Below are 40408 nucleotides of genomic sequence, written 5' to 3'. Positions count from 1 at the left end.
TTTTTTATCGTTGTACCAGGCATCAGACCTGAGTCGCAAAGCCCAATTATAGACAAAGCGTACACAACCGAAAGTCTGAGCCAGTTGCTGCTCTTGCTCCGGTGTGGGGTAAAACCTGAATTTGTACGCTCGCTTAATCATTTTCACGCAATACCATATTGTTGCTGTGTGAAATTAATAATTTATTGCCAATCCTTCGGATTGGTCGCTACCACTCCCCGCACTAAAAGTACGGGGTATCCCGCGAGGAAAAGATGAAAATCCGCTTTTGTAAAAACAATAGCGGACGATTAAACGAACAAAATCAACTTGCTAGGAGCCTGACCGAGAATAGCGCCCGTAGGAGGATTGTGATAAATGGGTCTAAAAATTTCTGCTCCTGAGGAGAATAGCGGAGCTATTTGATGAAGAAGCAGGAATTTTTAGACCCATTTATCGCAACCGCAGCAGCGCGGTCTATTCTCGGACAGGCTCCTATACCACTTTTGCGACACCCTTAACAGCACGGGGCTTTACGCGCTTTCGATAACACCAAATGGCCCACTTTACTGCCGTAATGCGCATACCAAGCTGAACCTCAGAGCGGTAGAGATGATCAGCAAGACCCTACTATTGCGAAACATTGTGAACAGGCTACGCGTACACTTTGCTGACTCACTTATGGTAGTATTTACCGATGCCGAATGTGACTTTTTATCTACTCATTGCCCAGAGGCACAATAGCGAACAGTTTGCTTGTCGTCTTGTTGACAAAACCTGGCAACAAGGACTTGCTGTTCACCTTCATTTACGTGATGAGCATCACTGCCGAACAGTGGATCAACTCCTCTGGCAGTGGCGTGAAGACAGTTTTATCCCCCACGAAACTATTGATATAAGCAGCGAACCCTGTACATCCGTCACACTTGGCTGCCGCCCCCCACAGCTCAACCATGCGCAACTGGTGATTAATCTCACTGATGATACGCCAGACTACTTCCAGGGGTTTTCCAGAATCTGTGAAATTGTCAGCCAAACCCCGGAAGACATTGCTATCTCACGAGAGAAATTCAAACGCTATCGGCAATCAGGAATAGAGCCGACTGTTCACAAGCTCACCTGATACCGATAGCTTTTCTTTTCCAGCTACCCCAATGGTTACGGCAAACTGGACGTCAGAACAGTAGAAACGACCGGCAACGTCAGCCAGTGCGAGTCGTTTTAATACAGCCCTGGCGTTCATATTCTCCCCGTAAAGCCCCGTTAGTTAGACCACTTCAAAATACGTGGCCCCGGTACGGTAAGATAATTAATCAAAAGACCAGGGAGCTTTATTATTGCTTTTTCGCATATCGATGAAGTGAGCATCAAATAGCCCCTCCGCTTTATCAGGAAAATCACTGGCAGGCGCCTCTTTATCACTTTTTTGTATAAGCTTCAGTTTCGTGAAACGATCTTCCGAGGCTTTTACCAGCGTTTCGGAATTTCTCATGATCGTTGGGCGAATAAATAACATAAGGTTACGTTTATCTGAACCATAAGAGTCATACTTAAACAAGTTGCCCAGCAACGGAATATCACCCAGCAAAGGTACCTTGTTCCTCGTAACTGTCCGGGTATCCTCGATAAGCCCACCAATGACGACGGTTTGACCGTTATTAACAATGACAGCTGTTTTTAACGTCCGTGTATTCAGGATCAGGTCATCTTTCAATTTTGTAGAACTGCTATCAACTGAAGACACTTCCTGTTCAAGTTCCAGACGGAGGCTGTCACCTTCGCTTAAATGGGGGGTGATTTTTAATTTAATACCGACGTCCTTTCGCTCCGTGGTGGTAAAAGGGTTTTTGGGGTCACTTTGACTGGATGTTTGATAGGAACCTGTCTTTATGGGCACGTTTTTACCCACCAGAAATTCAGCTTCCTGATTATCCAGTGTTAGCAGACTGGGTGTTGACAGAATATTATTGTTGGACTTCGCGCTCAGCGCATGAACTAATACGCCAAAATTAGGCGCCCGCAAGGCAATAGTTCCCAGCGTTATAGAGCCATTGTCATAAAGGCTACCTGTCAACTTGCTGAGTTTGCCAGCACCGGTCTCTGCTCGTTTAGGGATAGTATCGGTGCCATCAATGCCCCACTGCACCCCAAGGGCATCATTAATATTCCCTCCCACTTCCACGATCGCGGCTTCGAGCAACACCTGGGACCTTGGCCTGTCGAGTTGTCGAACAATGTGCTCCATGGCCTGTAATGTATCCGGGTCAGCAATCATAACCAACGCATTTTGTGTTTCATCAGCTTTCACGAACACATTTTGTGCCAACTTGTTTTTGTTTTCACTGGCAATAGGTGCCATATTTCTTGACATGCCTCTGGAAGGGTACGGCATTTGTGGGGAGGAAGAAACACTCCCTCTTTTTGCCTGAGTATCTTGAATGGTGCTCGACGCTTCCATCAGAATATCAGCTATATTCTTGGAATCACCGTAGCTTAAAAACATCACTTTTGTGGTTGATTTACGTAAGCCTTCTTTATCCAGGGTAGTGACCAGGTTTCTTACGCGCAAACGCTTGCTGGCAGTGCCTTTTACAATCAGGCGGTTGCTGCGCTCATCGGCTATGGCCTGCAGACCAGTACTCGGTAGCTGACCTTTTCCGACAATCAATGTATCCTGAATGATTTTTGCGACATCGCCCACCCAGGCATGATTAAGCTGTATAACTTCGTAATCATTATTACTGGCATCATCAAGCTCTTTCAGCAGTTTGGTAATACGGTCAACATTGTCCGCCAAGTCGCTCACAATCACACAGTTGCTGGAAGCAGAAGCCGCGGCATGCCCGTACTGGGCAATTAATGGCCTGATAATGGGAATGACCTCAATGGCCGAGACACTATGAAGTTGAATCACCCGTGTGGTCATAATGGCATTGTTGGGTTTTTCAACTTCCTGACCCGCTGTTTTCGCTGTCGTGCTTGGCACAACATTCATAATGTCGCCTTTTGGAATAACGGTGTAGCCATTCGCTGTCAGCACCTCCAGAAAAACATCATACACCTGGTCACGGGTCAATGGGTGAGTAGAAATGACAGTAACTGAGTTACCCCCTTTTATTCTTGGATCAATAACGAAGGTTTCCTGGGTTATTTTGGCTATTTGAGCAATAAATTCACGGATATCTGAATTTTGCTGATTCAATGTCCAGCGTTGCTCCGTTTTTTTTGTAGACTTTTGAGTGTCTGCTACATGTTTGCCATGTGTGCCATGTGCGTCATGTTTGCCATGTGCGTCATGTGCGCTATGTGCGCCATGTGCGCCATGTGCGCCATGTGCGCTATGTGCGTCATGTGCGTCATGTGCGCTATGTGCGCCATGTGCGCCACGTGCGTCATGTGCGCTATGTGCGTCATGTTTGCCATGTGCGCCATGTGCGTCATGTGCGTCATGTGCGCCATGTGCGTCATGTGCGTCATGTGCGCCTGGTGAGGGTGGTTTCTCATGAACAGCGGCTTCTCTGGCCTGAAGGTTCGAACAAATGAATAAAACAAGGAAATATGCCAATAAACCTTTAAAAAATTGACATTTATAAGCTTTGATTATCATTAGCAAACCATTGTAAGTTGAAAATTGTAATTGTTTCGGAAGCATCACTGTTCGGCTTTCTGTAGTTGCTCTCTCAGTCTTAGCATGCGCCACTCCAAAGACTCGCTGTTTGAGGGCATAGTATAGTCATCATTAACCGAAGCGTGAGAAGGCGTTACAGGCTTAAGGCCCGAAGCGGCAGGACCAGGCTTAGGAAAAGCCAGTTTTTCAAGATGCCCGTCTCTATTGATGACCACATGAGTAGAGTGAACTTCTGATAAGGTAGCACCACCAGGCAACTTGTCACCCACCTGGTATACTTTTTCCATGTTATTGCTTTGAATGATCGCGCTGCCTTTGCCAGAAGCACCTCCTTTAACGCTCCCTAGGGCACCAAGCAACGCTAAATTCAACTGCGTTTTAGGAATATCTGAGGGTGATTTTTGTGTATCCTTTCTCTGACTGCTACCAAATAATAAATCAAAGTCGCTTAACTTTACCAATGACTTATTACTATTGGAAGCGCCTGCATTGTATATTTCTTTTTGTTTAATTAATTTATTTTTATAAACCGATTCGGCATATATGCCATAGGATTGCTGGAAGATAAGGGCAGTAAAAACCACGAGAAAAATAACGGTGATTATTTGTCGGTAATGTCTTAAGCCCCATTGGATAAAGGCATTAGCTACTGCAAGGTTCATATACGACTCTTGGTCTTCGGGTTCTGTGGGTTGTCGAGGGCTTATTATTTATTACAAATAAAGCATAAGAAGTTTATTTTTTAAAGACGATTGGTTGATTTTCACAGAAAAAAATCTACGGTTTGTATAATATATTTTATAGTCTGATAATTATGGATTATTTCTTTAAGCTATAGACAATACTGTGAACCGTCTTTATTGCGGGAAAGCCCAGCTGGCAATAGGGATAACCCTGTCTTTACTCTCTGGCAACTCATGGCTAAGTATAAGTTACCAGAAAGTAAAAACCATCAGGAGCAATAGAAGGGCTGTTTAAAACCCTGCAAAGTAGTAATGAAGATAACTTTTTATAACTTAAATCAATAATAAAGTTATGAGACATAATTTTTATCGTATAAACAGGAGATTACCTTGACCGGTCTCGCCAGTAGTCAAATGCAAGAAACTGAAACAACTACTTTGGCTGAAGCAGGTGAGGAAGGTTTAGCTCAAAAGCTGCCTTTCTCTTTTGCCAAGCGTCACGGTGTCATTGTCAGCCCGGGAACATCAGGGCTGGAGGTATCATTCCATCACTTGCCCTCAGCAGAAATACTGGCTGAAATAGAACGATTTGTCGGCGGGCCTTTAACGTACCAGCAAGTCAGTGGTGAGTCATTCAATGATCTGGTTTCCCAGTGTTATCACGGAGACAATTCAGATGTACTGCAAGATGCTGTTGGCCTCAGTGATGGTCTTGATCTTGATAGTATCGCCGATGCCGTGCCGGTCACGGAAGACCTGCTGGAACAAAGTGATGACGCGCCCGTTATCCGGTTGATTAATGCGCTGCTGACGGAGGGTGTAAAAGAAGGCGCGTCAGATATTCATATTGAAACCTTTGAGAACCATCTGGTCGTTCGTATTCGCGTTGATGGCATTCTCAGGGAGGTTCTCAAGTTACAACGTATGTTGGCTACTTTGCTGGTTTCGCGAATAAAAGTCATGGCAAGACTCGATATTGCTGAAAAGCGCATTCCGCAAGACGGAAGAATATCCCTTAAAGTCGCGGGCAAAGAGGTGGATGTCCGGGTATCAACCCTCCCCTCCAGTAATGGTGAGCGAGTGGTGTTGCGTCTGTTGGATAAAGCGTCTGGTCGGCTGGAGTTACAACACCTTGGGATGACGCCAGCCGATAAAACCGAAATTGAGCAATTACTGCGTAAACCCTATGGCATTATTCTGGTCACAGGCCCCACGGGCTCAGGTAAAACAACATCGCTTTATGCCTGCCTTAGCGCGCTGAATGACAAATGCCGGAATATTTTAACCGTAGAAGACCCTATTGAGTACAACCTTGAGGGAATTGGTCAGACACAGGTTAATACCAAGGTTGATATGACCTTTGCCAGGGGGCTGAGGGCTATTCTTCGGCAAGACCCGGATGTAGTCATGGTGGGCGAAATAAGGGACAGGGAAACGGCTGAAATTGCGGTTCAGGCCAGTTTAACAGGGCATTTGGTGCTTTCTACCTTGCACACAAATACTGCCGTGGGAGCATTAGTGCGGTTGGAGGATATGGGGGTCGAGCCTTTTCTGCTGGCCTCCAGTTTGCTGGGGGTTGTTGCTCAGCGTTTGGTGCGTTTGCTTTGTGAGCATTGCAAAGAAACCTACACGCCCGACGAAGCGGAGTGCCTGCAGCTTGGTGTAAGCTACTCACAATCACCGGCAATTTACCATGCGAAAGGCTGTAAGCTCTGTAACTTCAGCGGATACCGTGGGCGTCTGGGAATTTATGAAGTGGTGCATGTGGACGAGAAAATCCGGCGAATGATTCACTCCGGTGAGGGAGAGCAGGCGATTACTCATTATGTAAGGGAGTATTCACGGGGTATTCGTGATGATGGTATGGAAAAAGTCCTTTCAGGTTTGACAACGCTGGAAGAAGTGCTGCGTGTGACACAAAATGACTAATGACAGCGAGGTAAGTCATGGCGGCATTTGAATATGTTGCCCTGGATCCTCAGGGCAAACAACATAAAGGTACGCTCGAAGCAGATAGCAGTCGCCTGATCAGGCAGCAATTGCGTGATAAGTTGTGGACCCCGCTATCCGTATCGCCGGTCAAAGAACAAAAGGCGGCATCTGTTAGCAGCTCGCTGTTCAAGCGAGGTATTTCAGCGGTTGAACTGGCAACCATTACCCGCCAGCTGGCGACATTAATTCAGGCGGCAATGCCTGTTGAAGAGGCCTTGCAGGGGGTTGCCGCGCAGCAGGAAAAGCGACGAATCAAAAATATGTTAATCGCCATCCGGTCAAGGGTTATGGAAGGTTATACATTAGCCCAGAGCCTGGAGGCTTTTCCTCAGGCATTTCCTTCAATGTTCCGGGCCACGGTGGCTGCGGGAGAGCATGCCGGATACCTTGATAACGTACTGAATCGTTTAGCTGATTACACCGAGTCCCGAATGCAGTCCGCCCAAAAAGTAAAACAGGCACTACTGTACCCAATAATTTTAATGGTAGCGGCGCTGGGTATAGTTTGCTTTTTACTGGGTTTTGTTGTGCCAGATGTTGTAAAAGTGTTTGCCGATACAGGGCAGGAATTACCACTTATTACTATCCTCCTTATAAAAACCAGTGAAGGTTTTCAACACTGGTGGCCAGTAATTTTCAGTCTTGTTCTTATGGGGGTAGCGGGGGTTAAGTACGCATTACGCCGCCCGGCTTTTCGCCTGCTCTGGCACGAATATATATTTAAACTTCCAGTGTTAGGACGCTTCAGCCGCACACTGAATACAGCACGCTTTGCCAGTACCCTGAGTATTTTAACACGCAGTGGTGTTTCTCTGGTTGAGGCGTTAATGATTGCAGGCCAGGTACTCAGTAATGAGGCAATAAGGGCGGCCGTGGTCAAAGTAGCCAAACGGGTCAGTGAGGGTGCCAGTCTAAACCGCTCGTTGACAGAAACCGGTTATTTTCCTCCCTTGATGTTGCACATGATTGCCAGTGGTGAGGCGACGGGTGAGTTGGATCAGATGTTGGAAAAAACAGCACAAAACCAGCAGCAAGAGCTTGATGGACGGATCGCTATAACATTAGGGCTTTTTGAGCCATTGATGCTGGTTGTTATGGGGGGCGTTGTGATGGTCATTGTGCTGGCTATACTGTTACCTATTTTGAACATGAATCAGTTATTGAACTAAGAAGCTGTCTTAACAGTCTACGTGTAGCAAGGATCTAGGAGCCTGACCGAGAATAGCGCCCGTAGCGAGGATTACGAGAAATTGAGGATAAAAATTTCTGCTTCTGAGGATAATAGTGGGTCTATTTGACGAAGAAGCAGGAATTTTTAGACCAATTTATCGCAACCGCAGTAGGGTAGTCTATTCTCGGACAGGCTCCTAGGGAAACGTAAGGCAAAAGTTGATGTTGCAGGCAATCACCTTATTTAACAACAACATCGGCTATACAGGCCCGTTTATCGCAGACTGCTTTAGCTACACGACTTTTAAGATGGCTTCTGAGCCTGAAACTGCTTTTAGGTATTGATGGTATATACGATACATTTACTGACAGCCGTTTTTTAATAAAAAGGGGTCATGGAGAAAAAATATGATGAGATTGCATAAACAGAAAGGCTTTACCTTGATTGAAATCATGGTGGTCGTTGTAATCCTGGGGATACTGGCGGCAATGGTTCTCCCCAAAATTTTGAGCCGTCCTGACCAGGCCAAGATTACAGTAGCACGATCAGATATAGAGACTATTTCTCAAGCTCTGGAACTGTATCGGCTGGATAATGGATTTTATCCCTCTACCGACCAGGGGTTGGAAGCATTGGCAAAAAAACCGAGTATGAGCCCGGAGCCAAGGAACTGGAATCCCGATGGCTACTTGAAAAAGACACCTGTTGATCCTTGGGGAAATCCCTACCTGTATGTCCAGCCAGGTAGTCACGGGAAATATGATGTTTATTCCCTTGGTCCACAAGGGCATCAAGGTGAGAAAGACTCGAAGGACACTATTGGTAACTGGGAGCCTAAATGAAATCAAAAGAGCAGGGCTTTACTCTGGTTGAGCTACTTGTCGTCCTGCTGATTATTGGCGTTCTGCTGGGCATTGCCTTCTTATCGCCCATAACGAACAGTGTGCATAAAACGACCAAAAAAGAGGCGGTAAGGTTGCAAGTACTGTTTTCTCAAATTCGAGATCAAGCACTGCTGGAAAATACCGAATTTGGTTTTTCCATCAGTGATACGGGGCAATATGAGTGGTGGGTGCTTCCGGTGGGCCTTGGGCCCAGGCACTGGAAACTGCTGGAAGAAAAACCCTACCAGCCCTATCAGCTGCCCCATGGTTACTCTCTGGATCTCACAACCGATGAAGAAGAACAGTCCACTAATACCGGGCAACCCGCGGATCATCCCTCCGTTGTCATCTTCTCTGATCGGGAAACCACGCCTTTTAGCCTTGCGCTGGTACCGGAAAAGGATGCCAAAGAAACCCTGCGCCTAAAAACAGACGGGTTAGCCAATGTTGAAATCTTTCACGAATGAGGAGGGGTTTACACTCATTGAGGTGATGGTTGCCCTTGCCATTTTTGCAGCGGCAGCATCAATGCTGATGCTATCAGACGGTAATAACATAAAGCATACCCGTTATATGCAGGAAAAGGTATTTGCCTCCCAGATAGCTGATCAGGAACTCAATGCACTTTATGCGCTTCAACTGTATCCAGATACTGGGACCCGAAGCGATATCAGGGGTTACGCGGGATATGACTGGTTTGTCAAAGAAACGGTTCGGAATGGGAAAATAGACGGGCTTCGGGTAATAACGGTTGATGTCTACCCGGGCAATGTCCGCCCGGGCAATAATGATGCGCCTCTCTACAGTTTGATTGGCTACCTGCGCAGGGTAAAAAAAAATGAAGCGCACTAAAGGATTCACCCTGATTGAGCTGATGGTTGCAATAGTGATTTTTGGATTGATCAGCGCTGCCGCATACAAATTGATGGATACAGTGACACGAGGAAAGCAGGTCACGGATGGTTTGCTCGACAATCTTGATGATATGCAACGTGCTAAACTGACTATTGAAAAAGACCTTTTTCAAGTGACCAGCCGTCCTATCAGAAATGAGTTTGGTGATAAAGAACCCGCATTGTTTGGGCCATCAAAGAATGGATTTATGCTGGAATTTACCCGATCCGGCTGGAAAAACCCACTGCTTTCTACCCGCAGTAATTTACAGCGTGTTGCTTATGCCTTTGAAGATAATGAGCTGATTCGTTATTACTGGCCTGTGTTAGACCGGGCGCCTGACCCACTTTTGGTTAGGCAAGTGGTATTGACTAACGTGTCGGGTGTGCGGATACGGTTCATGGATGACAAGCAACGCTGGTTAACTTCATGGCCCCCTCACAAAGAGGACAAAGCGGGCACGAAAGCCAAAGGTAGAGATAGAGATAGAGATAGAGATAGAGATAGATATGGGGACATAGATAGAAATAAATATAGAGACGACAGAGACAGAGATAGAAACAGAGATAGAGATAGAGATAGAGATAGAGACGGAGGCAGGTATAGAGATAGAGACAAAGACAGGTATAGAGATAGAGATAGAGACAGAGACAGAGACAGAGATAAATATGGAGACAGAGATAGTGAGAAAGCGGACCAAAGTGCCGACGATGAAAAGCGTGATAACAGTTTGCCCACAGCCATCGAGTTGACATTTCAACATGCCATTTATGGTCAGATAACAACGACGTTACCATTGGCAACCTATAAAGCTGAGGAGAATCCTGACATGAGCAAAGAGGAGGATGATCAGCAAAACCCGGATGATTGGGAAGACGAAGAGTGGGAGGACGAACAGTGGTGAACAAGAAGGCTTGTTCGCGATATCCTCAGCAGAAGGGGATTGCGCTACTATACGTTCTCATTATTTTTTCAATTATTGCCGTCATGGCCAGTCAAATTGTCACTAACTTAATGCTGCATACGGAAAAAAATGCCCGGCTGCTAGAAAGAACCCAAGCAAAACATTATGCATTAGGGGCTGAGCAATACGTGGCTTTATTGCTGGAAGCTGACTTCCAAAGTGATAAAAAGAAAAAAAGACAGGTAGACCATGAAAAAGAGGCGTGGAATGTCAAGACCGTTCCTTACGCAGTGGACCAGGGTAAAATTGATATTACTGTCATTGATGAACAAGGCCGGTTTAACCTTAACGGACTCAGGGCAGACGGTGATAATGGTCTAATAAACCTGAATATGTTTAAAAATCTGTTAACCGTTTTATCGATTGATACAAAACTGGCGAATAATCTTCAAACTTGGCTGGGGGCTACGCCTGACTCTTCAAAAGGCGCTGCTGCTGATAATATCTATCTGGTACTGGATCCCCCCCGCCGCGCGGGAAATAATAATATGGCTTCTATTTCTGAGCTGAGGTTAGTACAGGGAATGGATGAGGAGAGTTTTGAAAAGCTGGCACCATGCGTAACTGTTTTGCCCCAGCCATCGAGAATTAATATCAATACGGCACTACCGGAGATTATTATGTCTATTTCAAACAAGCTGACAGCCAGTGATGCCGCTAATATTATTGCGGCACGTGGAAAAGAAGGGTTTGCAAAACTTGGAGACTTAAGCAATATTATTGACTTGAAAAATAAAATGAATGAACTGCGAGTTGCTCCGCTAAGTTTTTCAAGCCATTATTTTACTGTTTATGTGACAGCGCTCTATCGTGATACCGTATTTTATTTAAAAACACGTTTATACAGAAACAATGAAGGCAAAGTGCAAGTAATAGCACGAGAAATAGGGCCTAATCGTTACTGGGCAGCCTTTAAAAAAGAATCCTGAGGATTTCTAATGAAAAAATGCTTATTGGTTCGGATACCACTCTCTGTTGCCGAGATTAACAGAGATACGCTGCTTCAGTGGGGCATTTTTATTAATAGCGGACAACCCGTGGGAGAAATGCATGTTTCACCTGTTCATCAACTGTATTCTTTATGGAATGAACAGTATAATTCCAAAGTAATATCAGCAGACGATACAGCTTTTCCTGATCACGTTGTCCTCCTTTTACCCGCGAGATGGACACTCAATCGTGATTTAACGGTCAATAGTGGTCAGAAAAAGCACATCCGCTCCGCATTGCCTTTTCTTATTGAAGAAGAAGTGGCCAGTGATATTGAATCACTGCATATCTGTCACGTGCTTCCACAGAAAGACAATGAAGTTTCAATAACAGCCATTGCTCACGAGAAGATTAAAAAGCTACTTGCATTATTTGAAGAAGAGCATATTTCCCCGGATGACTTTTATTCTGAGAGCCGGGTTATTGAAACAGTGCCACAAACGGCTGTTATCATGCTGGATGAACAGGATGTAACAGTCGCTATGCCTGGTCATGCCCCGATACCACTTGCTTACGATGCGGTGCCTTTTGTGCTGACTCAGCGATCAGAGCAATTGAATACTGAAGACACCCCCCTGATGGTAGATGAGGACAACGAGGATCAGCGTATTGCCTCGGTCAAGCTGCTTGTCCCTGAAGGGTTGTCTGAAAAGGCAGAAATGCAGCGCGAGACCCTTGTTCAGTGGTTAACGGATAAAGGCTGGTTGTTTAAAGAAGAACATTATGGCGGGAATGCATTTGATTTTTATGCTGACCACTTTTTTAAAGTCAAAAAAACACCTTCAACCCCATTGATTAATCTCAGGCAAGGGGAATATCAATGCCCAAGAAGAGCGAGTCGTCGAATAAAGCAGTGGCTACCATTGATTATCATCTTTTTTGCAGGGGTCGTCATAAATTTGGGGTTATTCGTTGGCAAAGGTCTTTATTTTAGTGGAGAAGCCAGTAGTTTATGGCACGCTAATGCTGACTATTATCTTAAACTATATCCCAATGACAAGCAGGTGAAAGATGCTAAATCAAGGGATAGAATTTCCTTTGATATTCAAAGGTGGCTGGAACAGAGATTAAAAAATAGTGGAAAACAGCTATCAAGCGCTGATCATGCCTTTTTGCCTTTGTTGAAAACCTTCTCCAGCGTGGCTTTAGCCCAAGGCGCAAAGACGGTAGAACCGAAAAGAATGGACTTTACCACGGATACAGGTCGTCTGTTGGTGGAATTTCAAGCGCCAAATCTGGATGTAGTAAACAAAATGCTGGCAGCGTTAAAAGAGCAAGGGTTACAGACGCAGCTTGATACAGCAAACCAGGAGAAAGTGGGTGTGACTGCTCGAGTCACTGTTACCAGGTGATCATGATGATGAAAATTCTAACGCGTATTACACAACACTCAGCTTTTCAAACAGCCAAAGCTCATTATGATCACCTGCCTTCCAGAGATCAGAATCTATTGATTGTACTGGGCATTTTTCTACTGGTAACCGGCTTTTATTTGATGATTTGGGAACCGCTGACGCAATGGTCTGATCACCAAATGACAGATTATCGCAAGCAGGTGGAGACAATGGAATGGCTTCAGAAGAATAGTGATAAAATCCAGTCAGCGGGAAAAAAAACAACCATAAGTAGTAGCAAGGATATCTCAACGCTGATAACCAATACGGCACGACAAATGGGTGTAACCGTCTATCGTATACAGCCTGACAGGAAAGGGGTGGGTGTCTGGCTTGATGATGCGGCCTATCAAAAAGTACTGGGATGGATTTTAGCGCTGGAAAACAAATACCACATTATCGTGCGGCAGATAAAAATAGACCGTTTGAAGGAAGAAGGCCGGATAAAAGGTTATCTTCACTTTAAAAGTTAGGCTACTTTTCTTTCAGTATTGTAATACCAGTCATCTTTTCTAAGAAGCAGCCTTAAAAGGCTGCCCGTAGCGAGGACTGCGAGAAATGGAAGATAAAAAGTCGCTTTTGTGAGGAGAATAGCGGGACTATTTGACGAACAAAAGCGATTTTTTAGACCCATTTATCGTAGCCGCAGTGGGAGCATGACTTTTAAGACTGCTTCTGACTATAGGTTGACATCCTCGCCTGGTCCCGGAGGATTGGCTACATTCTCATGATTTTGCCGAAATTCCTGCTTCTTCAAGGACTCTACCGAACCCTCTCCACAGGCTAAAACGCTGTGTCCCAACGCTACTATTTTTTGCGGCCTGAGTGTCAACATGCTCAGAATAATCACAAGCTGTATTATTCGGCAACTTTTTGTTTGGGTATTTTGTGTTGTGATAACTTCATTCAAACTTTCTTATCCCAATCGAACTTAATAAATACCGTCGGAAGACTTCTCAATAGCACTGACAATCCCACTGGCGGTCTTCTGTCGTTGGGAGTTCGCGTCAATCCTTCGAGCCATCGACTCCATTGCGTTCAACTCCAGAAAAACAGGCGGGTCAACATAACCTGCGCCCTGAGTAGGGAAGTAGGGCTGAGTAATAGCTACCGCAAGCTTTTGCTGAAGATCGCGAGGAATATCCCTTACACGGATGGCAGTATTTCTGTCACGCAACTGCTCTTCAAGTGCTTTCAACAAGGTTGGCGCATGATCATCCAGACTGCTGGTTCTTAGTTTTGACGAAACCAAAGAGCGGATTATTTGATTATTCAAGATCACCTGGGCATTTGCCTGAAGCAGGTTGTTTTTTTCCACTTGCTCAATCTGCTGAAGTGATTTCTTTTGCATTTCACAGTCATTAATCAGGGTCTTTTTCAGTCGCTTTATAGCGCCTTCTTCGGGAGGCGTGCCCAGGGATTTTCGTGCAAGCGCTTGCCCTACTGAAGTAATCAGCTGGGTATGCCCTGAAGGGTCTGAGCAGGCTATACCAGAAACCTTGATGCCTTCATGCTCAGCTTCCATGACAGAAAATCCGGATTCGGGTCGCGCACGCTTAAGGACAAAATCCATCACTTTTTCAAAAACACTATCGCCATAGGTTGCGAAATGCAGTGATGTTTCATCATCCAGCCCCTGATCAAACAAATCACGGCAGGTCGTCATCGCAACCTTACCCGCAATACCTTCCACCCCTTTAACCTTCATATAGCGTTTGCAGTCACTGACTACGCACCCAGCCGACCGCAGACATTCAGAAGCAGTCAGTATTTGCCAAATGTCAGCAAGAGATACCGGTTGCTTTTGCTGCCTGTAGCTTTGACTCAATCGAACATACACGTCGAACATTTCTTCAACGGGAACTTCCATCAGCTTGTTATGCTCTTTCTGACGAGTCGCCCGTTCTCTGGCTTCCTTTTCAACGTCCTGTTGACTCATTGTCCCCTCTGCCAACTTCTGAAATTCCTCAGTGGTCACAGGAAGCATGGAGAACTGCTGGGTCCCCACAACCAGGTTGGCATTGGCTAACCGACTCAATAGCCGCTCGTAAACAAACTGCTCAGCAGAGTCAGCAAAGCAAAGGTTAAGCACATGGATATCCTTGTGCTTCTGCCCAATACGGTCAATACGACCAATCCGCTGCTCCACTTTCATAGGGTTCCAGGGCAGATCAAAATTAACCAGCAAATCTGCGGTTTGCAGGTTCAAACCTTCCGCTGCCGCATCAGTACACAATAAAACATCAATATGCCCCTGAACAAAGCGGTGCTTGATATTATCCCGCTCGACACTAACCATCGCATTCTTTTTGGGGTCGTAATAAGTGCCCCCAGCACCGGAGTAGGTACCGATCAGTAAACCAGGGAACCTGGCTCTCAACCGATTCTGAATATCATGAAGCGTATCCAGGAAGCGGGTGAAAATAACCGTTTGCTTTATTCTTTTTCCTTCCTGACGCTTTTTCAGGAATTTCATCAATTCGATAATTTTATTGGAATCATCATTGATAGTGTCCAGCTCTGCCAGAAGCGACATCAGCTGACCACGCTCCCATTTAAGGTCATCGGGAGCGCGGTTATTCAACATCACCTCGACCGCATCCTGGTCGTCATCGCCGCCGTCGAGCAAAAGCGCCTGAAGCTCTTCATTATTCTCTGGTGTATTTTCCAACCGGAGCTGATGGATCAGAGTACCTTCCACTTTAGTTTTACGTCTTTCAAGGGTCAGTTTCAGGGCACTGAGGCTGGAGGCAAAACGTAAACGCAAAAAGCTCAGATAAAAACCCAGTGCCGTTTGACCCGGTGCATTCAAACCCTTAGCGTTTAGCTGTTCTTTCAAACCCGAGCAGTATTCACCCAACAAACCATCAACCCTGGCCTCCTGATCAGTGAAGATGATTTTCGGTGGCGTTAGCACATGCCGGTCTGCCAGATTGACCTTAAGCTTGCTTTCTTTGCGATAAATTTTCAGCAGGTCTCTGGTATGACGCTGCATAACCCGAGAGAGAGGAGCCGCAGCAAACAACAGCCTGGCAAGGGCAGGCTTATCATATGGCGGGGGTTCGATCCCATTCTTCAGCCATTGCTCAAGGGATAACCTGGACATATCATCAATCACAACCTCTTTGAGGTACGTCCAGAGCTTGGGGTCAAGCTGCTCGATACTGGTCACGATTTTTATGAGGAAATCCCACTCTTCCGGGCTAATGGCACCATTAGTGGATACCGCACTCACCAGCCGGTAGTACATCAGCATTAACGAAGGGTCATATTGAAATGCGCCCACGCGATTACTCAGACGAATCAAGTCGCTGACTTCCACCGGGTCAAGCTGCATCGGTGTCGCCGTTGCCATGAGCAATGAGCGGCAGTTGACTTTTAAATGATCGCTAATGGTTTGATAAAGCTGATTATAACGGGGGAAACCTCTGGTACCTTGGGTAGAATTCTGGCGGCGGGCATAATGAGCCTCATCCACCAGGGCAATATCAAAATCATCGGCCTGGTCAATCAGCTTTCTACGCTCCCTACGGGCCATCAACCCGGTAGAGATAATCGTCAGGTCTGGTTCGTACAAGCTGCCAATGGACTGCTTTGCCTCAACGGGAAAAAGAGACTCTTTGTAGGCAGAAGGGGAAGCCCCCACCCGATCAAAAGGAAGAAAAAACTTACTGGCCATTTCCCGCTGCCACTGGCGGGTCAAACTGGCCGGTGCCGCAATAAGAATACGTTTGGCTCGTTGACTCAGCAACAGCGATCGGAAAGCCAGACCCGCCTCAATGGTTTTACCCAGGCCCACCTCATCACACATCAGATGCGTGGCGGGATAGCTTTCAATTAACCGGCGAGCCACCATTTCCTGGTGTGGCCAGGGTTCAACCGGTGCCGTGTACATGCCAACAAACTCGCCACCGGGCATAAGGGGAGCTTGCCTGATGGCCCAGAACCGCAAAGCTTCTTCAGGAGAAACCGATAGAGTGGTTTCTTCTGCTTCGCGCTCAACCGCTTCGACAGGTGGACAGTCTATCTCGACGGGGACGGTAATACTTTCAGAGAAAGTCAGCAGCTTTTCCCGCACGGCTGAGGGCAAATCCTTCACCACAAAAGCACTGTGCTGGTTATCCCAGAGCGTTTCAAAACTCAGTTGCGCGCCGGCAATTTTTTCTCGCTCTTTTGATCCTTGCCAGGAACAATCCACATTCACGTTCTCGGCATTACGCTGCAGCGCTGTTTCTGACTCATTCCAGGAACCACTGGCATACAACACCTCGTCATCTTCATCATAACCCAGCGCCCATTTTTCATGGACATAGCCATCATTACCCGAATCCAGCGTCAGAGCTTCTCCGGTATCAGCGTGTTTCCGCAGTGCCACCCGGATCTCCAAATAACCATGACGCACCATCCAGGACAACAGCTCTACACCCCGTGTTCCTTCTTCAGGCCATTGGTCGGATTCCATCAATTCCTGATTCAGATGGCTTTCCAGCACAGACACCTGACCATCAATAACGGCCTGTACATCCTTAGGTGCCATATCCGCACCGGTAATCAACCGCATTTTTCCGCTACGGTTAACAAATGCCGTCATCCCGCGGCTGGCCAGTGCCAGGGATGACGACCGAAAATAACCCGCTACCCGATCATAACGAACCACCCGCTGTAAAAAAGGGATATAAAACTCCCTGAGAATATCCACTGGCGGCACACCCGGTGAACGAACATCGGAGGTTTTATAGCTGAATTTCCAAGGAAAATCCTTTAATGGCATAAGCGCGCTCAACGTTTCAGTTTTTCTTGCAGATACTGGTTGATCTTTTCAGGCACCGCTAACAGTACCGGCGTTAGCCGTAACACTTCAGCGTGAATGTTAGACAGTGCTTCATCCTCGTATTCATGGGCGATAGCATTACGCAGCTCACGGATCACCACAAAGTCCCGGGCTGAATCAATCAGCTCTTTTTTTTCTGCCCTGTTGATGCGATCTCGAACCGTGCCGGGGGATTCCAGATCCAGATCATCCACCCGTCGGAAAATTTTTTGGATCAGGATATCGCTCATACGGGCAAAACGGGCGGTCAGGGTTTCAAACTTTTCCTCATCTTCCGCGCTGAGCTGTTGGCTATCGAGAGGTTGGCAGCGCTGTAGAGACCAACTTAAGCCAGCGGCGGCCTTGTGCATCTGTCGCAACTGTTTTTCCAGCAACCTGAGTTTTTCTTCTGTCATGGATGTCTCTATGATGAGGCCAGTGTATTTACAGTTTAATGGCTGTAGGAAGAACGGTTCTGGCAAAATCACCAGAACCGTCCCTGTCCAGTACAATATCGATTTTCTGATCGCCCAGTTCGCCGTGCAGGTCAGCCAGAATATTGAGTTTATCGGCAAAACCGAGTGTTTGTGAGATCACCAGCAGATCAATATCGCCGCCTTTTTTTTCGGCATCGGCGCGGGAGCCAAACAGTAGAATCTGTGCCTGTTCATCGTAGCATTGAATAACCTGTTTGATGGTCTGCCGTTCCTGCTCAGTCAGTCGCATAGCATGATCCAGATAATGAATGGGAAAAAGCATTTCGCCTTCCCAATGAAAACGAAATGATTTTCTTTACCTTCAGGCCGTTTGTTTCAAACCAAACAGCAGAGCCTTGGCTTCTGTACGCGCCTTGGGTGTTTCGGCTTCTTCGCTCCAGACTTCCAGCAGGTCGAGGATAATCGTGTCATTCCCTTCTCGTTGTTCATCCAGATAAGCCCGTGCCACCGGCACATCACCCTCACGGTATCTTAACAATACCCCATGCAGTACATCCCAGTCCGATTGGGGGTTTGCCAGACGGCGAGCACTGCGTTCATCGGGTTTGCTCAGGCGCAATTTCGAGCCTTTTTTCACCAGTGGCGCGGCATAGCCTTTGTCTTCGGCTACCTGACCGGCAACGGCTTTTCGGCCGCCCAGGTCGGTATTGATACCCACCATGGGGCCTTCAATGCCATAACCGCCGGTACGGGTTTCCAGGCTGATATTCAGGGAGCGGGACAGGTTCAGCACTTCTGAGAAGGCCACATCGTTATGCCCCCAGATACCGTAGATGGTGAGCGCCATCGCCGTTTCCGTATCCAGATCATCCACGGCAATCCGGCCATCGGTAATCTCGGTAATCTGGTGCGCTGCCACCACCCGGCTGGCTTCGTTCATGGCACGAATAGGGGAAACGGCTTCATCGCCATCCATTACCGGCCAGTGTTCACTCAATACCTGTAAGGCACGACCATAACAGGCAATCATCTGGTCAACAGCATTGAGGCGTAGCGGTTTGAATTCTTCCAGACCGTTCTCCACTGCCGCGCGAATCTGCTGCTGAACACCGCTGCCGCCCAGACCAGACCAGAAGGCGGTTTCCTGATGTTCTGTCTGGCGTTTTCGGCAGGTGATGAAGATGGTGCTGGCGGCTGAAGCCATGTTCATCTGATGGGTTGAGTGGCCGCTTTCAGATTCAACCGGGAAGCAGGAAGTAATTTCCCACCCTGCCAAGATCAGAGACCTTGTCAATGTTTCCCAAGCGTCCTGCGCTTTGTGGGTGAACATTAGAGTCATAACGCCATCGTCTTTTACCACACGGCGAGACTCAGAAAAAATTTCCCCCATCAGTTTTTCGTATTCAGCCTTTGCGTCCTTTGCCGAGCCGTCTCTGGTTGGGTTGGCAACCGCTTCTTCACGTTTATTAGTTAGGCGTGGCCAGTTGATTTCTGGGTATAAGTCTTTAAGTGTTCTCTTCTGCCAGACATAGTAGAAATCGGAAAGTTCAGAATATTGGACATTATCGTAGTAAGGGGGGTCCATACAGACGAGATCGACTGAGTTATCCGAGACACCGCTCAAATAAACACCACTGCCATTGATGATTTGCAATTTTTGGTTCTCAAGGTTCACTGTATTTTCTGAGAGCTTGGCAATCCCTTGGTAAGCATCAAGTACCTGTGACAGTCCCCAAGCCATACCAGAATTCGGTCCAGACAGGACAATTTCCCCATAAGTCCATTTCAAGGAAAAATCATGCCGACCAAAAGTACCCACGATAACCCCACGGCCAAAATGCCAGCGGGTTTGTTTGCTGTTGTAATCAACGGTTTTATCAATAGCAAACTGCAAATATGTCACCACCGCCCGCCCACGGGCTTCACCCAGCTCAGCCAGAATCTTTGGTTTCAATAAATGCAGGGCTTCCATGGCATGTAGGTGTCCCAGTAATTGCCGGCCATTGAACAGCTTATACCATCGCTCCATACCATAAATCGCCGGGCGCATGTCGTTACCTGCCGGGAATTTTTCCGTTGGGATCAGTCCCAACGCATCAAAGTGATCCCACTTCGCCTTCAGCAGCGTGGCGGCATGATCAATGGCCTGTTGATCGGTGGTGTTGGGTGCACGGAAGAAGCGCACTTTCTCCGTTTTAATTTCACCCTTGCGTTCGCCGGATTTAAAATATTCCGGGTTGCCCTGTTTATTGCGCTTCGGCTGATGACGGACAGCGACCACGGCATAGAGTTGATCCCGCCATTGTCCATGTACGGATTCCCCCCGGGCCTGGGCTTTAATCTCATCGCCCTCGATAGCTTGCTTACAGTGAACACACTGACCAATGCCCCGCTTCACCGTCCCCAGCTCCGGGTCTTCCCCCTGGGGGCCTTTATTCCCTTTAGCTTGATACACTTCAAAACGGTAGCTGGACTGAGCGCCGGTTCCACTGGTAACGACTTTTACGCCCCAAGGGTCTTTCGCTTCTTTGGACAGCCAACAGGTATTCAGTAATGGAGTTTTGGCAGAGCAGCTTGGGCAAGTGACCTGGCGAGTGTAGAGAAAAGTTGTCACTTTCTCTCTGTCAAAATCTTCAATTAGACTTTCGTGATCCCTGAGGTGGTTGATCAGCCGCTGTTTCTCAAATACAGGCAACGCATTACCGGTGCCATACTGACACGACATTGCTTCATCAACTGCTTTTTCCAAAAGACTCCCCCAGTACTCGATTTGCTCATGTAAAGCTTCACCAAATCGCGCAGGAAAATCTAAAGTAGCATGGAGGATAGTGGAAGCAACCGGGTTTAATTCATTAGCAATAACATTATGGCCTAGCCTTAACGCTTCAAAAGGTATCGAGCCTCCCCCAGAAGTTGGGTCAAGGACAGTCAGCCCAGTTGGTTTGGCTATATAGTCATTCTGATACGCACGATCATAGCCATACAGGTTAGGTACACGAACACCAGCAGGTTTTGCTATTTGCATTAACTGGTTAAACCATGCTGGATTACCCATATGGCGCTCAATAGCCAACCGTTCACCTATTACCAGAGAATCTCTAGGAAACTCTTTTGAAAGATGTTCCCAGTATTGAATCGTATTATTTTTTTGAGCATGTTCATCAAGTTTGTCTTTTAGCCTTTCAATGACTTCTCGATCACCTTTACGACGTGCGATTTCTTTTGAAAAGCGCGTTTGAACTTTGCTGTCAACAACAATATGCTCCCCGTTAGCATCTTGCTCGATAAAGCTGGGCATATCACCAGTGAGTATCCAAAGCTCATCATCGACTACGGCGCATTTTTGTTCAATCCCAAGCATCTTAACAAACTCGCTGGTATCCGACCCTTCCGGCAGCAAAGAGCCAGCAATGGCTGCTCGGCTGGGCGTTAACGGGCGGCGTGCCCACCAAACATGTAGCCTATGGGTTGGAGGAGCTAGACCAGAATCTCGCTCACGTCTTGTTTCCCCCCCCACCTGATGACAAGGAAACCCTGCCTCAATCAATCGTCGATCAGACATTCAATACCATCTCTTTCCATTGAAAATGTTGCTCCCAACCCGGAAAGCAACATTCCTTATCAAATTCATTAATACATTGCGCGTCAGCGCAATTTATTCAGCATCCGCTCAATCCCGGCATCCTGATTTGAGCCACCACACAACAGGTAGCGCAATCCGGCTACCGCCCAGCGGTTAGCATCGGGGCCGTAATGGGTAGTTCGGCTCAGCCAGTAAGCGGCTTCTTCACGACTGAACCGCCGTACCCGTCGTGCCAGCAGTTCCAGCCGCTCCGGGTTGTGCAATCGCGCCTGCAATTTGAAAATCAGGGCCAGTTTGGCACCGGCTTCTTCATCCAGGGGCAGGTTATCCCGCAGCTTAAACCCTTCCCGGCTGATAAAGCGCTGCAAGTCCAGGGGAACGCCGCCCTCGTCCACCACCGGTTCCAGAATGGTTTTCAGCCGGGGTTGTAGGATTTTCAGGTTTTCACCGTACAAGGTGCCCCGATCCCGTAGGCTGCCCAGTTTTTTTCCGGTAGCACTGTTTTCCTTTTCTACACGCTCTTTAATCACCAGAACAGTGCCCGTGTAGTCGGCCAGCTCGGTAAAGCGCAGCACAAACGGCGCGCTACGCCAGCGGTTTTTCAGGGTTTTCTCAAACAGTTCAAGCAGCTCTGGTGAACGCTTTTTGGTTCCCGTCTTTTTAGACGTCACTTTCACCAGAGAGGGCTTTTTGCTACCCGAGACTACTGTCACATCAGTCATCCGCTTGTTTCACCAGATTCAGGAAGGCGCAGTCGTCCGGCGCCTGCTTGACATTAATTTGCGCCACACTGCTATCGCCAATGGTTGTCAGATCGGCCAGCACATCGAACAGTTCGCTGAGGGTTTTCATATCGTTGGGGGATACGTCCACCAGATCAAGGCTCAGTTTGCCGCCACCGGGCAAGTCTAGCATTTGCAGTCGGAGCAGATCAGTGTGAGTGGATGCGCCGCGGCTGTACAATGAGCTGATTTTACCCAGTTTGTCATGAAGCATAACAGCCAGTCCATGCCCGTACCGGGTATAACGGGTATCTTCCGGTTTGATCCAGCCCCGCTCGGCGGCGGTGGCCGGCGTGACCAGAGCATCGTCTTCCTGGGTGGAGTGGAACATGGCATTGGCGCCATACACCAGATCCGGGGCTTGCCGCACTGTTGCAGGATCAGCTTCTGTGGAAACAAACGTATAGACTTTGCCTGCCTGCGCGGCACTGTCGATGGCTTCCAGCACCGTGGCATTTTTCACGCTGCCGTGCTGCTCCCGCACTTTTTCAATAACATCTTTCACCCGGGTGCAGGACTCGTCTTTCATGGCCGCCTCGACCCATTCCTTGACCTGTTCCACTTCAGGCTCGGCACCCGGGTTCCAGCCACGTTGCGCGGCGCCTTGCTCTGAGACCAGTTTCCACCCCTTTTCACTGAGTTTCAGGTCAACCGGTACACCGCCGGTTTCCCGGCTATGGAAATGTTCGGGTTTGGTGGATTCGGCGCTGTCCATGCGGTACAGACACCACTGACCTTTTTCAACGCCACCGGTCACTATTTGCTTGAGTACCTGATCGGTTTCAAGAATGGGCCAGCGGCGGTTTTGGTTGAATTGCGTCGTAATCTGCTCGATAGAGGGCGTTTCACCAATGTTTGTAAAAAATAACTGACCGATCTGCATCAGCGTTGAGGTAGTCGCGGCCTTATCGACGGTGATCAGTTCACCCTCGTCAATCAGCACCCGGGCAATTTCTTCCGCAATGGAAACACCGCCTTCACCACCGGATTGGTTGATGTTTTTCTGAGCCACCTGGCCGGAGCTGCCAGAATAAAGAATGCTATCGTAGGATTGGGCGACAACGGTTTGCAGGGCGTTTTCACGCTCGTTGAATTTACCGGTAAAGCCGCTTTCTTCCAGCTTGCTGCCTGACATACCGTATTCTTCCGGCTTGTTTTTCAGACGGCGCATGGCTATGACGTGGCGGGCTAAATCGTTCAGGCGATCTTGCCGGTACAGGGATTTTCTCACCCGGTTCTCACTCCAGGCATCACCGGCTACCTGCACGGTTTCCGGTACCAACACAAACACATTATTCTGCTCCAGACGGGGCTGCCCGTCACCGGTGGTGGTCACTAAATCGGTCGGGTCAATGTTGCCAGCATCCAATCGTATAACCGCCAGTACAGGTTTTCCGGTACGATCTGGAATATGCTCAGCGTCGGAAACATCCTGTATGGCTTTGAACGTCTGGGTGTCGGTAGCAAAGACTTTACGGGCAACAATGCTCAGTTGTTCGTTGACCTCGTCCGTTCTCAGGCTCTGTTTAATGGTGGAAACAACATGGGCTTCTGTTGGGTCGGTATCAGCATAGTAACGGCCAGCGCGGTTACGCAGGTAATAGGCTTCGTTAACGATGGCCTTCAACGCGGTTTCTACCTGAGAGGGCGGGATATCCGGACTGGCCACTTCCAGCAGGGCATCGGTAAAGTTGATACCGAAGATATTGGAAGAGAATCCTTCGCCACGACCAACCAGACTGTGTAGGAAAACAGTTTTCCAGGTCCACTCATACAGAGGCAAACGCTTTGGATGAGGGTTGCCGCGATCCAGATTCTGGGCAACGGAGGAACCCAGCTTCAGGCTTTCGGAATCCGCGCCACCGACATCGGCATTCAATACCGTCAACAGATCACTGGCACCGGTTCGACCGATCAGTTCATCAGCCAGATCAGGGTTCGCCATATTCAGGTGGCAGGTGTGAATCAGTGGAATGTTGAGGTTTTTCTGCCAGATAGTACGAATAGCCATTGCCAGCACACGCAGAACGCCTCGGGTACCCTGGAAGCTTTCAGCGGATGCCAGCTTATTGGTCAGATAAGCAATGAAGCTTGGATGAAATGGGTAGTTGGCAGCGATAGATTTGCTGTAATCATCACGGGTAGCGGCATCTGGCAACTGCGCGCCACTGCGCTGGTACATCTCAATGTATTCAGCAGCGGTTTCAGTCGCGTCGCTCTCACCAATCAGGGTGAACAAGCGCCGCGCCAGCACCCGGGAGATTTCGTTAGGATAGACAGGCACAGTGGTCGTCGCGTCACGCCTGACCACGCTCATAATACTCTGGCTGGCTCTTTGTGCCAGCGCTTCAGCCTCGTCTTGATCCACTTCCCGCCCCAGGGTACTGGACAACACGCCTTGCAACATGCCTGTTTGCCCCTGAAAAGCATCACTTTGGCTGGCCAGTGTCATAACAACACTGACACCGTCGTGGGTTCGCGCGTACCCAAGCAATGCCATCAGAAAAGCGCTGATTTGTTCGCCACCACCAATATGGGCCGCTTCATAACGGGTGGCGTATTGAGCAAGCTCATCAAGCATGATCAGTACTTTGCGGCCTTCAAACATGCGTTCTAGAAAATAGTGCCCGGGAAAAGCATTGGATGTAACTTCGTCCAGGTATTTCTGATAGAACGACTCCCCCCCCAAACGGAGAGCGATTTCTCCCCAGAGCGTGTAGGCTAGAATTTTATCGCCACTGGGCGCGATAACGGGCATTTCATCACAGGCAATGGCAACGACATTAACACTGCCAGCGGGCAATAATACATCAGTGTCAACCACATCAGCCGCAGCCGTCGCTACCTCCTCACCTTTGTATCCAAGGTGGGTTAAAGCAATCAGAGTATGGGTTTTACCGCCCCCAAAAGCAGTTTCAAGACGATGGATGGCCGGCTTGCTGTTGTCACCACTGAGTCGCCCCATGACATCACGAACAACCCGACACAAGCCTTCTGTTGGAAAGGTTGCGTCGCGAAAAAAGGCTTCCGCATCGGTATAAATGGAGTCTATCGCACTTCCTTCACCCGAATACGCAGATGCTACCTGACTGATAGAAGCCGTAAATATCTCAGGATTGAATGAACCCTCTATAATATCCTCGCGGGGTTTACAGGCAGTGAGAATTGACGCCATATTGCTCTCCATAATCCACAAAAAAGTGTCTTAACCGAACAAGAGTACTGAATTTTAAGCTAAATGTATCTAGTGGGTTTTTCAAAATGGGTAAAAAGTACATCAATGATTAGATCGGGCCAAAAGGCGTCAGGGAGGCCTGGCTCTAACTGGACGACAACCGCAGTTTAAACAAGGAAGGGCTAAGAAGCAGTCTTAAAAGTCATGCTCCTACTGCGGCTCCGATAAATGGGTCTAAAAAGTCGCTTTTGTTCGTCAAATAGTCCCGCTATTCTCCTCACAAAAGCGACTTTTTATCCTCCATTTCTCGCAGTCCTCGCTACGGGCAGACTTTTAAGACTGCTTCTAACAAAACTGGTAGGGATTCATAACGCTCTTTTACACTGATACCTCCGGGCTTAACATGCCAGGATGCTACAGGGTTTATGATAAGGCTAACGGTAAAACAAAAAACGACTACTTTCGTGAAATGTTAGTTGAAGTTTTGGCGTGGGCTCGGTGGAAGAACTCTTTCAGAAGCCGGATATTCATCTGGATAAGCGTATTACACGTAGAATGACAGGTGTTACTGAGTATAATCCCTATCAAATGGCGATTATTTATAACTGTCTATGCGCTCAACTAGCTGAAAAAACCCACCACTGAAGTCAAAAGGCGTCATGTCATGAAAAAACCACAAGCCTGCGACAGAACCTTTCCATTATCAAATTATGCCAAACACAATAACACCAGCCTGGTTGCAGGAGGGTACTGGAGAAAAAAGCTGCAAAAAGATGAAGACGGGAAATCTATCTTTTCAGGTTTTGTTTTTCGTGGCGATAGGAGAGAGCCATCTGTCATCTTTGAAGAAGGGTTTGTTCCCAGGGGAGAATTTAATCAATCTGTCTCCATTGATCAGCGTATGGATCGATTAACCGGAAATATGAGCGGTGGGTTTACCTTAAGTTATGGGGTTTCCACATGCCTTTCCTCCAGAATCGCGCAATTTTACGTGAAACTGTATAATCCCACTATTAAGTTTCACAATAGTTTTTATACTCAATCTAAAGCGCCTTCCAGGACGCATGTTAACTGGTGTACTTTTGATGGCTATATTTATTTAATTGATGCAAGGGATATGGCTGGCTACGCCATAAGCTTACCAAAAGTTTATAAAAAACAAGAATTGCTGGCCGGAAAGCCACAAAAATTTTTGCACAAGATTTATGAAGTTAATTTCATCCATGCCATCCCCAATACATCCATTGTCGGTGCTGTCTGGTCGGATAACTTTGTTACGGATGATATCTGCCGCAATTCAGAGGAATGGGTGGGCCTTGAGGGTATCGAACTCACGCTCGGTGAAAATCCTGAATATGAAAAGGACGCTGCCGATGTGGCTGAGCTTTTTAAATAGCAAAATAAAACACCCCAAATAAAAGGGGTGTTTTATCAGGATTATGAAAAGGGATGAATCAATTACCAGCCAGTCATTTCTTTGAGCCCCTCACCAATATCAGCAAGGCTACGCGCCGTTTTAACCCCAGCGGCTTCCAGTGCCGCAAACTTGTCGTCAGCGGTTCCCTTGCCACCAGAGATAATCGCGCCAGCATGCCCCATGCGCTTGCCAGCAGGCGCGGTCACACCAGCGATGTAGGATACAACGGGCTTGGTCACATGGTCTTTTATGTAAGCTGCCGCTTCCTCTTCTGCTGTCCCCCCAATTTCACCGATCATCACAATAGCTTCGGTCTGGTCGTCAGATTCGAACAATTTCAGAATATCAATAAAGTTGGAACCCGGGATCGGATCACCACCGATACCCACACAGGTGGACTGACCAAAACCAAAGTCTGTGGTTTGCTTAACCGCTTCATAGGTCAGTGTGCCAGAGCGGGAGACAATACCCACTTTACCGGGCTTGTGAATATGCCCTGGCATAATGCCAATCTTGCACTGCCCCGGCGTGATCACACCCGGGCAGTTTGGCCCAATCAGGCGAACACCCAGCTCATCACACTTCACCTTGCACGCCAGCATATCCAATGTTGGAATCCCTTCAGTGATACACGCAATCAAGGTAATACCAGCGTGGGCGGCTTCCAGAATGGAATCTTTACAGAAAGGGGCGGGTACGTAGATGACGGAAGCGTCCGCGCCGGTTGCTTCAACCGCTTCAACCACCGTGTTAAACACGGGTAAATCAAGGTGTGTCTGACCACCTTTACCCGGTGTCACCCCACCGACCATTTTTGTGCCATAAGCAATGGCCTGTTCAGAGTGAAACGTCCCCTGAGACCCGGTAAAGCCCTGACAAATGACCTTGGTATCTTGATTAATCAGAATGCTCATTGCTTACCCCCCGCTGCCCGAACCACTTGCCGCGCGGCTTCTGTCAAACTGTTTGCCGCAATGATAGCCAAACCGCTGTCAGCCAGACGCTGAGCGCCTAACTCAGCATTGTTGCCCTCCAGACGAACAACCACAGGAACAGACACGCCCACTTCTTTTACGGCACCAATGATACCCTCAGCAATCAGGTCGCAACGCACGATCCCGCCGAAGATATTAACCAGTACCGCTTCAACGCTGTCATCAGACAAGATGATTTTAAACGCTTCTGTCACCCGCTCCTGTGTTGCCCCGCCACCCACATCGAGGAAGTTAGCCGGCGCGCCACCGTGGAGTTTAACAATATCCATGGTGCCCATAGCCAAACCCGCACCATTGACCATACACCCAATGTTGCCATCGAGGGCCACATAGTTCAGCTCCCACTGGGCAGCATGGGCTTCACGCGGGTCTTCCTGGGAAGGGTCGTGCATGTCTTTAAGTTTTGGCTGGCGGTACAGGGCATTGCTGTCAATGTTGATCTTGGCATCCAGGCAATGCAGATCCCCGTCGGTGGTAATAACCAGCGGATTCACTTCCAGCAAAGCCAGGTCACACGCCTGAAATAACGTGCCAAGGTTGACAAAAATAGTGGCGAACTGGCGAACCCGCTTGCCTTTAAGGCCAAGTTTGAAAGCCAGCTCACGGCCCTGATAAGGCTGTGCGCCGGTCATCGGATCGATGGTGGCTTTCAGGATTTTTTCAGGACTTTCTTCCGCGACCTTTTCAATATCAACACCGCCTTCGGTTGAGGCCATAAAAACGATCTTACGGCTGGAACGGTCGACTACCGCCCCCAGATAGAGTTCTTTCTCAATATCGGTGCAACTTTCAACAAGAATCTTGCTGACTGGCTGCCCCTTTTCGTCGGTCTGGTATGTCACCAGGTTTTTGCCCAGCCACTGCTTGGCAAATGCCTTGATCTCATCTTTGGCGCTAACCAGTTTCACGCCACCGGCTTTACCGCGACCACCTGCGTGAACCTGCGCTTTGACGACCCAGCGATCGCCGCCGATGGTATCGGCTGCTTCCACTGCTTCTTTGGGGGTATCTGCGGCAATCCCCCTGGAAACCGGCAGGCCGTATTCAGCAAACAGCTGTTTAGCCTGATACTCGTGAAGATTCATAATCACGCCACCGTTGTTGTAAAAGTTGTTGTAAAAGTTGTTATAAAAGCCAGGAATCGCTTGTTAAACGAAAAATATCCTTTACGCAGACACATAACAAAAGCACCCACAATAAAGCCCGGTGTTTTTATCAGGATACGAAACGTTCATGGATACCCTCTGTTCCTGTTTTCACAAGACCAGAGGGGTCGGTCAATAATTAACGACGCTTCTTGCGGTTAGCAATGTGAATCGCATGGTCATCCACAGCCAGCACGGCTTCGTGCAATGCCTCACTCAACGTTGGATGGGAGAAAATTGTCAAAGCCAGATCTTCAGTACTCGCCGCGAACTCCATGGCAATCACCGCCTGTTGAACCAGGTCAGCGGCACTGGGGCCAACAATATGCACGCCCAGAATACGGTCAGTCGCTTTGTCAGAGATAACTTTCACCATACCATGACCTTCGTTGGCAGCTAACGCGCGACCACTGGCAGCAAAGGGGAAGGTACCCACTTTATACGCTTCACCGAGCGCTTTGACTTCTTCCTCTGTCTTACCAATCCAGGCAATTTCCGGATGGGTATAAATAACAGAGGGAATCAGGTCGTAATTCATCTGCGCTTTCTGTCCAGCAATACGCTCAGCCACCACAACGCCTTCTTCACTGCCTTTGTGCGCCAGCATTGGGCCACGAACGACATCGCCAATGGCATAGACACCCGGTACACTGGTATTGCAATGATCATCCACATGAATAAAGCCACGTTCATCCATTTCAATCCCTGAATCGGCGGCAAATAAATTTTCAGTGTAGGGACGACGACCCACCGCAACAATGAGCTTATCGAAGGTTATCTTATGCTCGGTGCCATCACCGTCTACGTAAGTGACCTCAACGTCTTTACCCTTAACCTCAGAGGCAGTGACACGGGCACCCAAACGGATATCCAGCCCCTGCTTTTCCAGAATTTTCCTGGATTCTCTGGCAATTTGCTGATCAGCCGCGGCGAGGAAGCCTTCCATGGCTTCCAATACCACCACTTCAGCGCCAAGGCGGCCCCAGACACTCCCCAGCTCCAGTCCAATAACACCAGCACCGATCACGCCCAGGCGTTTTGGTACAGACTTGAACGCCAACGCACCGGTGGAATCAACAATCAAATCATCGGTCAGGGGCGTTGGAGGAATTTCAATGGGTCGGGAGCCTGTGGCTATAATAGTGTGCTCAGCACCAACAATTTCAACAGAGCCATCCGCCCTGGTTAACTCAACCCTCTTGCCCTTGAGAACTTTACCCGCCCCATGCAACAAGGTTACCCCATTTGCTTTAAAGAGACCCGCTATCCCACCGGTCAGGGTCTTAACAATGTTATCCTTACGGCCCATCATCGCCGCCACGTCAATTTCAACACCTGAATGCTTAATGCCGTGTGTACTGAAATCGCGCTTCGCTTCTACATACTTTTGAGAACTGTCAAGCAGCGTTTTGGAAGGGATACAACCTACATTCAGACAAGTTCCGCCCAGGGTAGGTTTCCCTTTATCATCAGACCACCGCTCTATACAAGCTGTTTTCAGTCCCAGTTGTGCCGCGCGAATGGCACATACATAACCGGCAGGCCCCGCGCCAATAACTACTACGTCGAACTGATTTGACATAAGCACTTTTCCAAACCCAGTGGAAGTAGGCGGTGCCCATGGCTCCGCCACCGTTAATCATTAGATATCCAGCAAAATCCGTGCTGGATCTTCCAGCAGTTCCTTAATAGTCACAAGAAAGGTAACGGCTTCTTTACCATCCAGCAAACGGTGATCATAAGACAGTGCCAGATACATCATTGGTAAAATGGCTACTTTGCCATCAACTGCCATTGGACGTTCCTGAATCTTGTGCATACCCAAGATTGCCGACTGTGGGGGATTCAGGATCGGTGTAGACAACAGAGAACCAAACACGCCTCCGTTAGAAATGGTGAAAGTACCACCGGTCATATCTTCAATAGACAGCTTGCCTTCTTTAGCTTTTTGACCATAAGCCCGGATAGCGGACTCAACGTCAGCCAGACTCATATTTTCAGCATTGCGCAACACCGGGACTACCAGGCCACGATCACTGGATACGGCAACACCGATATCCTGATAGCCATGATAAACGATATCATTACCATCAATGGAAGCATTTACCCCGGGGTTACGCCTCAGGGCCTCAGCACAGGCTTTGACGAAAAAAGACATAAAGCCCAGACGCACGCCGTGGCGCTTTTCAAACGCGTCTTTGTACTGCGACCGCAGCGCCATAACCGGCTTCATGTTGACCTCGTTGAAAGTGGTCAACATGGCCGCATTTTGCTGGGCTTCTACCAGACGCTGGGCAACACGGGCACGCAGGCGAGTCATGGGTACACGTCTTTCAACGCGATCACCCTCAAACACCGGTGAATCCGCGGCAGGGACAGGAGCCGGAGCCTGGGGTGTAGCGGCCTGTCGGGGCTGCACGGCACTGTCCATATGACGAACAATATCTTCTTTGGTGACACGACCACCTTTCCCGGTGCCGGCAACCAGCGCGGGATCGATGCCTTTTTCATCGGCCATACGACGAGCGGCAGGACTCAGAACAGGTTCACTGCCTTTTTCGGTAGCAAGGGCAGCTTGTTCAGCCCCGGTGTCAGAGGGCGCGGCATACGTACCAGCAGAGCCAGGTTCAAATGTGGCAATTGACTCACCACTTAGCACCAGATCACCCTCATCTTTTATAATTTCCTTCAATACACCATCAGCTGGCGCAAGAATTTCTAAAACAACCTTGTCTGTTTCAATATCCGCCAACAGCTCATCACGAGCGCAGGAATCACCCACCTTTTTATGCCAGGTAGCAACAGTGCCATCCGCGACAGACTCGGGAAATGTTGGGGCTTTGATTTCAGTGGCCATTACTGATCCTTAACCGTATTCACACAGGATGCTCAGGCAGCGCTATTTCGGTCAATCAACACTACCTGGGAAATTTTGTTTAAAGGGTAAACGCGTCTTCTACCAACTTGCGTTGCTCTTTAACATGCACGGACATATAACCACATGCTGGAGCGGCAGAGCTTTCCCTACCCGCATAAGTCAGTTGCAGCGACGGGTTACTATGCCCATCAACAGCTTGACGCATATGATGCTGGCTGCAATACCAGGCTCCCTGATTCATGGGTTCTTCCTGACACCAGACGACATGTTCAAGATTAGGGTAGCGCTTCATCAGCCCGTCCAGGTCATCCTGAGGGAAAGGGTATAACTGTTCAATGCGGATAATAACCGTATCTTCACGTTCTTCCGAGTGTTTTTTATCAAGCAGATCGTAGTACACCTTACCACTGCACATGATCAGGCGTTTGATAGCCATTGGATCATGCTCGTCAATTTCAGGAATGATGGTCTGAAAGCTTCCTTCTGCCAACTCTTCAAGGGAGGATACTGCCTGCTTGTGACGCAGCAGACTCTTGGGTGTAAAGGCAATCAGTGGCTTACGCAGGGGACGTAAGACCTGACGTCGCAACATATGGAACACCTGTGCTGGTGTCGTCGGCACACAGACCTGAATATTGTGCTGCGCGCACAGCTGCAGGTAACGCTCCAACCGGGCAGACGAATGCTCAGGCCCTTGCCCTTCATAGCCATGGGGCAACAGCATGGTCAGGCCACATAAGCGCCCCCATTTATGCTCACCACTGGTAATAAACTGATCAATAACCACCTGGGAACCGTTAGCAAAATCGCCAAACTGGGCTTCCCAGATGACCAGGGCACTGGGTGTCGTGGTGGCGTAACCGTATTCAAATGCCAGTACAGCTTCCTCAGAAAGCAATGAATCCCACAGCTGGAAATGGGGCTGATCATCAGACAAATGCGCCAATGGTGTTAACGCGGAACCGTCCTTCTGGTTATGGAACACCGCATGGCGGTGGGAGAAAGTGCCACGGCCTACATCCTGACCCGTAATCCGCACGCCATGGCCTTCCATCAGCAAGGTAGCATAGGCGAGCACCTCCGCGCATCCCCAGTTAATTGGCAGCGCGCCGGCCGCCATTTTACGCCGGTCTTCAACAATTTTTCCCACCTGACGTTGCAACACAAAGCCTTCGGGCACTTCACACAACTTTTGCCCTAACTCCTGCAATGTACCCAGTGCGACACGGGTATCATGACGGGCAGTCCACTCATGGCCGAGGTAGGGAGCCCAATCCACAAACAAGGTTGTGTTTGGCTGCTTTACCAATGCTTTAACCACATGCTTGCCGTTGTCCAGCGCCGACCGATAAGACTCCACCAATGACTTATCATCTGCCTCACAAAGGCACTGCTCATTCAGCAATCTTTGGGCATAAAGATCACGGGTGGTGCCCTGATTTTTGATGACCTGGTACATCATCGGCTGTGTCCCGGATGGCTCATCAGCTTCGTTGTGACCACGACGACGATAGCAAACCAGATCAATGACAATATCTTTGCCAAAGGCCATACGATAATCCAACGCCAGCTTGGTAACAAAGTGAACCGCTTCGGGGTCATCACCGTTCACATGCAAAATAGGCGCGCCGACGATTTTTGCGACATCGGTACAGTATTCAGTGGAGCGGGCATCCTGACGCTTACTGGTGGTGAAGCCTATCTGGTTGTTCACCACGATATGGAGCGTACCCCCGGTTTTATAGGCGCGCGTCTGGGACATCTGCAGGGTTTCCATCACCACCCCCTGCCCGGCAAAAGCGGCATCCCCATGAATAGCGATGGGCATCACCTGGTCGCCTTTAACATCCGCGCGCCGGTCCTGACGAGCACGCACAGACCCTTCCACAACCGGCGTTACAATTTCCAGGTGAGACGGATTAAACGCCAGGGCCAGGTGCATTTCACCACCGGGTGTCATCACGTTGGAAGAAAAACCCTGATGGTACTTAACGTCACCGGAGCCACGCTCAGTCAGTTTTTTACCTTCAAATTCTTCGAACAGCTCCGCTGGACTTTTGCCAAAAATATTCACTAATACATTCAACCGGCCCCGGTGCGCCATACCGATCACAATCTCTTTGGAGCCGTAGGTACCAGCACGCTGAATGGCTTCATCGAGCATGGGGATCAGTGACTCGGCACCTTCAAGACCAAAGCGTTTGGTACCTGGATATTTTGTGCCCAGGTATTTTTCCAACCCTTCCGCTGCCGTGAGTCGCTCCAGAATATGCAACTTGGCCTCAGGCCCGATTCCCAGCTTGCCACTGGCGCTTTCCATCCGGCTCTGGAACCATCGACGTTCTTCCGTGTTGGAAATATGCATGTATTCAACACCAATAGAACCACAATAGGTCGCTGTCAGGGAATCCATAATTTCGCGCAACGTCGCATGCTCTTTGCCGATAAAAAGCGTGCTGGAGCGAAACTCTGTATCAAGATCCGCTTCACTGAGTCCGTGATAGGCCAGGGTCAGGTCGGGAAAGGATTCACGCTGGAGAATGCCCAAAGGATCAATGCTGGCTTTCTGGTGACCACGGATACGAAACGCGCTGACCAGACGCAATACCTGTACCTGCTTGCGCTCATGATCACTGGAAACCGAGCTGATCTGAACAGGCCGGGTGTTTTGACGCTGACGCGCCATCAGGATAAAGTTCTCCTGAACGGTAGAATGGGGAACATCAGGCCCACCCCCATTAATCTGGGGCAGTGTCTCAAAATAATCTCGCCATTGTGGCGGTACGCTGTCAGGCGCGCGTAAATACCGCTCATAAAGTTCTTCAACGTATGCAGCATTCCCCCCGGCAATGTGGCCTGTTTTCCACATCCGCTGCATCACACCTTCTTGCATGATCAGTACCCCGTGAATAGGAGCGCCGCCTGAAGAGTACCGGCAGACCTATGCCTTTAAACAGGTACTTCTAGCAGGCAAGTCTGGAAATAACCGACCGCTCCTGCTGGATCAATAGACTGTAAATGGCTCTCGGAGCCTGTCGGACTTAAGACAATGTCGGCCTGAAATCAAGAAAGCGCGGCCAGCATTTCCGATCAATTTGCTTAAATAGGTCAACTATTCGCGCGAATTGATCGAAAATCCTGACTCGCCCTACTGAATTTTATGCTCGAAAGCATAAGTCCGACAGGCTCCTGGCATCCGCTGTGCCAAACCACTTTACAACGATTTAATTATCTTACGCGCAAAACCCGCGCTTCTTTCACAGAAAAACCTTTCGGGTGAAAAAAGCGTGATAATACCAGGCATGTCGGCAAAGTCAGGTTGCGCTCTTTAACAACATTTGCCGGATATGGCCGATAGCTCGAGTGGGATTCAACCCTTTCGGACACACGCTGACACAGTTCATAATACCCCGGCAGCGGAACACGCTAAAGGGATCATCCAGGTCAGCCAGTCGTTCTTGCGTTGCGGTATCACGACTATCAGCAAGGAAGCGATAGGCTTGCAACAAGCCTGACGGACCGACAAATTTATCGGGGTTCCACCAAAAGGAGGGGCAGGCTGTAGAGCAACAGGCACAGAGTATACACTCATACAAACCGTCGAGTTTTTCCCGATCAGCGGGTGATTGCAACCGTTCAATAGCAGGTGCCGGCTCATCATTGATAAGATAAGGCTTGATCTTTTCGTATTGCTTGTAGAAAAGCGCCATATCCACGACCAGATCCCGAATAACCGGCAGGCCAGGCAATGGACGAAGCACAAGCTTTTTCTTACTGTTAACCGCCTGAGACAGTGGGGTCACACAGGCCAGACTATTAGTACCTGAAATGTTCATACCATCGGAGCCACATACCCCTTCACGGCAAGAGCGCCGGTATACCAGGGTGGCGTCCTGTTCCTTGATCAGGTTAAGGACATCCAGCACCATTAAATCCTTACCCTCAGGCACATCAACAGTGAAGTCCTGCATATAAGGTTTTTTATCCGTTTCCGGATTGTAACGATAAACACTTACCAACATAACTTTTACTCTCGCCCTCCCTTAGTAGGATCTCGCCTTGGGTGGGAACGCCTCCAACCTCTTCGGCGCGAAGTTGACCTCACGCTTGGAAATGGTTTTGCTCTTTGGGCAGTATAGCGAGTGCGCCAACCAGTTTTCGTCATCACGCTCGGTAAAGTCATTACGAGCGTGAGCGCCGCGGGATTCCTTACGCTTCTCCGCGGCAACGGCTGTCGCTAAAGCCACCTCATACAGGTTTTCCAGCTCCAGCGCTTCAATACGCGCGGTATTGTAGGCACTGGATTTATCAGGCAGATACAGGTTTTTCATCCGCTGCCCGATATCTTCCAGCTTTTTTAAACCGCTGTGCATATTCTCACCATCACGAAATACACCAAAGTGCAACTGCATGGCGCTCTGAAGGGCTTTACGCACATCAGCCACTTTTTCACCACTGGTGGAGGCATCAAGGCGATTAACACGGGACAGCGCTGCCTCCACATCGGAGTCAGACGCATCAACGGCATCAAACCCTTCTTTCAGATTTTTCTCAATCTGAATACCTGCCGCGCGGCCAAATACCACCAGATCCAACAGAGAGTTTCCGCCCAGACGGTTAGCGCCATGAACAGAGACACAGGCAGCTTCACCGCAGGCATACAGTCCTTCTATCACCTGATCCTGACCCGCGGCATTCTGGCACAAAGCCTGACCGCCGACATTCGTTGGTATTCCCCCCATCATATAGTGACAGGTGGGTATCACAGGCACTGGTTCTTTGGCAGGGTCAACGTGCGCAAAGGTTTTTGACAACTCACAGATACCGGGCAGGCGCAGGTTCAGCGTGTCAGCGCCCAGGTGATCAAGCTTCAGCATCACATGGTCTTTTTCCGGGCCACAACCACGGCCAGCAAGAATCTCAAGAACCATGGAACGCGCCACGACGTCACGACCGGCGAGGTCTTTCGCATTGGGCGCGTAACGTTCCATAAAACGCTCACCTTCGCTGTTGATCAGATACCCGCCTTCACCACGACAGCCTTCCGTCACCAGTACTCCCGCACCATGGATACCCGTGGGATGGAATTGCCACATTTCCATGTCCTGCATGGGAAACCCCGCGCGCAGTGCCATACCAATACCGTCACCCGTATTGATCAGAGCGTTGGTCGTGGACGCATAAATACGACCAGCGCCCCCTGTTGCCAGCACCGTTGCTTTACTTTTTATATAGACGGTATCACCGGTTTCAATGCACAGGGCAACAACACCGGCCACCTGGCCACGCTGATTCTTCACCAGATCAATGGCGTACCATTCATTCAAAAAAGTAGTACCACCTTTCAGGTTCGCTTGGTACAGCGTGTGCAACAGCGCATGACCCGTTCGGTCTGCCGCCGCGCAGGTTCTTGCTGCCTGGCCGCCTTCACCAAAATTCTTGGACTGACCGCCAAATGGACGCTGGTAAATACGCCCTTCTTCGGTACGAGAAAAAGGCAGGCCCATATGCTCCAGCTCAAATACAGCTCTGGGGCCAACAGAACACATATACTCAATGGCATCCTGATCACCAATGTAGTCCGACCCCTTGACGGTGTCATACATATGCCAGCGCCAGTCATCATTTGGGTCATCACTGGCAATGGCACAGGTAATGCCCCCCTGGGCAGAGACCGTGTGAGAACGTGTCGGAAACACCTTGGTCACACAAGCCGTATTAATACCTGCCTGGGTCAGTTGCAGGGCAGCGCGCATGCCAGCACCACCACCGCCAATCACGATGGCATCATAGGTCAACGTACGAAGTGCAGTCATGGATTACAGCCCCCAGAGAATATGCACGCCCCAGACGACGTAACAAAACAATGCAACGAAACACGCCAACTGAATGGGAAGTCGAATCAACAAAGACCGCGAGCCAAAAGCTCTGTCATTGAAGTAGTCGGTAGTAATAGTCCACATACCAATCCAGGCATGGGCCACCAGCGACAACAGCGCTGACAAAGTAAAAACTTTCATGGAAAGGTGGTCAAACAGTCCCTTCCACCGCGCGTAATCCATATCGGGGTTACACAGAATATAACCGACTAAAAAAACGGTATAGACACCAAGAACAACGGCTGAAAGCCTTTGAAGCATCCAGTCATACAACCCGCTCCGGGAAAAATTGGTAATATTGGTTACCATATCCACCCTCCCGCAAGTACGATCAGAATCGCGGAAACAACCAGCGTAATCACCGCGCCGGCTTTGCCTGACTCTTTACCGTCACCTACATCGACATCCATTAATAAGTGTTTCACCCCTGCCACAAAGTGATAGATCAAGGCGGAAATCAACACCCACACAAAGAACTTAACCACCCCGGAAGCCAGCACTGTCTTCACTGAAGCAAATGATTCCTCAGAAGCCAGTGAGAGGTGAAATGCGTAAAGGATCGCCACCATGCCAACAAAGAGCAGAATACCGGCAACGCGATGCAGAATCGACGTATACGCGGGTAACGGCAACCTTATGGTCGTGACATCAAGATTGACAGGTCTTTTTCTATTCACTTGGTTTGGCTCCAGCGTCTGACGACGCGTACAGCATACAGAGCTGAAACTTCTTCTTTTCGGAAAAGCACTTTCATACCAAGTGGCCACGCAGTCGTTCACCGCTCTCGTCAGACAAGACGCAAACTGGATGACAGGTTCGCATAATAGGTGAGAGTGCCTCTCAGGTTGGAAGGAAGTCAGCAGCCCGAAGATAAATAACAAACTTTTTCATAGCGCCGAACGCCACCCCCTCCTGTAAAGGAAGAGGCGTTAGTATATATATTCTAACATTTGATTACAATCACCTATACATTTTGATGAAAACACTGATCCATCGGATTATGGTGATTTTATTACCATAGCCTTCCATTAACAAAATATAGCGCAACTTTCTAGCCATAAAAACTTATCCATCTCAGGGTTACTCCCCCCCACTCTAGTTTCACGCCCACTATAGACAACCTCTGTTTGACAAAAAAAAAAATATATCTATAGTGGTTCCACCGTATTTCTTGCGAATCGAATATTCACCATATTATCACCAAAGTTCACACAAACTATAACGAATCACAATGGCAATACAGGAGGTCAAATGACTGACAAAAAAGCACTGCTAACGATTAAGGATAATGGTCAAGATAAGATGATTGAGCTACCCGTTTATTCTGGCTCTCTTGGCCCCGACGTCATTGATATAAAGTCCCTGACCGCTAACGGCTTTTTTACATACGACCCTGGTTTTATATCTACCGCTTCATGTGAATCTAAAATTACCTTCATTGATGGCGATAAGGGTCTGCTGCTCCACCGCGGCTACCCCATTGAGCAACTGGCTGAACATTCTGACTACCTCGAAACGTGTTACCTGCTGCTTTATGGGGAGTTGCCTGATAAAAAGGATAAAGCTTATTTTGAAAACACAATTATGAACCACACCATGGTTCATGAGCAGATGATTGACTTCTTCAGTGGCTTCCGCCGTGATGCCCACCCTATGGCCATCATGTGTGGTGTTGTGGGGGCGCTGTCCGCGTTCTATCACGACTCACTGGATGTCACCAATGAAAGGCACCGCGAAGTCGCTGCCTACCGCCTGATCTCAAAAATGCCCACATTGGCAGCCATGGCCTATAAATACTCCATTGGCCAACCGTTCATTTACCCTCGCAACGATCTGAGTTATGCCGGCAACTTTCTGCATATGATGTTTGCCACCCCCAACAGCGAGTCCGAAGTAAACCCTGTGCTGGCTCGCGCCATGGACAAAATATTACTGCTCCATGCTGATCATGAGCAAAATGCGTCTACATCCACTGTCCGCCTGGCCGGCTCAAGCAATGCTAACCCGTTCGCCTGTATTGCTGCCGGCATTGCCGCGCTGTGGGGTCCTGCCCACGGAGGTGCCAACGAAGCCGTACTGAATATGCTGCACGAAATCGGCGATGAAGCCAATATTGATACATTCATCGCCAGGGCAAAAGACAAAAACGACCCCTTTCGCCTTATGGGCTTTGGCCACCGGGTTTACAAGAACTTTGACCCACGCGCTACCGTTATGAAAGAAACCTGTAACGAAGTCCTTAACGAGCTGGGTCTGCACGATGATCCGCTGTTCAAAATTGCCAAGCGACTTGAGCGCATTGCCTGTGAAGACGAGTACTTCATTGAGAAGAAATTGTATCCGAACGTTGACTTTTATTCCGGTATCATTCTCAAAGCACTGGGAATTCCCACGGAAATGTTTACTGTCATCTTTGCAACCGGCCGCACGCCGGGCTGGATTGCCCACTGGCACGAAATGATCAGTGGCGAATACCGCATTGGCCGTCCCCGCCAACTGTACACTGGCCCTGAAAAACGTAATTTTATCCCTGAAGATCAACGATAGCCGTCCATGGGCGGGTATGCATGCCTGCCCTGGCAAACACCCGGCAAGCAGTTCAAATTAAGCCGGAGAGTCAAATCTTGACGCTGGATTCAAGCAATAAGTGCAACAGACTTCCCAGTGTAGACCTCAAGCGGTGTTAATCCACCAAGAACCTTGCGAGGCATGCTATTTATCATAAACT

31 protein-coding genes and 1 pseudogene are annotated in these 40408 nt (G+C 48.7%); 14 read left to right on the top strand and 18 right to left on the bottom strand.

Translation table 11 applies throughout. The annotated features are described in order from the left end of the window. A partial coding sequence (locus V4C51_RS07195; protein WP_330925468.1) for a helix-turn-helix domain-containing protein occupies positions 1-141 on the bottom strand: 141 nt, incomplete at its 3' end. A 535-nt stretch (positions 142-676) separates the two neighbouring features. Between V4C51_RS07195 and V4C51_RS07190 the strand changes: the two genes are divergently transcribed. After that, complete coding sequence (locus tag V4C51_RS07190; RefSeq protein WP_330925466.1) at positions 677-1102, top strand: DNA polymerase III subunit chi; 426 nt, start codon at positions 677-679, stop codon at positions 1100-1102. A gap of 186 nt (positions 1103-1288) precedes the next feature. Here V4C51_RS07190 and gspD read toward each other — a convergent pair whose 3' ends face one another. Then, on the bottom strand, positions 1289-3181 hold the full coding sequence (gspD, locus tag V4C51_RS07185) for a type II secretion system secretin GspD (protein WP_330925465.1): 1893 nt from the start codon (positions 3179-3181) through the stop codon (positions 1289-1291). A gap of 68 nt (positions 3182-3249) precedes the next feature. On the opposite strand from gspD, the gene V4C51_RS07180 reads away from it, so the two are divergent. Further along, complete coding sequence (locus V4C51_RS07180) at positions 3250-3522, top strand: hypothetical protein (RefSeq protein ID WP_330925464.1); 273 nt, start codon at positions 3250-3252, stop codon at positions 3520-3522. Positions 3523-3630: 108 nt separating this feature from the next. On the opposite strand, the gene V4C51_RS07175 is transcribed toward V4C51_RS07180, so the two are convergent. Further along, positions 3631-4269: a type II secretion system protein N gene (locus V4C51_RS07175; RefSeq protein WP_330925463.1), complete on the bottom strand. Its 639-nt coding sequence runs from the start codon at positions 4267-4269 to the stop codon at positions 3631-3633. Positions 4270-4704: 435 nt separating this feature from the next. Here V4C51_RS07175 and gspE point away from each other — a divergent pair, with 435 nt between their 5' ends. From gspE to V4C51_RS07130, 9 genes are all read left to right on the top strand, one after another. Beyond that, positions 4705-6219 (top strand): type II secretion system ATPase GspE, encoded by a 1515-nt coding sequence (gene gspE, locus V4C51_RS07170; RefSeq protein ID WP_330925467.1) that lies wholly within the window; start codon positions 4705-4707, stop codon positions 6217-6219. A gap of 17 nt (positions 6220-6236) precedes the next feature. Continuing rightward, the gene (gene gspF, locus V4C51_RS07165) at positions 6237-7451 is read left to right on the top strand and encodes a type II secretion system inner membrane protein GspF (RefSeq protein ID WP_330925462.1); all 1215 of its coding nucleotides are present in this window, start codon (positions 6237-6239) and stop codon (positions 7449-7451) included. Between the two features lie 409 nt (positions 7452-7860). Then, the gene (gene gspG / locus V4C51_RS07160) at positions 7861-8295 is read left to right on the top strand and encodes a type II secretion system major pseudopilin GspG (protein WP_330925461.1); all 435 of its coding nucleotides are present in this window, start codon (positions 7861-7863) and stop codon (positions 8293-8295) included. Continuing rightward, positions 8292-8804 (top strand): type II secretion system minor pseudopilin GspH, encoded by a 513-nt coding sequence (gene gspH, locus V4C51_RS07155; protein ID WP_330925460.1) that lies wholly within the window; start codon positions 8292-8294, stop codon positions 8802-8804. Before gspG ends, gspH begins: the two co-directional genes overlap by 4 nt. Beyond that, the gene (gene gspI / locus V4C51_RS07150; protein ID WP_330925459.1) at positions 8782-9189 is read left to right on the top strand and encodes a type II secretion system minor pseudopilin GspI; all 408 of its coding nucleotides are present in this window, start codon (positions 8782-8784) and stop codon (positions 9187-9189) included. Before gspH ends, gspI begins: the two co-directional genes overlap by 23 nt. Then, on the top strand, positions 9176-10135 hold the full coding sequence (gene gspJ / locus V4C51_RS07145; RefSeq protein ID WP_330925458.1) for a type II secretion system minor pseudopilin GspJ: 960 nt from the start codon (positions 9176-9178) through the stop codon (positions 10133-10135). Before gspI ends, gspJ begins: the two co-directional genes overlap by 14 nt. Further along, positions 10132-11124, top strand: a complete 993-nt coding sequence (gspK, locus tag V4C51_RS07140; protein ID WP_330925457.1) for a type II secretion system minor pseudopilin GspK — start codon at positions 10132-10134, stop codon at positions 11122-11124. Before gspJ ends, gspK begins: the two co-directional genes overlap by 4 nt. 9 nt (positions 11125-11133) lie before the next feature. Beyond that, on the top strand, positions 11134-12537 hold the full coding sequence (gspL, locus tag V4C51_RS07135) for a type II secretion system protein GspL (protein ID WP_330925456.1): 1404 nt from the start codon (positions 11134-11136) through the stop codon (positions 12535-12537). Between the two features lie 2 nt (positions 12538-12539). Next, positions 12540-13052, top strand: a complete 513-nt coding sequence (locus V4C51_RS07130; protein WP_330925455.1) for a type II secretion system protein M — start codon at positions 12540-12542, stop codon at positions 13050-13052. A gap of 458 nt (positions 13053-13510) precedes the next feature. On the opposite strand, the gene V4C51_RS07125 is transcribed toward V4C51_RS07130, so the two are convergent. From V4C51_RS07125 to V4C51_RS07100, 6 genes are all read right to left on the bottom strand, one after another. After that, positions 13511-17350 (bottom strand): helicase-related protein, encoded by a 3840-nt coding sequence (locus V4C51_RS07125; RefSeq protein WP_330925454.1) that lies wholly within the window; start codon positions 17348-17350, stop codon positions 13511-13513. 8 nt (positions 17351-17358) lie between these two features. Further along, positions 17359-17805 (bottom strand): hypothetical protein, encoded by a 447-nt coding sequence (locus tag V4C51_RS07120; protein WP_330925453.1) that lies wholly within the window; start codon positions 17803-17805, stop codon positions 17359-17361. A 28-nt stretch (positions 17806-17833) separates the two neighbouring features. Continuing rightward, positions 17834-18148 (bottom strand): nucleotidyltransferase domain-containing protein, encoded by a 315-nt coding sequence (locus tag V4C51_RS07115; RefSeq protein ID WP_330925452.1) that lies wholly within the window; start codon positions 18146-18148, stop codon positions 17834-17836. Positions 18149-18187: 39 nt separating this feature from the next. Beyond that, positions 18188-21388, bottom strand: coding sequence for a DUF1156 domain-containing protein (locus tag V4C51_RS07110; protein WP_330925451.1), 3201 nt, complete (start codon positions 21386-21388; stop codon positions 18188-18190). A gap of 83 nt (positions 21389-21471) precedes the next feature. Then, positions 21472-22131, bottom strand: coding sequence for a DUF7680 family protein (locus V4C51_RS07105; protein ID WP_330925450.1), 660 nt, complete (start codon positions 22129-22131; stop codon positions 21472-21474). Beyond that, complete coding sequence (locus V4C51_RS07100; protein WP_330925449.1) at positions 22124-25366, bottom strand: ATP-binding protein; 3243 nt, start codon at positions 25364-25366, stop codon at positions 22124-22126. Before V4C51_RS07100 ends, V4C51_RS07105 begins: the two co-directional genes overlap by 8 nt. A 367-nt stretch (positions 25367-25733) precedes the next feature. On the opposite strand from V4C51_RS07100, the pseudogene V4C51_RS07095 reads away from it, so the two are divergent. Both V4C51_RS07095 and V4C51_RS07090 read left to right on the top strand, forming a co-directional pair. Further along, positions 25734-25859 (top strand): annotated as a pseudogene (locus tag V4C51_RS07095) (IS701 family transposase); the annotation flags it as partial. Positions 25860-26030: 171 nt separating this feature from the next. Then, entirely contained in the window at positions 26031-26762 is a 732-nt protein-coding gene (locus tag V4C51_RS07090; RefSeq protein WP_330925448.1) for a hypothetical protein, read from the top strand. 62 nt (positions 26763-26824) lie between these two features. On the opposite strand, the gene sucD is transcribed toward V4C51_RS07090, so the two are convergent. From sucD to sdhC, 9 genes are all read right to left on the bottom strand, one after another. Beyond that, positions 26825-27697 (bottom strand): succinate--CoA ligase subunit alpha, encoded by an 873-nt coding sequence (gene sucD, locus V4C51_RS07085; protein WP_330925447.1) that lies wholly within the window; start codon positions 27695-27697, stop codon positions 26825-26827. Further along, a complete protein-coding gene (gene sucC / locus V4C51_RS07080) occupies positions 27694-28863 on the bottom strand; it encodes an ADP-forming succinate--CoA ligase subunit beta (protein ID WP_330925446.1) in 1170 nt (389 codons plus the stop codon). Before sucC ends, sucD begins: the two co-directional genes overlap by 4 nt. Positions 28864-29062: 199 nt before the next feature. After that, a complete protein-coding gene (lpdA, locus tag V4C51_RS07075) occupies positions 29063-30505 on the bottom strand; it encodes a dihydrolipoyl dehydrogenase (protein ID WP_330925445.1) in 1443 nt (480 codons plus the stop codon). A gap of 60 nt (positions 30506-30565) precedes the next feature. After that, entirely contained in the window at positions 30566-31780 is a 1215-nt protein-coding gene (odhB, locus tag V4C51_RS07070) for a 2-oxoglutarate dehydrogenase complex dihydrolipoyllysine-residue succinyltransferase (RefSeq protein ID WP_330925444.1), read from the bottom strand. Between the two features lie 79 nt (positions 31781-31859). Beyond that, a complete protein-coding gene (locus V4C51_RS07065) occupies positions 31860-34694 on the bottom strand; it encodes a 2-oxoglutarate dehydrogenase E1 component (RefSeq protein WP_330925443.1) in 2835 nt (944 codons plus the stop codon). Positions 34695-35115: 421 nt separating this feature from the next. Beyond that, positions 35116-35823, bottom strand: coding sequence for a succinate dehydrogenase iron-sulfur subunit (locus V4C51_RS07060; RefSeq protein WP_330925442.1), 708 nt, complete (start codon positions 35821-35823; stop codon positions 35116-35118). A 21-nt stretch (positions 35824-35844) separates the two neighbouring features. Continuing rightward, positions 35845-37617 carry a succinate dehydrogenase flavoprotein subunit gene (gene sdhA / locus V4C51_RS07055; RefSeq protein ID WP_330925441.1) on the bottom strand — a complete coding sequence of 591 codons (1773 nt, stop codon included), beginning with the start codon at positions 37615-37617 and terminating at the stop codon, positions 35845-35847. A 3-nt stretch (positions 37618-37620) separates the two neighbouring features. Continuing rightward, positions 37621-37989, bottom strand: a complete 369-nt coding sequence (gene sdhD / locus V4C51_RS07050) for a succinate dehydrogenase, hydrophobic membrane anchor protein (protein ID WP_330925440.1) — start codon at positions 37987-37989, stop codon at positions 37621-37623. Further along, complete coding sequence (gene sdhC / locus V4C51_RS07045) at positions 37983-38357, bottom strand: succinate dehydrogenase, cytochrome b556 subunit (protein ID WP_330925439.1); 375 nt, start codon at positions 38355-38357, stop codon at positions 37983-37985. Before sdhC ends, sdhD begins: the two co-directional genes overlap by 7 nt. A gap of 574 nt (positions 38358-38931) precedes the next feature. On the opposite strand from sdhC, the gene gltA reads away from it, so the two are divergent. Continuing rightward, complete coding sequence (gene gltA, locus V4C51_RS07040; protein WP_330925438.1) at positions 38932-40227, top strand: citrate synthase; 1296 nt, start codon at positions 38932-38934, stop codon at positions 40225-40227. Positions 40228-40408 lie beyond the last annotated feature (181 nt).

The organism is Candidatus Sororendozoicomonas aggregata (genome assembly GCF_031528575.1).
Classification (GTDB): domain Bacteria; phylum Pseudomonadota; class Gammaproteobacteria; order Pseudomonadales; family Endozoicomonadaceae; genus Endonucleibacter; species Endonucleibacter aggregata.
Note: the sequence above shows the minus strand (reverse complement) of the source record. Positions and strands in the feature narration are given on the sequence as shown.

Excerpts from the sequence above, each read along its gene's own strand:
- V4C51_RS07190 (WP_330925466.1), top strand. The coding sequence starts at position 677 with ATGCCGAATGTGACTTTTTATCTACTCATTGCCCAGAGGCACAATAGC.
- V4C51_RS07175 (WP_330925463.1), bottom strand. The coding sequence starts at position 4,269 with ATGAACCTTGCAGTAGCTAATGCCTTTATCCAATGGGGCTTAAGACAT.
- gspE (WP_330925467.1), top strand. The coding sequence starts at position 4,705 with ATGCAAGAAACTGAAACAACTACTTTGGCTGAAGCAGGTGAGGAAGGT.
- gspF (WP_330925462.1), top strand. The coding sequence starts at position 6,237 with ATGGCGGCATTTGAATATGTTGCCCTGGATCCTCAGGGCAAACAACAT.
- gspG (WP_330925461.1), top strand. The coding sequence starts at position 7,861 with ATGATGAGATTGCATAAACAGAAAGGCTTTACCTTGATTGAAATCATG.
- gspH (WP_330925460.1), top strand. The coding sequence starts at position 8,292 with ATGAAATCAAAAGAGCAGGGCTTTACTCTGGTTGAGCTACTTGTCGTC.
- gspI (WP_330925459.1), top strand. The coding sequence starts at position 8,782 with ATGTTGAAATCTTTCACGAATGAGGAGGGGTTTACACTCATTGAGGTG.
- gspJ (WP_330925458.1), top strand. The coding sequence starts at position 9,176 with ATGAAGCGCACTAAAGGATTCACCCTGATTGAGCTGATGGTTGCAATA.
- gspL (WP_330925456.1), top strand. The coding sequence starts at position 11,134 with ATGAAAAAATGCTTATTGGTTCGGATACCACTCTCTGTTGCCGAGATT.
- V4C51_RS07130 (WP_330925455.1), top strand. The coding sequence starts at position 12,540 with ATGATGATGAAAATTCTAACGCGTATTACACAACACTCAGCTTTTCAA.
- V4C51_RS07125 (WP_330925454.1), bottom strand. The coding sequence starts at position 17,350 with ATGCCATTAAAGGATTTTCCTTGGAAATTCAGCTATAAAACCTCCGAT.
- V4C51_RS07120 (WP_330925453.1), bottom strand. The coding sequence starts at position 17,805 with ATGACAGAAGAAAAACTCAGGTTGCTGGAAAAACAGTTGCGACAGATG.
- V4C51_RS07115 (WP_330925452.1), bottom strand. The coding sequence starts at position 18,148 with ATGCTTTTTCCCATTCATTATCTGGATCATGCTATGCGACTGACTGAG.
- V4C51_RS07110 (WP_330925451.1), bottom strand. The coding sequence starts at position 21,388 with ATGTCTGATCGACGATTGATTGAGGCAGGGTTTCCTTGTCATCAGGTG.
- V4C51_RS07105 (WP_330925450.1), bottom strand. The coding sequence starts at position 22,131 with ATGACTGATGTGACAGTAGTCTCGGGTAGCAAAAAGCCCTCTCTGGTG.
- V4C51_RS07100 (WP_330925449.1), bottom strand. The coding sequence starts at position 25,366 with ATGGCGTCAATTCTCACTGCCTGTAAACCCCGCGAGGATATTATAGAG.
- V4C51_RS07090 (WP_330925448.1), top strand. The coding sequence starts at position 26,031 with ATGAAAAAACCACAAGCCTGCGACAGAACCTTTCCATTATCAAATTAT.
- sucD (WP_330925447.1), bottom strand. The coding sequence starts at position 27,697 with ATGAGCATTCTGATTAATCAAGATACCAAGGTCATTTGTCAGGGCTTT.
- sucC (WP_330925446.1), bottom strand. The coding sequence starts at position 28,863 with ATGAATCTTCACGAGTATCAGGCTAAACAGCTGTTTGCTGAATACGGC.
- lpdA (WP_330925445.1), bottom strand. The coding sequence starts at position 30,505 with ATGTCAAATCAGTTCGACGTAGTAGTTATTGGCGCGGGGCCTGCCGGT.
- odhB (WP_330925444.1), bottom strand. The coding sequence starts at position 31,780 with ATGGCCACTGAAATCAAAGCCCCAACATTTCCCGAGTCTGTCGCGGAT.
- V4C51_RS07065 (WP_330925443.1), bottom strand. The coding sequence starts at position 34,694 with ATGCAAGAAGGTGTGATGCAGCGGATGTGGAAAACAGGCCACATTGCC.
- V4C51_RS07060 (WP_330925442.1), bottom strand. The coding sequence starts at position 35,823 with ATGTTGGTAAGTGTTTATCGTTACAATCCGGAAACGGATAAAAAACCT.
- sdhA (WP_330925441.1), bottom strand. The coding sequence starts at position 37,617 with ATGACTGCACTTCGTACGTTGACCTATGATGCCATCGTGATTGGCGGT.
- sdhD (WP_330925440.1), bottom strand. The coding sequence starts at position 37,989 with ATGGTAACCAATATTACCAATTTTTCCCGGAGCGGGTTGTATGACTGG.
- gltA (WP_330925438.1), top strand. The coding sequence starts at position 38,932 with ATGACTGACAAAAAAGCACTGCTAACGATTAAGGATAATGGTCAAGAT.